The 55,497-nt window shown below is 64.9% G+C and carries 56 protein-coding genes (2 of these 56 cut by a window edge); 27 read left to right on the forward strand and 29 right to left on the reverse strand.

The window, feature by feature from the left end; all coding sequences use genetic code 11:
* Positions 1-179, reverse strand: partial view of a DUF2277 domain-containing protein gene (locus ACE10X_RS35090; RefSeq protein ID WP_038386086.1) — the 5' portion only. 88 nt of this gene lie to the left of the window's left edge; 179 of the gene's 267 nt are visible here — the first part of the coding sequence; the start codon lies at positions 177-179; the stop codon falls past the left edge of the window.
* Between the two features lie 119 nt (positions 180-298).
* On the opposite strand from ACE10X_RS35090, the gene ACE10X_RS35095 reads away from it, so the two are divergent.
* A complete protein-coding gene (locus ACE10X_RS35095) occupies positions 299-544 on the forward strand; it encodes a DUF2188 domain-containing protein (protein WP_016840968.1) in 246 nt (81 codons plus the stop codon).
* A gap of 15 nt (positions 545-559) precedes the next feature.
* On the opposite strand, the gene ACE10X_RS35100 is transcribed toward ACE10X_RS35095, so the two are convergent.
* Positions 560-1,243 (reverse strand): ArsR/SmtB family transcription factor, encoded by a 684-nt coding sequence (locus tag ACE10X_RS35100; protein WP_375763455.1) that lies wholly within the window; start codon positions 1,241-1,243, stop codon positions 560-562.
* 139 nt (positions 1,244-1,382) lie between these two features.
* On the opposite strand from ACE10X_RS35100, the gene ACE10X_RS35105 reads away from it, so the two are divergent.
* The 5 genes from ACE10X_RS35105 to ACE10X_RS35125 all read left to right on the forward strand — a co-directional run bounded on the left by ACE10X_RS35105 (position 1,383) and on the right by ACE10X_RS35125 (position 4,418).
* Positions 1,383-1,784, forward strand: coding sequence for a nuclear transport factor 2 family protein (locus ACE10X_RS35105; RefSeq protein WP_375763456.1), 402 nt, complete (start codon positions 1,383-1,385; stop codon positions 1,782-1,784).
* A gap of 99 nt (positions 1,785-1,883) precedes the next feature.
* Positions 1,884-2,933, forward strand: coding sequence for an alpha/beta fold hydrolase (locus ACE10X_RS35110; RefSeq protein ID WP_375763457.1), 1,050 nt, complete (start codon positions 1,884-1,886; stop codon positions 2,931-2,933).
* A 17-nt stretch (positions 2,934-2,950) separates the two neighbouring features.
* Positions 2,951-3,298, forward strand: a complete 348-nt coding sequence (locus ACE10X_RS35115) for an MmcQ/YjbR family DNA-binding protein (protein ID WP_375763458.1) — start codon at positions 2,951-2,953, stop codon at positions 3,296-3,298.
* 155 nt (positions 3,299-3,453) lie between these two features.
* A complete protein-coding gene (locus tag ACE10X_RS35120; RefSeq protein ID WP_375763459.1) occupies positions 3,454-3,807 on the forward strand; it encodes a hypothetical protein in 354 nt (117 codons plus the stop codon).
* A 188-nt stretch (positions 3,808-3,995) separates the two neighbouring features.
* The gene (locus ACE10X_RS35125; RefSeq protein WP_375763460.1) at positions 3,996-4,418 is read left to right on the forward strand and encodes a hypothetical protein; all 423 of its coding nucleotides are present in this window, start codon (positions 3,996-3,998) and stop codon (positions 4,416-4,418) included.
* A gap of 97 nt (positions 4,419-4,515) precedes the next feature.
* Here the strand turns inward: ACE10X_RS35125 and bfr are convergent, their stop codons facing one another.
* Positions 4,516-5,004, reverse strand: coding sequence for a bacterioferritin (gene bfr, locus ACE10X_RS35130; protein WP_026193251.1), 489 nt, complete (start codon positions 5,002-5,004; stop codon positions 4,516-4,518).
* A gap of 132 nt (positions 5,005-5,136) precedes the next feature.
* Entirely contained in the window at positions 5,137-5,409 is a 273-nt protein-coding gene (locus ACE10X_RS35135; protein WP_016843730.1) for a bacterioferritin-associated ferredoxin, read from the reverse strand.
* A 392-nt stretch (positions 5,410-5,801) separates the two neighbouring features.
* Here ACE10X_RS35135 and ACE10X_RS35140 point away from each other — a divergent pair, with 392 nt between their 5' ends.
* Positions 5,802-6,107, forward strand: coding sequence for a hypothetical protein (locus ACE10X_RS35140; RefSeq protein WP_016843729.1), 306 nt, complete (start codon positions 5,802-5,804; stop codon positions 6,105-6,107).
* A gap of 236 nt (positions 6,108-6,343) precedes the next feature.
* Entirely contained in the window at positions 6,344-6,628 is a 285-nt protein-coding gene (locus ACE10X_RS35145) for a hypothetical protein (protein WP_038386082.1), read from the forward strand.
* Between the two features lie 94 nt (positions 6,629-6,722).
* Here the strand turns inward: ACE10X_RS35145 and ACE10X_RS35150 are convergent, their stop codons facing one another.
* On the reverse strand, positions 6,723-7,955 hold the full coding sequence (locus tag ACE10X_RS35150) for a lytic murein transglycosylase (protein WP_375763461.1): 1,233 nt from the start codon (positions 7,953-7,955) through the stop codon (positions 6,723-6,725).
* A gap of 83 nt (positions 7,956-8,038) precedes the next feature.
* Here ACE10X_RS35150 and ACE10X_RS35155 point away from each other — a divergent pair, with 83 nt between their 5' ends.
* Positions 8,039-8,590 (forward strand): toll/interleukin-1 receptor domain-containing protein, encoded by a 552-nt coding sequence (locus tag ACE10X_RS35155; RefSeq protein ID WP_375763462.1) that lies wholly within the window; start codon positions 8,039-8,041, stop codon positions 8,588-8,590.
* On the forward strand, positions 8,587-9,126 hold the full coding sequence (locus ACE10X_RS35160; RefSeq protein ID WP_375763463.1) for a hypothetical protein: 540 nt from the start codon (positions 8,587-8,589) through the stop codon (positions 9,124-9,126). Before ACE10X_RS35155 ends, ACE10X_RS35160 begins: the two co-directional genes overlap by 4 nt.
* A 20-nt stretch (positions 9,127-9,146) precedes the next feature.
* On the opposite strand, the gene ACE10X_RS35165 is transcribed toward ACE10X_RS35160, so the two are convergent.
* The gene (locus ACE10X_RS35165; RefSeq protein WP_028342988.1) at positions 9,147-9,731 is read right to left on the reverse strand and encodes a TIGR00645 family protein; all 585 of its coding nucleotides are present in this window, start codon (positions 9,729-9,731) and stop codon (positions 9,147-9,149) included.
* Positions 9,732-9,895: 164 nt separating this feature from the next.
* Entirely contained in the window at positions 9,896-11,545 is a 1,650-nt protein-coding gene (gene ettA, locus ACE10X_RS35170; protein ID WP_375763464.1) for an energy-dependent translational throttle protein EttA, read from the reverse strand.
* A gap of 273 nt (positions 11,546-11,818) precedes the next feature.
* On the opposite strand from ettA, the gene ACE10X_RS35175 reads away from it, so the two are divergent.
* A complete protein-coding gene (locus ACE10X_RS35175; RefSeq protein WP_038386079.1) occupies positions 11,819-12,064 on the forward strand; it encodes a hypothetical protein in 246 nt (81 codons plus the stop codon).
* A 118-nt stretch (positions 12,065-12,182) separates the two neighbouring features.
* Positions 12,183-13,145 carry a D-2-hydroxyacid dehydrogenase family protein gene (locus tag ACE10X_RS35180; protein WP_375763465.1) on the forward strand — a complete coding sequence of 321 codons (963 nt, stop codon included), beginning with the start codon at positions 12,183-12,185 and terminating at the stop codon, positions 13,143-13,145.
* Positions 13,146-13,161: 16 nt separating this feature from the next.
* On the opposite strand, the gene ACE10X_RS35185 is transcribed toward ACE10X_RS35180, so the two are convergent.
* Together ACE10X_RS35185 and ACE10X_RS35190 are read right to left on the reverse strand one after the other, a co-directional pair.
* Positions 13,162-13,905: a DUF4336 domain-containing protein gene (locus ACE10X_RS35185; RefSeq protein WP_375763466.1), complete on the reverse strand. Its 744-nt coding sequence runs from the start codon at positions 13,903-13,905 to the stop codon at positions 13,162-13,164.
* Positions 13,906-14,006: 101 nt separating this feature from the next.
* Positions 14,007-15,251: a L,D-transpeptidase gene (locus ACE10X_RS35190; RefSeq protein WP_304496878.1), complete on the reverse strand. Its 1,245-nt coding sequence runs from the start codon at positions 15,249-15,251 to the stop codon at positions 14,007-14,009.
* Between the two features lie 330 nt (positions 15,252-15,581).
* Between ACE10X_RS35190 and ACE10X_RS35195 the strand changes: the two genes are divergently transcribed.
* Positions 15,582-16,421 carry a hypothetical protein gene (locus tag ACE10X_RS35195; protein WP_375763467.1) on the forward strand — a complete coding sequence of 280 codons (840 nt, stop codon included), beginning with the start codon at positions 15,582-15,584 and terminating at the stop codon, positions 16,419-16,421.
* A gap of 17 nt (positions 16,422-16,438) precedes the next feature.
* On the opposite strand, the gene sseA is transcribed toward ACE10X_RS35195, so the two are convergent.
* The 3 genes from sseA to ACE10X_RS35210 form a co-directional block, all read right to left on the reverse strand.
* Entirely contained in the window at positions 16,439-17,296 is an 858-nt protein-coding gene (gene sseA / locus ACE10X_RS35200) for a 3-mercaptopyruvate sulfurtransferase (protein WP_375763468.1), read from the reverse strand.
* 99 nt (positions 17,297-17,395) lie between these two features.
* Positions 17,396-17,809 (reverse strand): rhodanese-like domain-containing protein, encoded by a 414-nt coding sequence (locus tag ACE10X_RS35205; RefSeq protein ID WP_375763469.1) that lies wholly within the window; start codon positions 17,807-17,809, stop codon positions 17,396-17,398.
* A 54-nt stretch (positions 17,810-17,863) separates the two neighbouring features.
* A complete protein-coding gene (locus ACE10X_RS35210; protein ID WP_375763470.1) occupies positions 17,864-19,039 on the reverse strand; it encodes a VWA domain-containing protein in 1,176 nt (391 codons plus the stop codon).
* A gap of 180 nt (positions 19,040-19,219) precedes the next feature.
* Between ACE10X_RS35210 and ACE10X_RS35215 the strand changes: the two genes are divergently transcribed.
* The 3 genes from ACE10X_RS35215 to ACE10X_RS35225 all read left to right on the forward strand — a co-directional run bounded on the left by ACE10X_RS35215 (position 19,220) and on the right by ACE10X_RS35225 (position 23,725).
* Positions 19,220-21,118: a diguanylate cyclase gene (locus ACE10X_RS35215; protein ID WP_375763471.1), complete on the forward strand. Its 1,899-nt coding sequence runs from the start codon at positions 19,220-19,222 to the stop codon at positions 21,116-21,118.
* A gap of 171 nt (positions 21,119-21,289) precedes the next feature.
* The gene (locus tag ACE10X_RS35220; RefSeq protein WP_028342982.1) at positions 21,290-22,132 is read left to right on the forward strand and encodes a MoxR family ATPase; all 843 of its coding nucleotides are present in this window, start codon (positions 21,290-21,292) and stop codon (positions 22,130-22,132) included.
* Between the two features lie 90 nt (positions 22,133-22,222).
* A complete protein-coding gene (locus ACE10X_RS35225) occupies positions 22,223-23,725 on the forward strand; it encodes an NAD(P)/FAD-dependent oxidoreductase (RefSeq protein WP_038386073.1) in 1,503 nt (500 codons plus the stop codon).
* A 171-nt stretch (positions 23,726-23,896) separates the two neighbouring features.
* Here ACE10X_RS35225 and ACE10X_RS35230 read toward each other — a convergent pair whose 3' ends face one another.
* The 7 genes from ACE10X_RS35230 to ACE10X_RS35260 all read right to left on the reverse strand — a co-directional run bounded on the left by ACE10X_RS35230 (position 23,897) and on the right by ACE10X_RS35260 (position 34,787).
* The gene (locus ACE10X_RS35230; RefSeq protein ID WP_038386072.1) at positions 23,897-25,540 is read right to left on the reverse strand and encodes a GMC family oxidoreductase; all 1,644 of its coding nucleotides are present in this window, start codon (positions 25,538-25,540) and stop codon (positions 23,897-23,899) included.
* A gap of 28 nt (positions 25,541-25,568) precedes the next feature.
* Complete coding sequence (locus tag ACE10X_RS35235; RefSeq protein WP_038386071.1) at positions 25,569-26,162, reverse strand: GNAT family N-acetyltransferase; 594 nt, start codon at positions 26,160-26,162, stop codon at positions 25,569-25,571.
* Between the two features lie 145 nt (positions 26,163-26,307).
* Entirely contained in the window at positions 26,308-27,234 is a 927-nt protein-coding gene (locus ACE10X_RS35240; protein WP_038386070.1) for an SMP-30/gluconolactonase/LRE family protein, read from the reverse strand.
* A 342-nt stretch (positions 27,235-27,576) separates the two neighbouring features.
* Positions 27,577-28,926: an IS701 family transposase gene (locus ACE10X_RS35245; protein ID WP_304556539.1), complete on the reverse strand. Its 1,350-nt coding sequence runs from the start codon at positions 28,924-28,926 to the stop codon at positions 27,577-27,579.
* Between the two features lie 712 nt (positions 28,927-29,638).
* Positions 29,639-30,526: a 4-(cytidine 5'-diphospho)-2-C-methyl-D-erythritol kinase gene (locus tag ACE10X_RS35250; protein ID WP_038386069.1), complete on the reverse strand. Its 888-nt coding sequence runs from the start codon at positions 30,524-30,526 to the stop codon at positions 29,639-29,641.
* A 277-nt stretch (positions 30,527-30,803) separates the two neighbouring features.
* On the reverse strand, positions 30,804-32,588 hold the full coding sequence (locus ACE10X_RS35255; RefSeq protein ID WP_375763472.1) for a tetratricopeptide repeat protein: 1,785 nt from the start codon (positions 32,586-32,588) through the stop codon (positions 30,804-30,806).
* 540 nt (positions 32,589-33,128) lie between these two features.
* Positions 33,129-34,787 (reverse strand): electron transfer flavoprotein-ubiquinone oxidoreductase, encoded by a 1,659-nt coding sequence (locus ACE10X_RS35260; protein WP_038386067.1) that lies wholly within the window; start codon positions 34,785-34,787, stop codon positions 33,129-33,131.
* Positions 34,788-34,972: 185 nt separating this feature from the next.
* On the opposite strand from ACE10X_RS35260, the gene ACE10X_RS35265 reads away from it, so the two are divergent.
* Positions 34,973-35,806, forward strand: coding sequence for a uracil-DNA glycosylase family protein (locus ACE10X_RS35265; protein ID WP_375763473.1), 834 nt, complete (start codon positions 34,973-34,975; stop codon positions 35,804-35,806).
* A gap of 133 nt (positions 35,807-35,939) precedes the next feature.
* On the opposite strand, the gene ACE10X_RS35270 is transcribed toward ACE10X_RS35265, so the two are convergent.
* The 4 genes from ACE10X_RS35270 to ACE10X_RS35285 form a co-directional block, all read right to left on the reverse strand.
* Entirely contained in the window at positions 35,940-37,448 is a 1,509-nt protein-coding gene (locus ACE10X_RS35270) for a glycosyltransferase family 39 protein (protein WP_304556848.1), read from the reverse strand.
* 275 nt (positions 37,449-37,723) lie between these two features.
* A complete protein-coding gene (locus ACE10X_RS35275) occupies positions 37,724-38,500 on the reverse strand; it encodes a ribonuclease HII (RefSeq protein ID WP_038386064.1) in 777 nt (258 codons plus the stop codon).
* Positions 38,501-38,594: 94 nt separating this feature from the next.
* Positions 38,595-39,041 carry a VOC family protein gene (locus tag ACE10X_RS35280; protein ID WP_038386063.1) on the reverse strand — a complete coding sequence of 149 codons (447 nt, stop codon included), beginning with the start codon at positions 39,039-39,041 and terminating at the stop codon, positions 38,595-38,597.
* Positions 39,042-39,165: 124 nt separating this feature from the next.
* Positions 39,166-40,344, reverse strand: a complete 1,179-nt coding sequence (locus ACE10X_RS35285; protein WP_375763474.1) for a PA0069 family radical SAM protein — start codon at positions 40,342-40,344, stop codon at positions 39,166-39,168.
* A 164-nt stretch (positions 40,345-40,508) separates the two neighbouring features.
* Here ACE10X_RS35285 and ACE10X_RS35290 point away from each other — a divergent pair, with 164 nt between their 5' ends.
* Positions 40,509-41,078, forward strand: coding sequence for a glycosyl transferase (locus ACE10X_RS35290; RefSeq protein WP_028342969.1), 570 nt, complete (start codon positions 40,509-40,511; stop codon positions 41,076-41,078).
* 139 nt (positions 41,079-41,217) lie between these two features.
* Positions 41,218-42,159 (forward strand): GNAT family N-acetyltransferase, encoded by a 942-nt coding sequence (locus tag ACE10X_RS35295; RefSeq protein ID WP_375763475.1) that lies wholly within the window; start codon positions 41,218-41,220, stop codon positions 42,157-42,159.
* A gap of 197 nt (positions 42,160-42,356) precedes the next feature.
* Here the strand turns inward: ACE10X_RS35295 and moaB are convergent, their stop codons facing one another.
* Together moaB and ACE10X_RS35305 are read right to left on the reverse strand one after the other, a co-directional pair.
* Positions 42,357-42,920, reverse strand: a complete 564-nt coding sequence (moaB, locus tag ACE10X_RS35300; RefSeq protein WP_038386054.1) for a molybdenum cofactor biosynthesis protein B — start codon at positions 42,918-42,920, stop codon at positions 42,357-42,359.
* Between the two features lie 127 nt (positions 42,921-43,047).
* Positions 43,048-43,986, reverse strand: coding sequence for a neutral zinc metallopeptidase (locus ACE10X_RS35305; protein ID WP_038386053.1), 939 nt, complete (start codon positions 43,984-43,986; stop codon positions 43,048-43,050).
* Positions 43,987-44,367: 381 nt separating this feature from the next.
* On the opposite strand from ACE10X_RS35305, the gene ACE10X_RS35310 reads away from it, so the two are divergent.
* From ACE10X_RS35310 to ACE10X_RS35320, 3 genes are all read left to right on the forward strand, one after another.
* Positions 44,368-45,501, forward strand: a complete 1,134-nt coding sequence (locus tag ACE10X_RS35310) for a site-specific DNA-methyltransferase (RefSeq protein WP_028342966.1) — start codon at positions 44,368-44,370, stop codon at positions 45,499-45,501.
* Positions 45,502-45,688: 187 nt separating this feature from the next.
* A complete protein-coding gene (locus ACE10X_RS35315; RefSeq protein ID WP_038386052.1) occupies positions 45,689-46,015 on the forward strand; it encodes a hypothetical protein in 327 nt (108 codons plus the stop codon).
* 139 nt (positions 46,016-46,154) lie between these two features.
* Complete coding sequence (locus ACE10X_RS35320; RefSeq protein ID WP_038386051.1) at positions 46,155-46,841, forward strand: glutathione S-transferase family protein; 687 nt, start codon at positions 46,155-46,157, stop codon at positions 46,839-46,841.
* 78 nt (positions 46,842-46,919) lie between these two features.
* Here the strand turns inward: ACE10X_RS35320 and ACE10X_RS35325 are convergent, their stop codons facing one another.
* Positions 46,920-47,342: a nuclear transport factor 2 family protein gene (locus tag ACE10X_RS35325; RefSeq protein ID WP_375763476.1), complete on the reverse strand. Its 423-nt coding sequence runs from the start codon at positions 47,340-47,342 to the stop codon at positions 46,920-46,922.
* A 150-nt stretch (positions 47,343-47,492) separates the two neighbouring features.
* On the opposite strand from ACE10X_RS35325, the gene ACE10X_RS35330 reads away from it, so the two are divergent.
* A complete protein-coding gene (locus ACE10X_RS35330; protein ID WP_375763477.1) occupies positions 47,493-48,407 on the forward strand; it encodes a LysR family transcriptional regulator in 915 nt (304 codons plus the stop codon).
* 165 nt (positions 48,408-48,572) lie between these two features.
* Here ACE10X_RS35330 and ACE10X_RS35335 read toward each other — a convergent pair whose 3' ends face one another.
* Entirely contained in the window at positions 48,573-49,190 is a 618-nt protein-coding gene (locus ACE10X_RS35335; RefSeq protein ID WP_375763478.1) for a glutathione S-transferase family protein, read from the reverse strand.
* Positions 49,191-49,360: 170 nt separating this feature from the next.
* Here ACE10X_RS35335 and ACE10X_RS35340 point away from each other — a divergent pair, with 170 nt between their 5' ends.
* Positions 49,361-50,626 (forward strand): flavin-dependent oxidoreductase, encoded by a 1,266-nt coding sequence (locus ACE10X_RS35340; protein WP_375763479.1) that lies wholly within the window; start codon positions 49,361-49,363, stop codon positions 50,624-50,626.
* Between the two features lie 141 nt (positions 50,627-50,767).
* On the opposite strand, the gene ACE10X_RS35345 is transcribed toward ACE10X_RS35340, so the two are convergent.
* Together ACE10X_RS35345 and mutY are read right to left on the reverse strand one after the other, a co-directional pair.
* Positions 50,768-51,187 (reverse strand): PaaI family thioesterase, encoded by a 420-nt coding sequence (locus tag ACE10X_RS35345; protein ID WP_375763480.1) that lies wholly within the window; start codon positions 51,185-51,187, stop codon positions 50,768-50,770.
* Between the two features lie 69 nt (positions 51,188-51,256).
* Positions 51,257-52,348 (reverse strand): A/G-specific adenine glycosylase, encoded by a 1,092-nt coding sequence (gene mutY / locus ACE10X_RS35350; RefSeq protein ID WP_375763481.1) that lies wholly within the window; start codon positions 52,346-52,348, stop codon positions 51,257-51,259.
* Between the two features lie 101 nt (positions 52,349-52,449).
* Here mutY and ACE10X_RS35355 point away from each other — a divergent pair, with 101 nt between their 5' ends.
* The 3 genes from ACE10X_RS35355 to smc form a co-directional block, all read left to right on the forward strand.
* A complete protein-coding gene (locus tag ACE10X_RS35355) occupies positions 52,450-52,929 on the forward strand; it encodes a DUF721 domain-containing protein (RefSeq protein ID WP_038386045.1) in 480 nt (159 codons plus the stop codon).
* 122 nt (positions 52,930-53,051) lie between these two features.
* Positions 53,052-53,708 (forward strand): DsbA family protein, encoded by a 657-nt coding sequence (locus ACE10X_RS35360; RefSeq protein WP_038386059.1) that lies wholly within the window; start codon positions 53,052-53,054, stop codon positions 53,706-53,708.
* A 335-nt stretch (positions 53,709-54,043) separates the two neighbouring features.
* Positions 54,044-55,497: the 5' end (the start) of a chromosome segregation protein SMC gene (gene smc, locus ACE10X_RS35365; RefSeq protein ID WP_375763482.1), read on the forward strand. The gene runs 2,011 nt beyond the window's last position; 1,454 of the gene's 3,465 nt are visible here — the first part of the coding sequence; its start codon is at positions 54,044-54,046; its stop codon lies off the right edge, out of view.

Consider the following 55,497-nt stretch of genomic DNA (forward strand, 5'->3'; position numbering starts at 1 on the left):
AGGAGCTTGCGCGCGGCGGTCGAGACCTCGGCCACGGCCAGGTTGAATGCAGCCTCATTGGAGTGCGACGGCTTGTTGAAGCCGGACAGTTTGCGCACGAACTGCAGCGCCGAGGCGTGGATCTCGTCCTCGGTGGCGGGCGGCTCGAAGTTGAACAGCGTCTTGATATTGCGGCACATGTCAGTCTCCCTCGCCCGCGGCAACGGGGCGGCTCTCTCAAGGACGATCGGCTGCTGCAAAATACGACATCGTAGTCTATTCTGGCAGTCTCATCGTCCACGGTGGAGCGAGGTTCCGGATGAGCCACGTGATCTACAAGGTCGTCCAGCACGACGGCGGCTGGGCCTATACCGTCAACGGGGTGTTCTCGGAACCATTTCCTACCCACGCCGCGGCACTTGCCGCTGCCCGACGCGCCGCCAACGAGCAGCGCGTCCCCGGCCGCACCGAGGCGATCCAGTACGAGACGTCGGACGGCAAATGGCTGACCGAAACCGCCTCCGGCAACGACCGCCCGGAGACCGAGGTCGAGGACGGCCGCTAGTTCACCTCGTCGCCTTCAGAACGGAACCTGGACGCCAAGCCGATCGAAGAACGCCCGCCCCCGATCGGTGATCCGCAATGCGCGCGGAATCCGATGCGGCGCAACGCCGCGCATCTCGACCAGCCGCGCCAGCACGGCATCGGCAAACGGACCGGCGAGATGCGGCACGCGCTCGGTCCAGTCATTGCAGAGCCGCAGATGCGGCTGCCGCGCCGGATCGAAATCGATCGCCTCGGCCCGGCACCAGGCCAACCCCTGCTCCGTCACGCGACCACCGCGGCCGTCGATCACGACGAGGCGGCGGCGGATCAGCGCATTCGACAGCAGCACGCCGAGCTGACCCGCAAGGTGGTGGTAGCAGGTGCGCGATTGCCTGAGCTGCTCGGCCGGCATCGCACGCCGCCGCCCCACGGTGGCCTTGGCCGCAAGATCGACGAGGTTCTCGATCAGCGCCGCGACGTCGTCGTCCCTGATCCGGTAATATCTGAACCTGCCCTGCGCCCACACGGAAAGCACGCGGGCGTCGACCAGCTTCTGCAAATGCGCGCTGGCGCCTTGCGGCGAAATGCCGGCGACCGCAGCAAGCTCGCCCGCCGGCAACGCCTTGCCGTCGGCCAGCGCACTGACCATCGCCTCGCGGACCGGATCGCCCAATGCCTCGGCGATCCGCGAAAATCCTGTCTGCAGGGATGATCCCACCGCATGGTCCTCCAGATCGCGCCGAACCGTCCTAGCCGCATTCGCCGTGCGGCGCAGCTCATTTCAGATTTTCCTGAAACGTCGCGGCGGCCTCTTCCGCTCAAATGGGCGGCAGTCGACCAAACACAAGGGAACAATCATGACAGCTGGCAGCAACGACGCGGAACGCATCTACAGGCTCTGGGATGAAGCGCTCGGCAACAAGGACCTCGAGGCGGCGCTCGCGCTCTACGCAGCCGACGCCTCGATCGAGAGCCCATTGGTGCAGCATTTGATGCAGACCAAAGACGGGATCGTCCGCGGCCGCGACGCGCTGCGCGAGTTCATCACGCGCGTGTTCCGCACCAACCCGCCGCAACGACGGCGCTTCAAGCAGGGTTTCTTCAGCGACGGCCGCGTCCTTACCTGGGAATATCCGCGGCAGTCTCCGGACGGCGATCAGATGGATCTCGTCGAGGTCATGGAGATCGAGGACGGCCTGATCCAGCGTCACCGCGTCTATTGGGGGTGGTACGCACTCAACGTGCTGAAGGCGAGTTAACCGGACACTTCTGCGTCAGGCGCGTGGACGACGCTTTCCGTCATGCTAGGCTTGCACCGACGCGGCTGGACAAATGCGCCGCGCGTGGGGAGAAGCACCATGATCCGTTTATGCGCGGCGCTTGCGGCCGCTCTCGTCTCGATGTCGGTACCGGCCATGGCTGCAGATTACCCCACGCCGCAGGATGGCGAGTGGACCGCGAAGGACTTCAAGTTTCACAGCGGCGAGGTGATGCCGGAACTGCGGCTGCACTACACCACGGTCGGCGCGCCGACCGGACAGCTGGTGCTGCACGGCTCCGGCGGCTCGGCCGCCAGCATGCTGACGCCGACCTTTGCCGGCCAGTTGTTCGGCCCCGGCCAGCCGCTCGACGCGGCGAAATACTACATCATCATCCCTGATGGCATCGGGCACGGCAAATCGTCGAAGCCGTCGGACGCGATGCGGACCAGCTTTCCGAAATACGACTACAACGACATGGTCGACGCGCAGTATAGGCTCGTCACCGAAGGGCTCGGCATCAAGCATCTGCGGCTCGTGATCGGCAACTCGATGGGCGGCATGCACACCTGGATCTGGGGCGTGCGCTATCCGCGGATGATGGACGTGCTGGTGCCGATGGCCTCGCAGCCGACCGCGATGGCGGCACGCAACTGGATGCTGCGGCGGACGATGCTGGAAACGATCCGCAACGATCCCGACTACAATGGCGGCAACTACATCAGCCAGCCGCGGATGATGAAATACGCCATCGCCGCCTATCGCTTCGCCAGCGCCGGCGGCACGCTCAATTACCAGACGCTGGCGCCGGCCGCAGCGCAGGCCGACAAGATGGTCGACGACCAGCTGGCGCTGCCGGTCACCGCGGATGCCAATGACTACATCTATCAATGGGAGGCCTCGCACAACTACGATCCCTCCGCCGGACTGGAGAAGATCGAGGCAACCCTGCTTGCCATCAATGCCGCCGACGATGAACGCAATCCACCGGAGACCGGCGTCACCGAAGCTGCAGTGAAGCGGATCAAGAACGGCAAGATTGATCTGATCCCGGCAAGCGGCGAGACACGCGGCCATCTCACCACCGGCGATGCGAAGTTCTATGCCAGGCAATTGCAGGAACTGTTGCAGACGGCGCCGACGATGTAGCCATCGAGGTCAGGGCGATGTCCGCTGATCGCTTCCGCCGCATTGCGCTGAGCCTGCCCGAGGTCGTTGAAGGCGCGCATCACGGCACCGCCGATTTCCGCGTCGGCAAGCGCATCTTCGCGACGCTCGGCTATCCCGACCAGGATTGGGGCATGGTGAAGCTGACACCCGAGCAGCAGGCCATGGTGGTCGAGGCCGAGCCGGAGATCTTCCGGCCGGTGCCGGGCGGCTGGGGCAAGAGCGGCAGCACCAATGTCCGCCTCGCGAAGGTCGATCAGGTCACGCTGCGCAGCGCGCTGAAAATGGCACGGGACAATATCGCCGTGAAACCGGCGAAGAAGGCGCGCGCGAAGCAACCATCCTGAGCGTATCGATCCCGCACTGCATCACGCCTGACTGCGCGGTTTCGCTGATTCTTTGAGCATGCATCCCGCGCGCGGTTCGTGCCTAATCGCGCAAACACCGGATTCGCGCGACGTTACGCGGGGGTGACCTAGAAAGTTTTCGCCGGAGGAAGGCAATGCGAAGGCTCGCGCATGTCGCGGTGCTTGCGTGGCTCGCCATGATGGCGGGCGCTGCACTGGCGTTCGACAACGGCCAATACGACAACGTGCCACCCAATATCCGCGGCTGGTTCAAGAGCGTGATCGCGCCGAATGGCGTGCCGTGCTGCGACATCTCCGACGGCCATCGCACCAGCTACGACGTTCGTGGCGGCGCCTATTGGGTGCCGATCGAGGGCGAGTGGATGATGGTGCCGGAGCGCGCCGTGATCCGCGATCTCGGCAATCCGGTCGGCGAGGCCGTGGTGTGGTACGTGCACCACCGCGGCAGCATCATCATCAGCTGCTTCGTACCGGCGGATGCTGTCTGAACGGCGCCCGCCGCCTGCGCGGGAAGCCCCGCGCGCGAGATCGCGTCAATTTGAAACAGTTACTCCCTGTTAACCTTACTTTTTAACCAATAATTAAGGATGAGTTTGCGGGCGCCATGAGGCGCGGCCTAGCGTCTGCAGAAATGCTCCGTAACCGCGAGTTGGTGCGTGCCATGGCTCTTCGAAGAATGGCGTATCGAACATATGGGGCGCTGATGGCCTCCCTGATGGCTTCCCTTGGCGTTGCAGCGCTGCTGCTTGCTTCTCCGACCGAAACCCATGCGAGATCCGGATCGGCGGCGCGCGGCACGTTCTCCTCGCACCATCCAGCCTTCCGCCATCATGTGCGGGTGCCCGGCATCGTGTTGCCGGACGCGGGCGGATATTATGATGGTGCGGCGAGCGTTCCCTTCGCCGCCGAGGTCCCGCCGCCGGTCTCCAACGACGTCCGCTACACCTACACCCAGGACGTGCCGTGGGATTGGGCGCATCGCTATCCGCCTGCCGTCGTGCCGTCGGATCGCCCCTATGTGTCGAGCTGCCCCACCGAGAGCGTCACGGTGCCCGGACGCGGCGGCGACCGCACCGTCAACATCACGCGGTGCTACTGACGAATAGCTCTATCCCGTTCGCAAAAACAAAAGAGGCCGCCCGCAAGGACGGCCTCTCGTATTTTGGCCGACGCTCGACGCGCCGGCAGACAGCCGGTCAGGAATCCTCGCCCTTCAGATGACCGACGTGCTTCTGGGTGTAGAGCTCAAGGCCGATGCGCTTGATCAGGTCGAGCTGGGTCTCGAGGAAGTCGATATGGTCTTCCTCGTCCTTCATCAGCTGCTCGAACAGGTCGCGGCTGACATAGTCCTTGACGCCATGGCAGTAGGTCGCCGCCTCCTGGTAGAGCGTGCGGGCGCCGATCTCGGCGGCGAGGTCACACTCGATGATCTCCTTGACGTCCTGGCCGATCTTCAGGGGATCGAGCACCTGCAGGTTCGGGAAGCCGTCGAGGAAGAGGATGCGATCGACGAACTTGTCGGCGTGCTCCATCTCCTCGATGGACTCCTTGCGCCAGACCTTGGCCATCTCCAGGAGGCCCCAATTGTTGAGCATCCGGTAGTGCAGCCAGTACTGATTGATGGCGGTCAGTTCGCTGCGCAGCCCCTTGTTCAGATAATCGATGACCTTCGGGTCGCCTTGCATGATCCACTCCACCTGTCGCGGCCAACCTTGGCCGACGCTAAATTTAGAATGTTTCTAAATCAGATTACCGGCAAGAGCAACCCTTCGCAGAAGCGGCGCCTGGATGACCGGATTCGGGAGGATTTGGTGAATTCAGCAGGCCGCGAGCGCGAATTCGGCCGGCTCGGCGTCCTCGTTGGCGGCGTGCGGATGGCCGCTGTGGGGGCAGCCGGAACAGCAGGCCTTGGCGCAGGGACCGAGCGCCTCGTCGATGATCGCCTTGATGGTGCGCGCGCAGCGGCCGCATTCGGCACTGCAGCCGAGGCAGCCGTACACCTGCTTGGCGTTTCGTGTCACGGACCCACCGCCATTGACGGCATTGCGGACATCGTGGTCGCTGAGGACATTACAGGAACAGACAATCATCGGAGAAAGGCGGGGTCCAACGGTGATGCTTCCCAGTATGGATATTGTCGGCTCCCGCGCGATGCAAAAGGAAAAAGCGGTTTTTGTAGCAATTCCAAACTGATGCGGGATTCATATTGGAATGAGTCTAAATCGGTCGGAGGTCGGGAATCCCAGGCCCGCCGGGTGGCCTGATGAGCCAATAACCACTTCCTTCGCCGCCGACCGCCAACGAGCACGCGCCTCGCTGTGGTGCTATCGGGCTTGTGCGTTGCAAGATATTCCAAAAGCTGCAAGCATTTGGTCGCGAATACGGCAGCGTCGTTCATTGATCATTCAAGCTGAATATGGAACCCTCCGGCGAGACAGATCGCCAATGCACGCTGTCCTGCTGCCGTGAGAAAGGTCAGGCCATGAAGAAGACATTGCTGGCGCTTTGCGCCGTTGCCGCTGTGGCGGCTTCGACTGTGGCGGTGCCCGCCCCCGCCCAGGCACAACGCGGTGTCGCCGCCGGCGTCGCTGCGGGATTGATCGGTGGCGCCATCGTCGGTGGCGCGATCGCATCGCAGAACCGCTATTACGGCCCCGGATACGGCTACTATGCGCCCGGCCCGGCCTATGTCGCCGAACCCGGCTACGGCCCCGACTGCTTCTGGCAGCGCCAGCGGTTCTGGGACGGCTACACCTGGCGCGTTCGCAGCGTCCGCGTTTGCGATTGATCGCCGTTCATCTCGATTAAATCGAACCAGTTGTCCCGGAAAACCGACTGTTTCTCCGGGACATCTGCTGTAGATGGCCAGAAAAAACCGCTTTTCTGCGCGATCAGCCTGCGGACGTTTACTTTCGGTTGACTGTTCTGCGCTGTTTAGCAAGACAGCAGTTCGAGATCAGCGTGCGAGTCACCTCAACCCGGCGCCGAACCACGACGCCACCACCTTCCAGGAGAGCCAAAGACATGAAGAAGACTTTAGCTGCCCTTGTCGCCGTTACCACGATTGCCGGTTCGCTGGCCGTTGCTCCGGCTGCCAAGGCTGGTGACGGCGGCGCCGTCGCGGCCGGCGTTGCCGGCGGCCTGATCGGCGGCGCCCTGCTGGGCGGCGCGATCGCAGGCGCTCGCCCCGCCCCGGTCTATGTCGCACCGGCGCCGGTTTACGTCGAAGAGGCCCCGTGCCGCATGGTTCGCGAGCGCTTCTGGGACGGCTACGGCTGGCGCTTCCGTCGCGTCCAGGTTTGCGACTGATCGACCGACACGTTTTCAGCATCACACTCGAAAACCCGGCCTCGCGGCCGGGTTTTTGCTTTGCGCCACCAGGCGGTCTTGCGAGCCAGCCCGATCAGCGCTGCCCGTTCATCGCGCGCAGCACCGCCTCGCTCGGCCAGCAATCGACCTTCAGCCCGGCCTGCTTCTGATAGGCGCCGAGCGCCGCGCGGGTCTGCATCCCGGCCTTGCCGTCGAGCTTGTCCTTGTAGAGACCGATCTTCGTCAGCTGCTGCTGCATCGCCTCGACATCGGCGGAGCGCAGCTGCTTCGATGCCGACCATGGCGTCGCGAATGGCTGCGGGCTCGCCATGCGGTCGGCGAGGTGGCCGACGAACAGCACGTAGAGATCGGAGAAATTGTATTCCTTGATCACGAAGTAGTTCGGCGTGGTCAGGAAGGCGGGACCATAGCTGCCTTCCGGCTGCAGCAGCGAGGCCGATTGCGCCTGCTCGGCGGCGCTGAGCTTCTGCCCGCGCACCGGCACGAAGCCTGCGCGCAGCCACTGGCTGATCGGCTTCGTCACTTCAGGCACGCCCATCGTGCAGTCGGCATTGGCCGGCGCCTGCACCTCATAGGCCCAGCGCACGCCGGGCTGCCAGCCCTTGTTGACCAGCTGCTGCGCTGCGGAGGCGAGCGCGTCCGGCACCGAATGCCAGATATCGACGCGGCCGTCGCCGTCGAGATCGACGCCGTGCTTGTAATATTCCGACGGCAGGAACTGAGTGTAGCCGGTCGCCCCGGCCCAGGAGGAGCGCATCTCCTTGCGCGTCACCGCGCCCTCGCCGAGGATCTTCAGCGCGAGAATGAACTCGGTGCGGTACTGATCCTTGCGGCGGCCGACATAGGCCTGCGTCGCCACCACGCGCAGCGTGTCGTAGGGCAGCGAATAGCGGCCGTAATCGGTCTCGCGGCCCCAGATCGCCAGCACGACGGTGGCCGGGACGCCGAACCGCTTCTCGATCGCATCGAGCGACGGCCGATGCTTCTGCATCAGCCGCTGCCCCTCCGCGGCGAGCCGCGCGATCGAGGCTTCCTTGATGTAATCGGCCGGCACCTGCACGAACTCGGCCTGCGCCGGCGCGCCGGTCTTGGGACGTCCGGGCAGGATCAGGTCGGGCAGCTTGTAGTCGGGCTCGAGCGAGCGCGTCTCGCGATCGAAGGTCTCGCGCGACACGCCGGCGGCCTTGGCCTCCGGCCACAGCGAGGCGATGAACTGGGTGAACGCAGCATCGGCGGCGTATGCGGGCCGCTGCAGCGGCGCACAAAGCAGCAGCGCGAATGCGACAATGGTGGCTGGCCATTTCATGATCGATCTCACCCTGCGGAAACGGTCATTGCAACGCGGATTCGGCAATTGTCAGAATTCAATTCTGGGTGGTAAGTTTTGCCATGCGCATATTTCTGTCATTTCCCTCCGAACTGGAATCGCAGGCTGACAACATCGCCCAGTTCCTGCGCAATTGCGACCACGACGTTTTCTTTTCGCACGACGATCTTCCGCCGGGCGACAGCTTCGATGCGCGCGTCGAAAAAGCCATCGAAAGTAGCGATTTTATGGTGTTCCTGATCAGTCCGGAGTCAGTGACCAGGGGACGCTACACGCTGAGCGAACTCGCTCTTGCCCGGAACAAATGGCCGAACCCCAGCAATCGCGTGCTGCCGGTGATGATGGCGCCGACCCCGCTCGACCAGGTTCCGACCTATCTCAAGGCGGTCACGATCCTCGAACCCCAGGGCAGCGCGGCCGCCGAGACGCGGGCCGCCGTCGATCGCATGCTGGAAGCCAAAAGCGAGCAGTCGCGCGACCGATCGATTTTGCCCTTCGCCGTGCTGTCGCTTGCGTCGGCCATCCTGTGCAGCCTGGTCGCGACCTATGCGCTCAACGTCCTGCAATATTCGTTCGTCGTCTCCGACGCCGGCGCACGATCCTGCCCGGCGTGATATTCGGCGCGGCGATCGCGACCTGCAACGTCATGTTTGGCGCCAGGGACCGGTTTCAGCTGGCGCTGGTGGTCGCGATCACGACGGCGGCGTGGATCGCGGCCTACGATGCCAGCGCCGTCACGCTTCAGGCGCTCGGCCAGTATGCGAGAACCGTGCCGATCGAGGGCAATGCCGCGAACCCGGCCCAGATCACCGAGACGCTCGGCAACAATCCCTACATGGGATTTTTGATCGGCGGCATCGGCGGCGCCGTCGGCGGAGCCATCACCATTCTCGGCGTGCTCCTGACCAACCCCGCATTCAGGCGGATCGACAGCGTCGTCGTGACCTGGATCGCGGCCATCGCAGCCGGAACGGTTTACGGCGCGATCGTCAGGCTGCCGACCTTGCTGGGCTGGCTGGTGCTGTTCGGCGTCTGGCAGACCGCGCTCATCCTCGCGATGGCCCGCGGATTTCCGCGCGGCGCGGCGCAGATCCCCGAATGGCTCGGCAGATCCGCGCCGGCACTGTTCGGCTCGCGCGCGGCGCGGTGACGCCGCGCCGCCGTTCATTCCTAATGCCCAACCTGCTGCTTGGCGCCTTCGATCGAGTCGTTCGACAGCTTGTCGACGATCGCGATGCCGATCGCCGACAGGATGAAGACGCAGTGGATGATGGTCTGCCACATCACGCCGGTCTCGGTGTAGTTGCCCTTGCCTGACGACAGCGCGCCGGCCTCGATGAAGGTGCGCAGCAAATGGATCGAGGAGATGCCGATGATCGCCATCGCCAGCTTGATCTTCAGCACGCTGGCATTGACGTGGCTGAGCCATTCCGGCTCGTCCGGGTGGCCCTTCAGATTGAGGCGCGAGACGAAGGTCTCGTAGCCGCCGACGATCACCATCACGAGCAGGTTCGAGATCATGACGACGTCGATCAGGCCGAGGACGGCCAGCATGATCTGCTGTTCGCTGAAATCGAAGGCATGGGCGAACAGGTGCCACAATTCCTTCAGGAACAGCACGACATAGACGCCCTGGGCGATGATCAGGCCGACATAGAGCGGCAATTGCAGCCAGCGCGATCCGAAAATCAGCATGGGAACGGGACGCAGCGACCGGCCCTTTGCGGGGGCGCGCGCCTCGGAAAGTGCGGACATGGTGGAGTGCTCGCAGAATTTGATTTGCGGGAGCGCTCTATCTACGCAATCCCGCGCGCTTGAAAAGCGACAACTGGCCGCAGATTGCGCCGCGATGCCGTCACGATCGTGCCAACGAGCAACGACCGAACGCGGCGATGGCCGCGCTCGACCGTTTGAGCCGATCAGCGCGTCAGCTTCTTGTACTTCACGCGGTGCGGAATGATGCTGTCCTGGCCGAGCCGGCGCATCTTGTCCTTTTCGTAATCCTGGAAGTTGCCCTCGAACCATTCGACATGGCTGTCGCCCTCGAAGGCCAGGATATGGGTCGCGATGCGGTCGAGGAACCAGCGGTCATGGCTGATGATGACGGCGCAACCGGCGAAGTCCTCCAGCGCCTCTTCCAGCGCGCGCAGCGTGTCGACGTCGAGGTCGTTGGTCGGTTCGTCGAGCAGCAGCACGTTGGCGCCCGACTTCAGCATCTTGGCGAGATGCACGCGGTTGCGCTCACCGCCCGACAGCGCGCCGACCTTCTTCTGCTGGTCGGCGCCCTTGAAGTTGAACGCCGAGCAGTAGCCGCGCGAATTGACTTCTTTCTTGCCGAGCAGGATCAACTCGTTGCCGCCGGAGATCTCCTCCCACACCGTCTTGTTGCCCTCGAGCGCGTCGCGCGACTGGTCGACATAGCCGAGATGCACGGTCTCGCCGACCGTGATGGTGCCCTTGTCCGGCGTCTCCTGCTCGGTGATCATCTTGAACAGCGTGGTCTTGCCGGCGCCGTTGGCACCGATCACACCGACGATGCCGCCGGGCGGCAGCTTGAAGGTGAGATCATCGATCAGCAGGCGATCGCCAAATCCCTTGCTGAGGCCTTCGAAGTCGACGACGTTGGCGCCGAGCCGCTCGGCGACCGGAATGATGATCTGCGCGGTCTGGGTCTGCTTCTCGCTCGCCTTCTTGAGCAGATCCTCATAGCGCTGGTAGCGGGCCTTCGACTTGGCCTGGCGCGCCTTCGGCGAGGACGCCACCCATTCCTGCTCGCGGGCCAGCGTCTTCTGATGCGCGGCGTCCTCGCGGCCTTCCTGCTCGAGCCGCTTCTGCTTCTGAACCAGCCAGGACGAGTAATTGCCCTCGTAGGGGATGCCGCGGCCGCGGTCGAGCTCGAGGATCCAGCCCGTGACGTTGTCGAGGAAGTAGCGGTCGTGGGTGACGATCAGGATCGCGCCGGGATAGTTGCGCAGATGGCCTTCCAGCCACGACACCGACTCGGCGTCGAGATGGTTGGTCGGCTCGTCGAGCAGCAGCAATTCCGGCTGGTCGAGCAGCAGGCGGCACAGCGCGACGCGGCGGCGTTCACCGCCGGACAGTTTTGTGACATCGGCATCGTCGGGCGGGCAGCGCAGCGCGTCCATCGCCTGGTCGACCTTGCTGTCGAGATCCCACAGGCCCTGGGCCTCGATCTCGTCCTGCAGCTTGGTCATCTCGTCGGCGGTCTCGTCCGAATAGTTGACCGCAAGCTCGTTGTAGCGGTCGAGGATCGCCTTCTGCTTGGCGACGCCGAGCATGACGTTCTCACGAACGTTGAGTGCCGAATCGAGGTGCGGCTCCTGCTCGAGATAGCCGACGCGGGCGCCCTCGGCGACCCAGGCCTCGCCGTTATACTCCTTGTCGAGGCCGGCCATGATCTTGAGCAGCGTCGACTTGCCCGAGCCGTTGACGCCAAGGACGCCGATCTTGGCGTCCGGGTAGAAGCTCAGATGGATGTTATCGAGCACCTTGCGGGTCGGGTACGCCTTGGTCAGACCCTGCATGAAATAGATGAACTGGCGAGCCATCCGCTGTCCCTGGAATTGATCCGATTTGTGGAAATTTTGCTGCCGCCGATGTAACGGCCGGCCCCCGAAAGCGCAACCGCGGGACCTCTGTTTTCCGTCCGTTCACCACGTTTCGCGGCTTCACCACGGATGATTACGGGGTCGACGCCATGTGTGCGCCGAATCACGACAATTGAAACCATCTTTTAATAAATCAGGCCAAAACTCGTTCTCAACGTCGAAAAACGGCGATTTTCGCGGCAGAACCGCGGCCAAAACAGTTGAGGCCACGTCATGGCTACCATCATTTCAGCACCCCTTCCGCGCCCGACGACCGAAGGCGAGGCGACGCTGTTCGCCGAATTCCGCGCCTTTTGGCGCGCCTTCGTCGCCAAGGCTTTCAATCCCTACCGGCCGGAACTGCACTATATGCGCGGCCCGGGTCCGGCCTGCCGCGCCAAGCAGATGGCGCTGTCGCCGGCGGTCCGCGCGATGCTCGCCGATATCCGCGCCACGAAGAAGGCGTCGCCGCGCGCGTGACAATCGCCGCTTTTTGAAACCGCGGCCGCTTGCGCGCCTGCCGATTGCGCGCGACCATGACGGGTATCCCGACGGTTGATCTCCCGCCGTCGCCCTCACCCTGAATGGACCTTCCCCGATGACGCGGCTCCGCTGTGCAATCCTCGACGACTATTTTGACATCGCGCTTTCGGTGGCCGACTGGCCAAAGGTCAAGGACCGGGTCGACGTCACCGTGTTCGACAAGCCGTTCGCGAGCGAGGCGGAAGCGGCGACGAAGCTGAAGGATTTCGAGATCATCTGCGCGATGCGCGAACGCACCCCGTTCCCGCAGAGCCTGCTCGACGCGCTGCCCAGGCTGCAGCTCCTGATCACGTCGGGCATGCGCAACGCGGCGATCGACATGGAGGCCGCCAACGACCGCAAGGTGGTGTTGTGCGGCACCCAATATATCCGCGATCCCACCGCGCCCCTCACCATGGGCCTGATCCTGGAACTGACCCGCGGCATCGGCCGCGAGAACGCGCGCATGCACGCCGGCGAGGCCTGGCAGACCTTTGCCGGTACCGAGATCGAGGGCAAGACGCTCGGCATCATCGGCCTCGGCAAGCTCGGCAGCAAGGTCGCCGGCATGGCCAAGGTGTTCGGCATGAACGTCATCGCCTGGAGCCCCAATCTGACGCCGGAGAAGTGCAAGGAGGCCGGCGTCGGCTATGCCAGCAAGGACGAGCTGTTCGCGACGTCAGACATCATCACCATCCACGTCGTGCTGAGCCCGCGCTCGCGCGGACTGGTCGGCGCCGCCGATCTCGCCCGCATGAAGCCGTCGGCCTATCTCGTCAACACCGCGCGCGGGCCGATCGTCGACGAGGACGCCCTGTTCGCGGCGCTGCGCGACAAGACGATCGCCGGCGCCGGCATCGACGTGTTCTCGGTCGAGCCACTGCCGTCGGATCACCCGCTACGCAAGCTCGACAATGTCGTGATCACGCCACATCTCGGCTATGCCACGCGCGAGAGCTTGCAGGCGCATTATCAGCAGATGGTCGAGTGCATCGATGCCTTCACCAAGGGCAACGAGCCGCCGCGGCGCCTGGCCTGAAAAGCATTCACTGCGGCTAGCCGAGCCAGCGGAACGCGCGTTCGAGCTCGGCGCGGCCGTTCCGGTCGTACCAGCGCCCGTGGGCGAGGATGATCCGCTCCGGATTCCATTCCATCATGCGGGCGACGATGGCCTTCAGCGCAGCGCGGTTCCGCGAGAAGGTCAATCGCATGTCGCGCGGCGTGCTGCCGTCAGGATCGCGCACGCCGCCGAGCCAGGTCAGGAACCGCATCAACGGCGAGCGGACTCGTCTGGCCTCAAAATTCTCGATCAGGTCGGTCAGCAGCAATGTCCGCGACGGCAGATGGAAGAACACGACCTCCGTCATGTAGCTGCCTGCCACCGGCAGCGTCGCGATCCACTCATCCCAGGGATAGCCGGATGATCGTTCCAGTGGCTCGCCTTCGAAGGTCAGCCGACTGCCCGCCTGTTGCTTGATCCCGGGCGCAAGGAAGATGCGCGCATCTGGATAGGCAGCATGCCATTCCGGAATCCACCAATAGTGCAGACGATTCGGAGCGATGATCCAGCGCGGTACGCCCAGCTCAACGATTGCGGCCTTGAGCTCGGCCAGCAATGGTGTCGGCGAGTGAATGAACAGCCGCCCACCCGGCAGACGAACGATCGTCGCGCGCGTTGGAAACGGCATCTTGAACCAGCGCGGGCCGAACCGGATGATCGGACCATCGATCATCCATACGTCATCGGCGACAGGCTTCGGCGTATTCAGCGGCGGATAGGTTTCGCAGACGTCCTGCATCGCATTGCCTCCCGGGCGGCAACGTCGAGATGCGCGGCTTGTTGCAACAAAAAAGGCGCGCTGTTCGCGCGCCTTTTTCAATGATGAACTTGCCGGTTGGCCTAGCGCACCGTCACCGGTGCGGGCAGCGGCTGCACCGTGGTCGGCTGCGTGCCGGGCAGCGGCGCGGCCGCCTGAGCCTGGGCCGCAGAGGGAGCCATCGGGTTCGCGGGCGCGGCAGAAGCCGTCGCCGTTCCCGGCGGCGGACCACCGGGCAGCACAACCACGCGGGTGCCGACCTTGGCGCGTTCGAACAGGTCGGAGACGTCTTCGTTGAGCATGCCGATACAGCCCGACGAGACGAACTTGCCGATGGTCGACGGCTGGTTGGTGCCGTGAATACGGTACACGGTCGAGCCGAGATACATCGCGCGGGCGCCGAGCGGGTTGCCAGGTCCGCCGGCCATGAAGCGCGGCAGATAGGGCTGACGCTCGATCATCTCGGTCGGCGGATGCCAATCCGGCCACTCTGCCTTGCGGGTGATCTTCTGCACGCCGGTCCAGGTGAAGCCGTCGCGGCCGACACGGACGCCGTAACGGACCGCCCGGCCATTGCCCAGGATGTAATAGAGGTAGGTGTTCGACGTATCGACAACGATCGTGCCTGCCGGCTCCTTGGTCGCGAACGACACTTCCTGGCGACGCAGATTCGGCGGCAGTTGCGCCGGGGCGTCTTCGGGCTGCTCGTCCGGCGGCAGCGCCGCGATCTGTACCGGCTTGCCATTGGCATCGACCGGCGCCTGCTGCTGCGGCACGGCTCCGGTAACGCCCTCGGGCGGACGCATGCCGCCGCGGTCGTCGCCATAGGAAACGCCGGCGGCCGGAACGCCATTGTCGCGATTGGCTTGTTGCGCACCCGGACGGTCGCCGTAGATCACCGGCGGCGGCCCCATCGGCCGGCCATAGCGGGGATCATCGGGCGACATCACCGGGCCAGTCGGCGCGCCACGGTCGGAATAGACCGGAGGAGCATTCATCGGACGGCCATAGCGCGGATCGTCCGGCGACATCACCGGACCGGGCGGCACACCGCGATCGGAATATGTGGGCGCATTCGCCGGACGGCCATAGCGCGGGTCGTTCGGCGACAGCACCGGACCGGGCGGCGGCAGTGCAGCCGAATCCTGCCCGTCATCGTCATTGAGAGCGTCGAAATCCGGCATGCTGCCCTGGGGGTAGGGCTGGGGCGCCGTCGAATAGGCGGTGCCCTGGGGCGCCGGATAGCCCTGCTGCGCATGCGCAAGCGAGGTTCCTGCCACGCCGAGAGCCGCGGCAGCGCAAATCGTCAGAATGCGGTTGATCATCATTGCTCTGTTATAGTCCCCAAGCCACACCGGACTGTTAACGGCCCAATGCAGGAAGATAGCGGCGCATTCAAGACAAATCCGCGAAACCCGGGCTATTCCGGGCCTTTTGTGATTTCGCGTCAACGCTGCGGCAAAGATGTCTCACGGGTCGGGAATGTTTGTCCACGTGGCCAAAGTCATCAATCACCCGCATTTTGTAACAAACAGTCCCGGGACGTTGCGATATCTTCGAATCGGCCCTGATTCGCGCTCGCGACGCCGGCTTTCTTGTGTGGTCACCGCGTTCCCTCGACATCGAAGACCCTCCCGCAGAAGGGGGAACCCGCGCCCATGCTCCCCGGCCTTCGTTTTCTGTTCGCCGCGATCGTGCTGGCGACCTCGCTTCTGGTGTTCGGGTTAGGGGCAGCCGCGCTGTTTCGCGCGGCGCATGAAGAGTTCGCCAGCATTCCGGCCCGCCGGGCGCCGCCCGAGCCGCAATTCGCGCAGCAGCCCGAGACCCCACCGGTGCTTGCCATGGTGCGGGTCGACCCGCCCGTCGCCGACAAGGTGACGACCGATACTCCGGCAGCCCCGCCCGCGTCCGAGCCGGCCGCGTCCGAACCGGCTGCTCCCGTTGAGATCACCCCTGCAGCCGAGCCGGAAAAGGTCGCCGCCGTGACGGCGGATGATCCGGTCCCGCCTGCCCCGCCGAAGCCGGAAGCCCAGGCCGCGACGACCCCGGCGCCAGCCCAATCCGCCGATACTGCGGCTCAGACTCCGACCGCAGCTCCCTTGCCGGCATCGGAGCCGACGCCCGCTGCCGCCGAAGCCGCACCGGCAGCCACCGAGGCCAAGGTCGCCGCCGTCGCCGATCCGCCAACCCCCAGCGAGCCCGCGCTTCCTCCGCCGGCACCCGCGATGTCAGCGCCCGAGCCCGCCCCGCCTCCGTCACCCGAGGCGATCGCGGCCGCGACAAAGATCGCGACGCTGGGCGGCCCTGAAGTTGTTGTCGAAGCGCCGGTGGCGCCGAAGGCCATTGAGGCGAAGAAGCCGGAGCGCAACGCGGTCAGCAAGCCGGCACATCGCAAGGAGCGGCGGCGGATTGTCCGCGCGCAGCCGGTTCGGCAGGTCGTTCAGCAGCAGCTCGATCCGTTCGGCCAGCCGACCCTGGTGCCGCTCACCCGACGCTAGCAAGCAGGAACGACCTGTCAGGCCGGTCCCGTCGCGATCGGCGGGCCGCTCGCCTGCCCCCATTCCGACCACGAGCCGTCATAGAGCGCGCTCTCGGTGACGCCGAGCCGGTAGAGCGCAAGCGTCAGCACGCCGGCCGAGACGCCCGAGCCGCAGCTCGTCACGATCGGCGCATCGAGTTTCACGCCGGCGCCCGTGAACGACTTGCGCAGGTCATCGAGCGGCCTCATCTCGCCGGTCGCGGCATCGAACAGCTGGTTGTAGGGCACGTTGCGGGCGCCTGGGATGTGGCCGGCGCGGATGCCCGGCCGCGGCTCCGGCGCGCGGCCCTCGAAGCGATCGGCGGCGCGCGCATCGATCACCTGCTCGGCACGGCTTTCGACATTGGCGATCATCTGCTCGATGCTGCGCACGCGCTGCGGATCGTAGCTCGCCTTGAAGATCGCAGGCTTCGGCTTCACCTCGCCGCTCTCGACCGCCCTGCCCTCGGCGCGCCACTTCTTCAGGCCGCCGTTGAGAATGCGCACGTTGCGATGGCCATAGGACAGGAACATCCACCAGGCGCGCGGCGCCGCGACCCAGCCGCCGGAATCGTAGATCACGACGGTGTCGGCATTGCTGATGCCAAGCCCGCCGGCGTCACGGCCGAACTGCTCGGCGCTCGGAAACATGTGCGGCAGCGGATTGGAGTGGTCGGACACCGCATCGACGTCGAAGAACACCGCGCCCGGCAGATGCGCGGCGAGATAATCATCCTTCGGCAGCGGAAGCACGCCCGGCAGCTTGAAGGTCGCATCGAGCACCTTGACGTTGGCATCGCCGAGATGCGCAGCCAGCCATTCGGTCGAAACGAGCGGATCGTCGGTCGTCGTCATCTTGCGTGTCTCTCCATCGTCATTGCCGGACTTGATCCGGCAATCCATCTTGCTGTGAAGCGATGGACACGCGGGTCAAGCCCGCGTGTGACATCCTGCCTAGGCCTTCTTCTTCGGCTCCCACGCCTCGATCGGCCCGCCGGCCTCGCGCCAGGCGGCAAAGCCGCCGCCCATATGCGCGACCGGCTTCAGGCCCATGTCCTTCGCGGTTTTGGCGGCGAGTGCCGAGCGCAGGCCGCCGGCGCAGTGGAAGATGAACTTCTTGTCTTCCTGGAAGATCGGCTTGGCATAGGGGCTGTTCGGATCGATCCAGAACTCGAGCATGCCGCGGGTGCAGGAGAACGCGCCCGGGATCTTGCCGTCGCGCTCGATCTCGCGGGGATCGCGGATGTCGACGATGACGACGTCGTTCTTGCCGATCAGCGTGATCGCATCGGCCGCGCTGATGGTCTCGATCTCGGCATTGGCCTCGTCGATCATCACCTTGATGCCGCGGTGGATGTTCTGGGGCATGGAGCTCTCCCTGGATGTTGTTGGCGCGCCACCGGCACGCGACGCGTTGTGCGTTTACCGCACCAGCTCCCGCATCGCGTTCTCCAGACCTTCGATCGTGATCGGATACATGCGCTCGGAGAACAGGCGGCGGATGATGGTGGTCGATTCCGAATAGTCCCAGTGCTTCTGCGCCACCGGATTGAGCCACACCGCGTGCGGATAGGTGCGGATGATGCGGTCGAGCCAGACCGAGCCGGCCTCTTCGTTGACATGCTCGACCGAGCCGCCGGGAACCATGATCTCGTAAGGCGACATCGAGGCGTCGCCCACGAACACCACCTTGTAGTCGTGCGGATACTTGTGCAGCACGTCCCAGGTCGGCGTGCGATCGGTGAAGCGCCGCTTGTTCTGCTTCCAGACGCCTTCATAGAGGCAGTTGTGGAAGTAGAAATATTCCATGTGCTTGAATTCGCTCTTGGCGGCCGAGAACAGTTCCTCGACCTGCTCGATATGCGAATCCATCGAGCCGCCGATATCGAAGAACACCAGCACCTTGACCGCGTTGCGCCGTTCGGGCCGCATGTGCACGTCGAGATAGCCGTGGTTGGCGGTCTCCTTGATCGTGGTGTCGAGATCGAGCTCGTCGGGCGCGCCGGTGCGCGCGAACCTGCGCAGCCGCCGCAGCGCGACCTTGATGTTGCGGATGCCGAGCTCGACATTGCCGTCGAGGTCCTTGAACTCGCGCTTGTCCCACACCTTCACGGCGCGGTTGTTGCGGTTCTTCTCCTGCCCGATGCGGACACCCTCGGGATTATAGCCATGGGCGCCGAACGGCGAGGTGCCGGCGGTGCCGATCCACTTGCTGCCGCCCTGGTGGCGGCCCTTCTGTTCCTCGAGCCGCTTCTTCAACGTCTCCATGAGCTTGTCCCAGCCCATGGCCTCGATCTGCTTCTTCTCTTCCTCGGTGAGATATTTCTCCGCGAGCTTCTTCAACCACTCCTCGGGGATCTCGGCCTTGCCCATGGCATCGAGCAGGCTCTCGAGCCCCTTGAACACGGTGCCGAACACGCGGTCGAACTTGTCGAGATTGCGCTCGTCCTTCACCAGCGCGGCGCGCGACAAATAGTAGAAGTTCTCGACCGTCTGCTCGGCGAGATCGGCGTCAAGCGCTTCCATCAAGGTCAGATATTCCCGTAACGTCACGGGGACCTGGGCGTCGCGCAGCGATGTGAAAAACTGCAGGAACATATTTACTTAAATCGCCCGCCCTGCCGGTGCCGTCAAGGGCCCCTCCCCCGGTTGCGGCTGCGGATCAGCCATTCACTTTCACTTAACCACCCCGGCCAGCTTCGGCTCCCGGCGCCGAAACGTGACATTAAGATCGGACGTTGATCGTTGCAGTAATACGCGCCAGTGGACCCGATCGACGTGCCCAACAGCCCCGCCAAACTGCCGAAACTGTTTTCGCCGACGGCGATCGTCGCCGCCGTCGTGGCGGCAATGAGCATATTCGTGCTGGGTCTGCTGATCTGGAAGGCGGTCGAGGCGCGCACCACGGCGCTGGCCCAGGGCGAGCGCGACATCCGCAACCTGACCCATTCGCTGGCGGAACACGCCTCGCATTCGGTCCAGGCGATCGACGTGTCCATGAATGCCATGGTGGATCTGCTGAAATACCAGAAGCCGCGCGTCGATCGCTTCAACGCGGCGTTGCGCAAGACCGCCGACGCGCTGCCGCAGATCAAGGAGATCGGCGTGATCGACCCCGACGGCAACCGGATCTACTCGTCGGCCGCGGAGCTGCCGGCGCACAACAATGCCGATCGCGGCTATTTCATCGGCCATCGCGACTCGACGGATGCATCGCTGCATATCAGCGAGCCGTTGCAGTCGCGCCTGACCGGTCAGCCGACCATCGTGCTGTCGCGACGCGTCACCAGGGAAGACGGCAGCTTCGGCGGCGTACTGTTCGCGACCATCGAGACAAGTTATTTCGACAACTTCTATCAAGCCTTCAAATTCGGTCCGCACGCCGGAATTACCCTGCTTCGGCTCGACGGCATCGTTTTGGCGCACTGGCCGGCGGGCAAGTGGAACAAGGAGGTTTCCGCGGCATTCAAGGCGAGGATCGAGCAGGACCGGACCGGCTACACGAAATCCACATCGCCGTTCGACGGACGCGTCAAATATCTCGGCTTCGAGCGCGCTTCGCAATATCCGATCGTGGTCATCGTCGCCTTGCCGGAAGCCCAGGTTCTCGCCGCATGGCATGACGATTTGCGCAACGACCTGTTTGTCGCCGTCATCCTGATGGGAAGCGTCATCCTGTTCGCGATCCTGCTCGGCAAGGAGTTTGCCAAGCGCACCAAGGTCGCGCGGATGCTCAGGGAACGCGAGGCGCGCTACCGGCTGCTTGCAGACAACATCGCCGATGTGGTGATCCTGCTGGACCGCAACGGCCGCTTCCTGTTCGTGTCGCAGTCGGTCGAGACCATCCTCGGCCGCATCCCGGACGATCTGATCGGCAAATCCTGCTTCGAGTTCGTGCATCCCGATCACCTCGCCGACGTCGCCAGGGCGACATCGGAATTGACCAACTGGACGACCACCAAGACCGTCGAATTCAAGACCTTCCGCTCCGATGGCAGCGAGGTTTGGGTCGAGATCAACTTCAAGCTTGCCGGCGCGGCGGAAGACCACCATGCCATCGAGGTCGTCGGCGTGCTGCGCGACGTGACCGAGCGCCGCAAGATGGAGGACGAGCTCAATGCGCTGAACGCCCGCCTGTCCGAGCTGGCGACCACCGATGGCCTGACCGCGCTCGCCAATCGCCGCAGCTTCGACAGCGCGCTGCCGCGCGAGTTCCGCGACCGCGAGCAGATCTCGCTGATCATGCTCGATATCGATCACTTCAAGGGTTTCAACGACACGCAAGGCCACCAGGCCGGCGACGAATGCCTGCGGCGCGTGGCGCGCGTGATCGCGGACGCCACCACCAACACAACCGCGCTGGCGGCGCGATACGGCGGCGAGGAATTCGCGATCATCCTGCCCGGCGTCGGCGAGCAGGATGCACTGAAGGTCGCCGAAGCGATGCGCCTCACGGTGCGGTCGCTGGCGATCGCCAATCCGGCCGCACGCCGCGGCGTGGTTTCGATCAGCCTCGGGATCGCCAGCCGGTCGGCCGCGACCGCGAGCGAGACCGAGCTGCTCGGCCGGGCCGATCTTGCGCTCTATGAGGCGAAACGCTCGGGACGCGACCGCACGGTGCTGGCCTCGTCGCTCGCGGGAGACAATCATTCCGCAGGACGGAAACAGTACGCCTGACATACTATGCGTCCGGTACCGCTGCGCTGCGGAATCCGCGCTAGACCGCCCGGCTTTTTCAATTAGAATTGTACCGGACAAGATTTCGGAGAGGACATGCGACCGCTGCGAGAGCGGTCGTTTCGTGTGGGGGCCCGGGCCGCCGACGAACGAAGCAAGGCAAACAGATAGATGAAATTCACGGGTACCAAGGACTACGTCGCCACCGATGACCTCAAGGTCGCCGTCAATGCCGCCATCGTGCTCGAGCGCCCGCTGCTGGTGAAGGGCGAGCCCGGCACCGGCAAGACCGTGCTGGCCGAGGAAGTTGCCAAGGCGATCGACGCGCCACTTTTGACCTGGCACATCAAGTCGACCACCAAGGCGCAGCAGGGCCTCTACGAATACGATGCGGTGTCCCGGCTGCGCGACAGCCAGCTCGGCGACGCCCGCGTGTCCGACATCAAGAACTACATTAAGCGCGGCAAGCTGTGGGAGGCCTTCACCAACGAGAAGCGCCCGGTGCTGCTGATCGACGAGATCGACAAGGCCGACATCGAATTCCCCAACGATCTGCTGCTCGAACTCGACCGCATGGAATTCCACGTCTACGAGACCGGCGAGACCATCAAGGCGAAGCTGCGCCCGATCGTGATGATCACGTCGAACAACGAGAAGGAACTGCCGGACGCCTTCCTGCGCCGCTGCTTCTTCCACTACATCAAGTTCCCCGACAGCGAGACGATGGGCAAGATCGTCGACGTGCATTTCCCCGGCATCAAGAAGCGCCTGGTGGAAGAGGCGCTGCGGATCTTCTTCGAAGTCCGCGAGGTGCCGGGCCTGAAGAAGAAGCCCTCGACCTCGGAGCTGCTCGACTGGCTCAAGCTGCTGCTCAACGAGGACATCACCCCCGAGATGCTGCGCGAGCGCGATCCGCGCAAGCTGATCCCGCCGCTGCATGGCGCGCTGCTCAAGAACGAGCAGGACGTGCACCTGTTCGAGCGGCTGGCTTTCCTCAGCCGCCGCGAAGTCTAGTTTCGATATCGGCAAACGCCGGGGCGACGGCTCCGGCGTCTTGCTTCTGCAGCTCAACAAACAAGCCAACAAGCAAGAAGACCAGGGAAGATGAACGTCCAGACCCAGATCCGCGCCGCCGAGCCCGTCACCACAGAGCATTTCGACGTCCTGATCGCAGGCGCCGGCATCTCCGGCGTCGGCGCCGCCTACCACCTCACCACGCAATGCCCCGGCACCAGCTTCGTGGTGCTGGAGACGCAGAAGACTTTTGGCGGCACCTGGTCCACCCACCGCTATCCCGGCATCCGCTCCGACAGCGACCTGCACACCTTCGGCTATCGCTTCAAGCCGTGGACCAGCGCGCCGATCGCGACCGCGACCGAGATCCTGAAATACATGGGCGAGGTGATCGAGGAGAACGACCTCGTCCGTCACATCCGCTATCGCCACACCATCACCGCGGCGAAGTGGTCGAACGAGACCAATCTCTGGACCATCGACGCTGTCCGCATCGACACCGGCGAGCGGCTGCGCTTCACCACCAACTTCTTCTGGATGTGCCAGGGCTATTATCGCCACGACGCGGGCTACACGCCCGAATGGACCGACATGGCGAAGTTCAAGGGCACGGTCGTGCATCCGCAGACCTGGCCCGACGACCTCGACTACAAGGGCAAGCGCGTGGTCGTGATCGGCTCCGGCGCCACCGCCGCGACGCTGATCCCGGCGATGGCCAAGGACGCCAGCCATGTCACCATGCTGCAGCGCTCGCCGACCTATTTCCGCACCGGCCGCAACGCGATCGAGATCGCCGAGGAGCTGCGCAGGCTGCAGGTCGATGAGCACTGGATCCACGAGATTACCCGCCGCAAGATCCTGTTCGAGCAGGACGCCTTCACCAGGCGGACCTTCGCCGAGCCCGAGGGCGCCAAGAAGGACCTGCTGGCAGCGGTGGAAGCCGTCCTCGGCAAGGACTACGACATCGCCACCCACTTCACGCCGAGCTACCGGCCGTGGCGGCAGCGCATCGCCTTCGTGCCGGATGCCGACCTGTTCCACGCGATCAAGGGCGGCAAGGCGTCGGTCGTCACCGACGAGATCGACCGCTTCACCGAGACGGGCATCCTGCTCAAGTCCGGCAAGCAGCTCGAGGCCGACATCATCATCACCGCGACCGGCTTCCACCTCTCCGCCAATGGCGGCATCGACTTCGAGATCGACGGCAAGCCGCTCGACTTCGCCGATACCGTGACCTATCGCGGCATGATGTTCACCGGCGTGCCGAACCTCGTCTGGGTGTTCGGCTATTTCCGCGCCAGCTGGACCTTGCGTGTCGATCTGGTCGGCGACTTCGTCTGCCGCCTGTTGCAGCACATGAAGGCGACCGGCGCGAACAAGGTGACGCCGGAGCTGCGCCCCGAAGACCACAACATGCCGCTGCTGCCGTGGATCGATCCGGAGAACTTCAACCCCGGCTACATGATGCGCGGCATGCACCTCTTGCCGAAGCGCGGCGACAAGCCGGAGTGGCAGCACAACCAGGACTACTGGGCCGAGAAGGACGAATTCCCGGCGATCGACCTCGAGGACAAGGCGTTCGTCTACGGCTGAGCTCCTGATATTAGTCCCGCCATCCTAAGGAGCGCGTAGCGCGTCTCGAAGGATGCACGGCCCCACTCGGGCCGTCGCGCTTCGAGACGGCCGCTTCGCGGCCTCCTCAGCATGACGGTATTAGACACAGCGCGCTGATCAAGAAGCAACATCGCGCTCGCCTCTATCCCCTCACGCATATTCCGGCAGCTTCGCGGCTGCCTCCGGCGCCTTGCCGCGGATCATGTCGGAGGCCTTGTCGGCAATCATCAGGGTCGAGGCGTTGAGATTGGCGGAGATCATCCGCGGCATGATCGAGGCATCGATCACGCGCAGGCCCTCCATGCCATGGACCCGAAGCTGGTCGTCGACGACAGCCCACGGCGCGTCCGCCGGTCCCATCCGGCAGGTGCAGCCGGGATGGAAGGTCGTGGTGCCGCGCTGGGTCGCGGCCGCCAGCAGTTCGTCGTCGCTCGTGACCTTCGGGCCCGGAAAGTCCTCATAGGCGTAATACGGACTGAGCGGCTCGGAGGCGAGCAGCCGGCGCGCCAGCTTCATGCCAGCGACGACGACGCGGCGGTCGATCTCCTCGGCGAGATAATTGGTCTGGATGATCGGCGGCGCGAACGGGTCGGCCGAGCGGATCCGGACATAGCCGCGGCTCTCCGGCCGCTGCTGCCATGACGCCACCGTCATGCCGGGCTCGTCCTCGAGCTGGCCCTGCACGCCTTCCTTGTAGCTCGCCGGCGTGAAGGTGAGCTGCAGATCGGAGCTCTCGGTGGTCTCGCCGGAGTGCCAGAAGCAATAGACCATAGTCGGCGACAGCGACAGCAGGCCGCGCCGCGTCGTCGCCCATTTGATCGCCTCGCCCCACAGGCTGAAGCCGCGCCGCATTTCGTTGATGGTCCTGATGTTCTTGACCCGCGCCACCGAGCGCGGCGCGTAGTGATCCTGCAGGCCTTCGCCGACGCCGGGGAGCGCGTGGCGCACCTCGATGCCATGCGCCTGCAACAGCTCGGGCGCGCCGACGCCGGAGAGCTGCAACAGCTGCGGCGAGTTGTAGGCGCCGCCGGAAAGGATGACTTCCTTGGTGGCGCGGATCTCCAGGGGATCGCCGTGCTTGCCGCCGCGGTTATAGCGCACGCCGACCGCGCGCTTGCCCTCGAAGATGATCCCCGTGACATGCGCATGCGTGCGCACATCGACATTGGGCCGCCGCCGCGCCGGATGCAGGAACGCGGTCGCGGCGCTGACCCGGCGGCCGTTCAGGATGGTGCGCTGGCAGTACGAGACGCCCTCCTGGATCTGGCCGTTGTAATCGGGATTGCGCGGAATGCCGAGGCTGACTGCGCCCGCCATGAAGGCCTCGCAGAGCGGGTCCTGCCAGTCCATCGTGGTGACGGTGAGATTGCCGTCGCGGCCGCGATAGGTGTCGTCGCCCTCGCCGATTCTTCTCTCCATGCGCCGGAAATAGGGCAGCACGTCGGGATAGCCCCAGCCGCGATTGCCGAGCTGCGCCCAGGTGTCGAAATCCTGGCGCTGGCCGCGGTTGTAGATGTGGCCGTTGATCGAGGACGAGCCGCCGAGCGTCTTGCCGCGCGGTGCATAGATGCTGCGCCCGCCGGTGTAGGGACCCACCTCCTGCTGGTAGGCCCAGTTCACGCTCTTCATGTGGAAGGTCTTGATGAAGCCGGCCGGCAGATGGATGTAGGGATGCCAGTCGCTCGGCCCCGCCTCGAGCACACACACGCTGATACCCGCGTCTTCACTCAACCGGTTGGTCAGCACGCTCCCGGCGGAGCCTGCGCCGATGATCACATAATCGAACGTTTCCATCGTCTCGCTTCTGGCGCTGACTATCGTGTCAGCGCGGCTTTTCGTTGAGTTGATAGGTCAGATGCGCCTTCACCGTCGGCCATTCGCTGGCGATGATGCTGTAAACCACGGTGTCGCGCAACGTGCCGTTGGGCGCGATCTGATGGCTGCGCAGGATGCCGTCCTGCTTCGCACCCAGACGCTCGATGCCGCGCCGGCTCTGGTGATTGAAGAAATGCGTGCGGAACTCGACCGCGATGCAATCGAGCTTCTCGAAGGCATGGGTGAGCAGCAGCAGTTTGCACTGCGTGTTGACCGCGCTGCGCTGCACACGCTTGGCGTACCAGGTCGAGCCGATCTCGACGCGACGGTTCGGCGTGTCGACGTTCATGTAGGTCGTCATGCCCGAGATCCGCCCCTCGGCGTCGAACACCGTGAACGGCAGCATCGATCCGGCCTTTTGCAGGCCGAGCCGGCGGTCGATCTCCTTGGCCATGTTCTCCGGCTGCGGGATCGCGGTGTACCAGAGCTTTGACAGCTCGCCGTCCTTCACCGCATCGACCAGCCCGTCGCGATGATCGTGTGACAACGGCTCCAGCCGCGCATGCGCGCCGCGAAGGGCGACCGGTTCAAGCCAGGGCATTCGAGATCTCTCCATCCTTGTCATTCCGGGCGATGCGCAGCATCGAACCTCAGGGGCGCAATTGCGCCCCGGGGAAGCTCGAGATTCCGGGTCTGGTGCTTCGCACCATCCCGGAATGACGATTGCGCTTCGCGAAGCGCAATCGTCATCTATTCAGAAAATTCAGCGGCAATCCCGGCCGCGGCCAGTCCATCGCGATCAGCTCGCCCTTGCCCGACAGCGTGATGTAGGCTGTCTTCAGCTCGGGGCCGCCGAAGGCGATGTTGGTGGTGACGCGGTCGCCGGTCGGCACCTGCTCGACCACGGTGCCGTCGGGCGCGATCACCGAGATGCAGCCCGAGACCAGCGTCGCGACGCAGACATTGCCGTTCGCTTCCACTGCGAGCGAGTCGAACATCTGGTAGCCGCCGAGGCCGGCGATCGGCTTGCCGCGCTCGCCGCGATAGATCACGTCGCGCGGCTTGACGGTGCCGGGCTCGGAAACTTCATACGCCCACAGCCGCGCGGTCGGCGTCTCCGCGATGTAGACGGTCTTCTCGTCCGGCGAGAGACCAATGCCGTTGGCCGGCAGGATGCCGTGCACAGCCTCGACGATCTCGTTCATGCCGGGCTTCAGATAATAGAACGCGCCAACGTCCATGTCGCGGGCGCGGCGCTTGCCGAGATCGGAGAACCACAGGCCGCCCTGCCTGTCGAACACCAGATCGTTCGGCCCGCGCAGCTCATGCTCGCCGCACTTCGTCACCACGGTCTCGACCTTGCCGGATTGCAGATCGACGCGCTGGATCGAGCCGCCGAGATAATCCTCGGGCTGCGGCCCCGGCATGATCATGTTGCGGGTCGGAATCCAGGAGAAGCCGCCATTGTTGCAGATGTACATCTTGCCGTCGGGACCGAGCGCCGCGCCGTTCGGGCCGCCCGGCACCTTGGCGACGATCTCCTTGCGCCCGTCGGGATAAACCCGGGTCAGCCGCTGGCCGCGGATTTCGACCAGCACGACCGAACCGTCGGGCATGACGACCGGACCTTCGGGAAACTCCAGATCGGTGGCGAGAACTCGGATATTGGCCATGGCATCCTCCCGGCTCTTTGGCTGCAGGCGGATTCCGAACGGCCCCGCACGCGCAACGTTGTTGTTTCATCCTGTTATGGCAAACGGGGTTTGGCTTGCCAAGCAATGGCCCCGCAAGGCTGCCCGGCGTTGAGGTGGGATGATGCCGCACTGATGCTGTCGTCGCCGCGAAGCCCCGATGTCGCGCCAAGTCCGCTACTGTCGTCCCGGCGAAGGCCGGGACCCATACTCCGCGGCGGTCGTTATGAGCGGGACTCGTCGTTCCGGCATCGCGTAACAACTTGCATTTGTGGTTATGGGTCCCTGCACTACTTTGGCAGAATCTGTTTGCGCCGGTGTTTTTCAAGGATTTGTTTTCGGCAGTATGGACACCGTTGAGACGGTGGCCGAAGGATGAGATCGACGATGGCGTGACGCACGGCGGGCATGGTTGGCTGAGGCGGAGGCCCGTTGATTCTTTTTTTTCCGCCCCGCGTATGCGAGGCGGCGATGTTGCAGGAAGGCGTAGGCAATCATTGTCATCAGGGCGTGGCGATGAAGACCCTGCCATGATCGCCCTTCGAAGTGATCAAGTCCAAGCTCCTCCTTCAACTGCTGATGCGCCTGCTCACAAACCCATCTTGCCTTGATAGTGGCGGCCAGTGTGCGCAGATCCGTCGCCGCAGGGAGATTGGCGAGATAGTATTTCTTCTCCCCCGAGGCTCGTTGCTCGCCAATGAGCCAGGCCTCGTCGCCTGGGAGATGCTGCTGACCCTTGTCCCAAATCCGCTGCGGAGGGCCGTCGGCGGTGCGGACACGGAGAGCAGCAAATCGGGCTTTCAGCCGACCTTTCGTCCCGCTGCGCCAACTCACGGTTTTCCATTTGGCGCTGGCCAGCATGTGTTCTGCCGCAATCGATAAGATATCTGGTACGTGGTGCTTTCGTGGTTTCCCGCGGACTTTGGTAATCGGCCAAATGAGCTTCACATTGACCGGATACACCTTGAGATGCCGAGGGATGCCGACGGCCCAGGCCAGCCCGCGTGCCGTTAGCCCTTGTCGAAACGGCGCGCTGAGCCCGTATCCTGCATCCGCCAGCACACATCCAAAGCGCACGTTGGCTGCCATCGCGCGGTCAATCTCGGCCAAAGCAATTTCCGGCTTGGACCGTGCCGTTCGGTGTTCGACCGGCACGCGAGCGCGCTTTAGACGAGACAGGTCGCTCGTCCAACTGTCGGGTAGAAAAAGACGCAACGCGACCATCACCGGCACTTCACCTCGCGCAAGCGTCAAAGACACCAGCGTTTGGCAATTTGCCGTTTTGCCGAGAGCCGATGCATATTGAGCTGCAACACCAACCGAACGTTCACCCTTCTTCGGGATCGCGGTGTCATCAATAACCAGCACCGCATCGTTGCCGCCGACAAGCCGGTCGGCCTGGTTGAGCAACTCAGATTCCAGCGCTGACGCGTCCCAGACACCATCGGCAATGAAATGGTGCAGCTGATCGTAGTTGCCGGTTGCGAGGCGTTCTGCCATCGGCTGAATGCTCTTGCGATCGCCAGGACCGATCAATCCCGCAACGTACAGGGGACACATCCGCTGCCGCGTCTTATGACCCAACCGGTCCAAGAACGGCATCAGCCAGCGTTCGAGTTCGTCTTCCCATTCCGCCATGGTCAGCCCTCCAAGAGCCGACCACCCATGAATCATTGAAAAATTGATTCGGGAATCCTAATAAAAAGCCGAAATCCAACAATCTGCCAAAGTAGTGCCTGCTCCCGTGCGCAATTGCGCACTAGCCAGGGAAGACACTGAATATGTTGCGCAGCCAGAGGGTCACACGCCCGCATTCTCGCGACATGAATTGTCCGAGCTTTGCGCTTCGTTCCGCCCTCTCTTGGACGGAGGGCGCAGGGAAAGCCGGGTGCCGATCGCACCCATGGGCCCCGTGCAAAAGGTAGAAAGCACGGGGGTAGGACCACAGGTGTAACCGGAGCAATCCGGCTTTCCCTGCGCGATGGGCTACGGCTTATACGTGCTCTCCCCGGCGAGACTTGGCTTGTTTGTCACCGTCTTCACAAGACGCGCGAGCGTTTTGTGAAAAGACACCTGCCGCTAGGGCGTCAGGCCTGCACGACTTCGCCGTCCGCCTCATGCGCACTCGTCAGTTGCGCAATCCGCGTCCACCGCATCTCGACCCACGTTCGTGACGACCGCGAAGCGCCCCTCGATCAGGTGAGACGGACGAACCATATACTGAGTTGCGCTTCGGATAAAGCGAAATATTTTCGCGCGCGAGGATTGACAGGTTTTTGCTGAGTTGCCCGTCGGGGCAGTTTGTCGCACCACGCTGTCGCGTTATGTCGCCGTCATGCCCCGGTGCACGATTGCGTACCGAGGGATGAAAGGGAGAGGCGCGAACTCAGCTCAGCGTGCCCGCATGCACCCACCAGGTGGGATGCCCGGCGCGGAGCTTTTCGCCGGCAGCCTCGGCGTCGGCGTCGGTTCCGAACACGGCAAAGCAGGTCGCACCGGAGCCCGACATGCGCGCCAGACGAACGTCCCTGGTCTCGCGCAGCGCGGACAGCACGTCACTGATGACGGGCTCGATGCGCGCCGCGGGGCCTTCGAGATCGTTGGTGCCGCGCTCCAGTGCCGCGATCCAATCGTCGATCGCGCGGCCGGCGTCCGGCCATGACGGCGCCTGCATCACGACGTCGGTGGCGCCGATCAGGAGCTCGCCATTGCGCAGGCCGAGCGCATTGAAGACGTCTCTGGTCGCAACCGGCACGCGCGGATTGACCAGCACGCACGGCATCTTCGGCAGGTCGAGCGGCAGCAGGCCTTCGCCGACGCCCGTCATGTCGCAGGCGCGCGAGGCGACACACACCGGCACGTCCGCGCCGGTCTGCAGCGCGACCTCCATGATCCTGCTATCGTCGAGCGAGAGCTCGTTGAGCCGCGCCAACAGCCGCAGCGCCGCCGCGGCGTCCGCCGAGCCGCCGCCGATGCCGGCCGCAACCGGCAGCACCTTCTCCAGCGTGAAGTGGCCGACCTCGAGGTCCGCGACGCGCTCGCCGAGCAGGCGTGCGGCCTTGAGCACCAGATTGTCAGAGGTGTCGCCGCAGGCATCGGCCAGCGGCCCGGCCATCGAAAGCGACAGCTCGGATCCCGGCTCGAGCGTCAGGCGATCGGCGCAATCGGCAAACGCGACGACGCTCTCGAGGTCATGAAACCCGTCGACGCGCCGCCCGACAACCTTCAGCGTCAGGTTGACCTTGGCACGCCCTTCTTCAATCAGCGCCGGCACGGCGATAAACCCCTAAAAACAAACATCATGATGCGATTAGCGTAAATCGCCGTACGATCCTATCCCTTTGTTTGGATGGAAATTCCAGGATTTGGGGTGCCGTATCGGCCTGCCTTCACCTCTCCCGTTTGCGGGGGAGGTCGGATCGCATCGAACGATGCGATCCGGGTGGGGGCTCTACCCACGGAGAGAATCTCTTTGCGGAGGTACCCCCACCCTGGCCCTCCCCCGCAAGCGGGAAAGGGAACGGTGGGAGCTCAGCAAGCGGACGGGAGGTCTAGCCGCCCTTGCCGTCGTCGTCCTTCTTCTTCTCGGCAGCGGCGGCGTTGGAGGTATCGTCCGGCAGGCCGTTGTCGATCTTGGCCTGGATCTTCGGCAGCTCTTCCGGCTCGGGCTTCAGGTCGCGGGCATGCGCCCACTGGAACTTGGCTTCCAGGGTGCGGCCGACGCGCCAGTAGGCGTCGCCGAGATGGTCGTTGATGGTCGGATCTTCCGGCTTCAGATCGATCGCGCGCTCGAGGTTCTTCACCGCCTCCTCGTAATTGCCGATCCGGTAATAGGCCCAGCCGAGCGAGTCGACGATGTAGCCGTCGTCAGGACGCTGATCGACGGCACGCTTGATCATCTTCATGCCTTCGTCGAGGTTGATGCCCTGGTCGATCCAGGAATAGCCAAGATAGTTCAGCACATGCGGCTGCTCGGACTGCAGCTCGAGCGCCTTGCGCATGTCGGCCTCGGCCTTGTTCCACTGCTTGGAGCGCTCCTCGCAGATGCCGCGATAGTAATAGGTGACCCAGGCATTCTTGTCGCCGCCGGCCGGCAGCGCGTCGATCGCCTGCGAATAGGTGGTGGCGCAGTCGGCGAACTTCTTGCGGCCGCGCTCGATATTGCCGAGCGCCAGGATCGCCTCGATGTCCTTCGGCTGATCCGATGTGACTTCCTTGAGGATCTTGATCGCCTCGTCGCTGCGGTCGGCGGCATCGAGATTGGTCGCGAGCTGGATCTGCGCGTTGCGCTTCAGCGGCGAGGACGCCGGCATCCGCTCGTAGACCTTGATCGCCATCTGCGGCTTCTTCACCGATTCATAGAGATCGGCGAGCGACAGCAGCGCCAGCGGATGGTTCGGCTGCAGATAGAGCGCGAGCTGCAGATAGACCAGCGCGAGGTCCTCGCCGCCGCGGCGGGTCAGCGTCGCGCCGATGCCGTACAGCGCCTCGGCGGCGCCGGCCTGCGGTGACTCGACCAGCGGCGGCAGCTTCTTGCCGGCCTTGGTCTCCTTGATGCCTTCCAGCACCAGCGGGTGACGCGGCAGCTTCTTGTCGAAGGCCTCGTACATCGCGGTCGCGGCGGCGGCGTCCTTGTTGCGCGACGTCCAGCGCGCATATTCGTCGACCGTGCGCAGCATCGAATCGTCGAGCTTGTAGACCTTCTCGAAGCGGGCGCCCGCGTCCTTCTCCTTGCCGGACAGCTCGTAGATCATGCCGGCATGCAGGTCCTTGAAGATCGGGTACCACTCGGGGCCGGTCAGCTTGTCGATCGAGGCAACCGCGGCCTTGCTGTCGCCGGCGCCATAGGCGGCCCAGGCCGACAGCAGCGTCGCGACGAGATCGGTGATCGGGCCGCGCACCGACTGGTTGATGTTGGACTGCGCGGCGGCATATTTCTTCAGCTTGAGATCGCGCACGCCGACGACCAGGCGCGCGACGCGGTTGGCCTTGTCCTGGGTCAGGATGCGGTCGGCAAGCTTGACCGCCTCCTCGATGTCGCCGTCGGCGAGCGAGGAGATGAAGGCGCGGTCGAGCAGCTCGGAATTCTTCGGGTCGGTGCGCAGCGCCGAGCGGTAGAACGCCGCGGCCGAGGTCGCATCGCGCTCGACGCTGGCGTGGCGAGCGGCGAGATAGCTGCCGGCGGTGGTCAGCGACTTCAGGTCGTTCTTGGACGGGAATTGCGCGGTATTGTCGGTCGGATGGTCCGGCGTTTGCGCTGCAAGCTGCGCAGGGACGGCAAGCGCCGCGGCAGCGAGAACGGCAATCGTCAGGCGGTGGAATCGGGTGGACAGCATCACGGTCGCCTTGCTCCAGGGATTTACGCCAAGATGGATTTTATGGCCAAGATCTTGCGATCAGTCTCAAAATGCGAACCCAAGCGGCGGCATCACGGCGGGGGACAATGCCGCTTTTGGCGCTTATCCGCAAGGATCGCCCAAAGGCAATCCATGACGAATCAATTGGCAGATTAGGCCTTTAAGCCCGCCGATCCAGCCAGCCCCCGCAAGACGCTTCCACTATGGCGGTATCGTGACCGGGCCGGGCATATTCGCGCGCGAACGCAAAAAGCGCCCCAAGAGGCTCGCCACGCGGCCAGTTCCACCTCTCCCCTTGTGGAAGAGGTCGGAATTCAAGCGAAAGCTTGAATTTCCGGGTGAAGGATTCAGGTCTATCCGTCGATTGAAGTCCCTCGATGGACCGGTACCGTCACCCCGGATTGCATCTGTCGATGCAATTCGGCCTCTCCCACAAGCAGAGAGGCACAGCGCAGGTTACGGCAACTCGCGCGGCCGCCTCACGCAAATGTGGTCGGCCGCCTCGAGCTCACCGTCGCCTTACATCGCCTCGTAGTTCGGACCGCCGCCGCCCTCCGGCGGAACCCATGTGATGTTGCCGTTGGGGTCCTTCACGTCGCAGGTTTTGCAGTGGACGCAGTTCTGGGCGTTGATCTGGAAGCGCGGGCCCGACGACTCCTCGACCCATTCATAAACGCCGGCCGGGCAGTAGCGGTTGGAGGGGCCGGCGAACACGTCGTGCTCCGAGGTCTTCTGCAGATTGAGGTCGGCGACCTTGAGGTGGACCGGCTGATCCTCCTCATGGTTGGTGTTGGACAGGAACACCGACGACAGCTTGTCGAACGAGATCTTGCCGTCCGGCTTCGGATAGGCAATCGGCTGATGCTGCTTCGACGGATCGAGCGTCTTGCGGTCCGGCTTGGCGTGCGACTGGGTGCCGAACAGCGAGAAGCCGAGCGTGTTGCACCACATGTCGAAGCCGGAGAGCGCCATTCCGAGCAGGTTGCCGAACTTCGACAGCAACGGCTTGGCATTGCGGACCTTGAACAGGTCCTTGCCGATCGCCGACGAGCGCCAGGCGTTCTCGTACTCGACGAGCTCGTCATTGGCGCGGCCGGCGCCGAGCGCGGCCGCGACATGCTCGGCGGCGAGCATGCCGGAGCCCATCGCATTGTGGACGCCCTTGATGCGCGGTACGTTGACGAAGCCCGCCGCGCAGCCGATCAGCGCGCCGCCCGGGAACGAGAGCCGCGGCACCGACTGGTAGCCGCCCTCGGTGATGGCGCGCGCGCCATAGGCGAGCCGCTTGCCGCCCTCGAACAGCTCGCGGACATCGGGATGGGTCTTGAAACGCTGGAATTCGTCGAACGGCGACAGATACGGATCGTTGTAGTTCAGATGCACGACGAAGCCGACCGCGACGCGGTTGTCGTCGTAGTGATAGAGGAACGAGCCGCCGCCGGTCTTGTCGTTCAGCGGCCAGCCGAGCGTGTGCTGAACCCGCCCCTTCTTGTGCTTCGCCGGGTCGATCTGCCAGACCTCCTTGAGGCCGATGCCGAACTTCGGCGGCTCGGAGTTGGCATCGAGATTGAACTTCGCGATCAGCTGCTTGGACAGCGAGCCGCGTGCGCCTTCGGCGAACAGCGTGTACTTGCCGAGCAGCTCCATGCCGCGGGTGTAGGAATCCTTGTGGCTGCCGTCCCTGGCGATGCCCATGTCGCCGGTGGCGATGCCGCGCACCGCGCCCTTGTCGTCATAGAGCACCTCAGTGGCGGCAAAGCCCGGATAGATCTCGACGCCGAGCGCTTCCGCCTTCGGTGCCAGCCAGCGGCAGACATTGCCGAGCGAGCCGATGTAGCAGTGATGATTGTTCATCAGCGGCGGCATGATGAAGTTCGGCAGGAGGAACCAGCCTTGCGACGTCGTCCAGTAGAAGCGGTCCTGCTTGACCTGCGTCTTCAGGGGACAGTCGGCATCCTCGCGCCAATCGGGCACCAGCTTGTCGAGGCCGGCGGGATCGATCACGGCACCCGACAGGATGTGCGCGCCGACCTCGGAGCCCTTCTCCACCACGACGATCGAGAGCTCCGGATTGAGCTGCTTCAGCCGGATCGCGGCCGACAGGCCCGACGGGCCGGCGCCGACGATGACGACGTCGAATTCCATAGACTCGCGCGGAGGAAGGTCTTCAGCACTCATGATCTTTGATCTCAGCCCATTGAGAACGCTTCTAAGCTTTTCAGAGGTCGTTGTTTCCGATTTTTAACGGAAGGACAACCATGGAATTGCGCTTGGCGAGGTTTCGCGCGGCCGCGACGCCACAGGAGCATAATCTTTTCCAAAAACCCGCCTCCACTTTTCCCGTTCATGCTAAAATTACACCCATGATGGCCCTGCCGCCCGAGCCCACCCCTACACTGCAGCAATTGCTTGCCTTTTACCTCGAGGCCGGGGTCGATTGCGCGCTAGGCGATGCGCCGATCAACCGGCTCGAGGAGCCCGAGCCAGTTCCCGCCCCTGCCGCGCCGCGTCCATCAGTTGCGCTCAATCCGCTGCGTCCGCCGCCGATGCCGTCAGTTCCGCGCAGCGAAATCACCGTGGCGCCGGATGCGGCGATCGCCTCCGCGCGCGAGGCGGCGCGGACCGCGCCGACGCTTGAGGCCCTGCGCACGCTGATGGAGAATTTCGACGGCTGCGCGCTGAAGCACACCGCGACCAGGCTGGTGTTCGCCGACGGCAATCCGCAGGCGCGCGTGATGTTCGTCGGCGAGGCGCCGGGCCGCGACGAGGACATCGAGGGCCTGCCGTTCGTCGGCCGCTCCGGCAAGCTGCTCGACCGCATGATCGCCGCGATCGGGCTCGACCGCAGCAAGGCCTATATCGCCAACGTGATCCCGTGGCGGCCGCCCGGCAACCGCACGCCGACGCCGCAGGAGACGCAGGTGTGCCTGCCCTTCATCCAGCGCCATATCGAACTCGTGAATCCCGACGTGCTGGTGACGCTCGGCAATCCCTCGACGCAGGCGCTGCTCGGCACGCGCGAGGGCATCATGCGCACGCGCGGCAAATGGATCGACTACGACACCGGCACCCGCACGATCCGCGCCGTCGCCACCTTCCATCCGGCCTATCTGCTGCGCTCGCCGTCGTACAAGCGGCTGTCGTGGCAGGATCTGCGCGCGATCGCGAAGGTGCTGCAGCCGGCGATAACTTCGTAGCCCGGATGGAGCCAACGGGTCGCGCGGACGCGCGCCTGATGACAGGCTCCGCGCAATCCGGGTGGATCAGGTGGAGTGATAGAGCGGCCCCGGATTTCGCTGCGCTTCATCCGGGCTACGGCTCCATGTCAAATCACGTCCCCTTCGGCCGCACGATCGCCCAGCCGATCCGCAGCACCGGCTGCCGTCCGTTGACCAGCCGGTCGAACGAACGCGGCACTTCCGGCACGAGGCCGGGGAAGCGCTGCGCGATGTCGGGCGGCGGCGTACCGGCGGTGTCCTGTGCGCGCCACACCACGACGCCGCCGGTCTCGTTGAATTTTGCGACCGACAGCCACGGCGTCCACTGCGGCGTGGCGTCGAGCAAGAGATGCGGGCGGCGGCGATTCATCGCAATCAGGCTGGCAAGTTCGGGATCCCCGGCCACCGCGCGCAGGCGCTGGTTGGTGCGGCGCTCATAGCTGTCATCGAAGAAGCGGCCCAACGCAGCTGCCGGCAGCGAGGTGGACGCCTCCGTGGTGCTGGTCCAGGGCAGGAACAGGGCCGCCGCCAGCGCCAGCGCGGCGGGCGCCGCGACCGCCAGGGCCCAGACCGAACGCAGCAGCCGCTGCCGCCTGAGCGGGATCATATCGCCGGTCGCGACGACGACGGCGAGCCCGGACATCAACAGCGCCACACCGGCGCCGCCGAAGGCGCGATCGAGATTGAACAGCCCGGAGACGAAGCTGCTCGCGATCGCCGGCGCGAACGCGAAGAAATACACGAATTGCCGCGCCAGCGGACTGACCGGCGGACGGTAGATGATCGGGGCATCCTCGGTCTTGCCGGCGAACCAGCGCGAATTGAGGATCGCCAGCAGCGCGATCGCGGCGGTCGCCACGATCAGCCCGCCGAGCACCACGCCCCAGCGCAGCGCGCGCGCCTTGAGATCGGCGGGCGCAGGCAAGGCCGGCAGCGCCAGCACGTCGGCGCGGACCAGCCAGATCAGGTAGGGCAGCGCCAGCACGATGATGACCAGCAGCGCGTAGATCGGATCGACCGATTTGAGCATACGCCGGCCGCGCTCGGTTGCGAGCGCAAAGCCCGTCACGAGCAGGATCATGCCGATCGCCGCCGGCGTCGTCAGCAGCAGCAGGCCGCAATCGATCGACCAGGCGAACCAGGCGCTGCGCCGGTTCTGCCCGATCAGTTGCCAGGAATGCAGCAGCAGCAGCGCCCAGAGCGGGCGCGCCAGGATCAGCGGGCCGAACTCGACGCTCGGCGAGGAGAACACCACCACCGTCATCGACAGCAGCACCGCCAGCACGCCCTGCGGGCCGCCGACGATGGCGCGCGCCAGGGCGTAGAAGGCGATGAAGGTGACGATTTCGCAGACCTGCGCCAGGAGATAGACGCCGAACACGTGATTGCCGACGGCGCGGAAGGCGATGTCGGCGAGCCAGAACGCGAGCGGCGGCCCCATGTCGGTGCCGACCTGGTATTCGCGACCGAAGGCGAGGATGGCGGCGAGGTTGCCGGGCGGGCTGCCGTAGAAGATGGCCGGCAGGAACAGCCAGATCGCGGCCTGCGCCAGCACCACGATCCAGACCACGAGGCGCGGCCGGGCGCGGATCAGTTCGACAACCAGGGAGGTAAACCGCATGAAACGCCTGAAATGCCCCAGCCACCCCTATCAAGCGGCGCCATCTGATCCCGAGGGTTTTTGATAAACGGCGGCGGCGGTGGAGGCAACGGTGTCGCGCCAGACTGCACTGTAAAGTCAGTCTCCGCTGTCATCCCCCGCTTCCGCTGTCATCACCCGCGAAAGCGGGTGATCCAGTACGCCGCGGCCTCTCGATCAAAAACGACTGCCTCTGGAATACTGGATCGCCCGCTTTCGCGGGCGACGACAGCGTCGCGTGGTTGGAGACGGTGCGCTTACGCCGCTTCGGATGCCGCGGCTTCGCTTTCGGCGTCCACCGTGAACAGGTCCGGCTCCGCCGGGACCGGGAAATGCTTCAGCCGCGCGGCGACGACGGGCGCGAAGAAGCTGCGGTGATGGCTGCTGGGACCGAGCCGGTCGAGCGCCTCGAGGTGCTCGGGGACCGCGTAGCCCTTGTGCTGCTCGAAGCCGTAACCGGGACAATCCAGCGCCAGCGCGCACATCAGGCGATCGCGCGTCACCTTGGCGATGATCGAGGCCGCCGCGATCGAGGCCACGATGCCGTCGCCGCCGATCACGGCGTCGCAGTCGCAGGGCGTGGCGAGCTTGTCGCGGCCGTCGACGAAGACGTGCTTCGGCATTTCCGGCAGCGCATGCACGGCGCGCGCGAGCGCCCACAGCGAGGCGCGCAGGATGTTGTCGCGGTCGATCCGCGCCCGTGACGCCACCGCGACCGAGAACGCCGATGTGGCGCAGATCTCCTCGAACAGTTCCTCGCGGCGCTCGACGGTCAGCCGCTTCGAATCATCGAGGCCCTTGGGAATCCGATTTGGGTCCAGCACCACGGCGGCGGCGACCACGGGACCCGCCAGCGGCCCGCGCCCGGCCTCGTCGCAGCCGGCGACCGGCCAGACGCCGCGCTTGATCAGCGCGCGCTCGCGCCGAAAGCTCGGCCGCGTCACCACGATGACGCGCTTGTCCGGCCTGGCCGGCTCGGCCGGTTTCTTCTTCGACGCGGTCTTAGACGTGCTGTTGGACTTGTCCCGAATCATGCGGGGATCGTGATCAAGCCCGGCCCGCGGCGCAACCTGGAACTTGGCGCCCTTCCCCGTTATTCAATTCGCCGCTCTAATCGGGATCGGCGCTCTAATCGGGAATTGACACCCGGCGGTCGTCGCGAACCTCAAAGCCCGGCGCGCGCACCACTTCCCAGGCGTGGCCGTCGGGATCGCCGAAATAGCCGCAATATCCGCCATAGCTGGTGGGCTGCGCGGGCTTCAGCAGCCTGGCGCCCTTCGACAGCGCAAACGCCATCACGCGATCGACCTCGGCGTCGTCGTTGCAGTTCCAGGCGATCGCGACGCCGCGGAACGCTGATGGCCGCGGCTGATCCGGCAGCCCGGCATCGGCGGCAAGCAGATGCCACGGGAACAAGCCGAGCACGGTGCCGCCGGTCTCGAAGAAGGCAACCTCCTCGCCGGTCGCGCGCATCTTCCTGGTGAAGCCGAGCGATTCATAAAAGTCGATACTGGCGCGCATGTCGCTGACGCCGAGCGTGAGGACGGTGAAGCGTGCGGTCGGGGTGTTACTCATTGTTGCACTCACTGTTTGACGTCTTCGTAGCCCGGATGGAGCGAAGCGCAATCCGGGAAATCTTTGGCCAGGGGTCGACGAGCCCCGGATTTCGCTGCGCTCCATCCGGGCTACGCGCCCTCACCTAGAATAGACTGAGCTGCTGTCCGTTGCGCTTCGGCTTGGCGAAGTGATCGGTGGTCAGCTTGGTCCGCCGCTTGTTGAGGCCGAGCTTCTCGCAGGCGATCTCGAAGCGGCGGCCGATCATCCAGGCCATCGGGCCGGTGCCCTTCATCCTGGTGCCCCATTGCGAGTCGTAGTCGCGGCCGCCGCGCATGTCGCGGATTAGCGTGAAGACGTGGCGATAGCGGTCGGGATAGTTCGCCATCAGCCATTCGCGGAACAGATCGCGGACCTCGAGCGGCAGGCGCAGCAGCACGTAGCTCGCCTCTTTGGCGCCGGCATGCGCGGCGGCATCGAGGATACGCTCGATCTCGGAGTCGTTCAGCGCCGGGATCACGGGGGCGACCATCACCGTGGTCGGGATGCCGGCGTCAGCGAGCCGCTTGATCGCCTCGAGCCGCTTCGGCGGGGTCGAGGCCCGCGGCTCCATGGTGCGGGCGAGTTTCGGGTCGAGCGTCGTCACCGAGAGCGCGACCTTGGCGAGATTGCGCTTGGCCATCCGCGCCAGGATGTCGATGTCGCGCACGACCAGGGCCGACTTGGTGACGATGCCGACCGGATGGCCGGCGCGCTCGAGCACCTCGAGAATGCCGCGCATGATCTTCCGGTCGCGTTCGATCGGCTGATAGGGATCGGTGTTGGTGCCGATCGCGATCATCCGGGCCTCGTAGTCCGGCGCCGCCAGTTCCTTCTCGAGCAGCGCGGGTGCGTCCGGCTTGGCGAACAGCTTCGATTCGAAGTCCAGCCCCGGCGACAGGCCGAGATAGGCGTGGGTCGGCCGCGCGAAGCAATAGACGCAGCCATGCTCACAGCCACGATAGGGATTGATCGAACGCTCGAAGCCGATGTCGGGCGAGTCGTTTCGGGTGATCACCTTGCGTGAGGTGTCGAGCGCCACGCTGGTCGTAAACGGCGGCAGATCCTCGAGACTCTGCCAGCCATCGTCGAAGGCGACGCGAGCCTCGGCCTCGTAGCGGCCGCTGGCGTTGGACTGCGCGCCGCGGCCGCGCCGCCGCTCGCGCTCGATCGCGACCGCAAGCTCGGGAAAAGGAGCAGGAACAGGTGAAGGTGCACCCGCCGGGTTATCGGAGGGCGCCGTTACCGGCGGGTGCTTGAGGGCATGAGAGGATGCTCGGCTCATGTTCTGAAGCTAACACAGCGCGAGAACAAATCAAGAACATGAGCGGAGAAATTCCACAGAACCTTGCTACAAAATTCTGCAGGCGAACAGGCTGCTTTGAATATGACAAGGTGATAACACGGCCGGAGTTTCTCCATCGTTTGAGCCATCGAAGCCTCAAAATCATGCTGAGCGTGATCATTCCAACCGACGGCGTCGAGCGCACCGCGGTCGCAACCTTGGCGGCGCTGGTGCCGGGAGCGGCCGCGGGTGTCATCCGCGAAGTGCTGCTGGTCGACCGCAGCAACAGCGATGTGATGGAGCGCGTCGCCGACGTCGCCGGCTGCCGCTTCCTGCGCTTCGAGGGCACGCGCGCCGCGGCGCTTGCGGCAGGCGCGCGGCAGGCGCGGTCGCCCTGGCTGATGTTCCTGCATCCGGGCGCGGTGCTCGATGCCGGCTGGATCGAGGAATCCACCCAGTTCATCCAGATGGTGGCGGCCAGCGGCAAGGACCGCGCCGGCATCTTCCGCTACGCCCGCGCGCCCTACACCGACCCCGGCCTGCGCGACGGCCTCAAATTCGTCGCCCGGATGATCACGGGTCCCTCGGCCGAACAAGGCCTTTTGATCGCGCGCGAACATTACGAGCGGATCGGCGGTTACCGGCCCGATGCCCGCCGCTCCGAGGCGCGCCTGCTGCGCCGGCTCGGCCGCTCCTCCCGCACCATGCTGCGCAGCCGGATCATGGTGGCTTGAAGCGTTTTCAAGCGAAGTGGGCACCGGTTCGCGTAAAGAAAACGCGTCAAAACCAGCCTGAAGCTTAGGTTCTGTCTTCAGAACCTAAGCTTCAACAAAGCGCTTGCGGATTATTTGATTCCGTCAAATAATATACTTGATGAAATCGAATTCCCATGACGCCACCCTCGAGAGCCAGGTCGCCGCGGTTCGCGGCTTCAGCCGGTTCTATACCCGCAAGCTCGGTATCATCGAGCCGAAGCTGCTGCACTCGACATTCACGCTGCAGGAAGCGCGGATCATCTACGAGCTCGCGCATCGCGAAAATTGCACCGCAACCGACCTGGTGCGCGATCTCGATCTCGATGCCGGTTTCGTCAGCCGCACGCTGGCGGCACTGCAAAAGCGCCAGATCGTGACCCGCAAGCCGTCGAAGGCCGACAAGCGCGTCAACGAGGTGACCCTCACCGCCAAGGGCCGCACCGCAGCCGCCGATCTCGACAGCCGCTCGCGCAGCGAGGTCGGGGCGCTATTGAAGCAGATGGACAGCGACCGTCGCGCCGCGGTGGTGCGCGCCATGGGCACGATCGAGCTATCGCTGGAGCCGCCCGCCGGGAAACCGGTCGGCTTCCTGCTGCGCAGCCATCGCGTCGGCGACATGGGCTGGGTCGTCTCGCGGCAGGGACAAGCCTACGCGGAGGAATATGGCTGGGACATCAGCTACGAGGCGTTGGTGGCCGAGATCTGCGCGCAGTTTCTGCGATCGTTCGATCCCGCCCGCGAGCATTGCTGGATCGCGGAGGTCGACGGCGAGCCGGTCGGCTCGATCTTCCTGGTCGACGGCGGCGGCAGGGTCGCCAAGCTGCGCCTGCTGCTGGTGGAGGAGAAGGCGCGCGGGCTCGGCGTCGGCCGCGCACTGGTCGAACAATGCATCCGCGCCGCGCGCGAGAAGGGCTACAAGAAGATGACGCTGTGGACCCAGAGCATCCTGGTCGCCGCGCGCGGCATCTACGCCCGCGCCGGTTTTCAGCGCGTCAAGGAAGAGAAGCATCACAGCTTTGGGGTCGATCTGGTCGGCGAGACCTGGGAACTGGAGTTGTAAAGCCGCAGCGCCGAGAAGTCTGGACTGCGTAGCCCGGATGGAGCGGAGCGCAATCCGGGAACGATGCGGCCGCGGAAGAGACTGCCCCGGATTTCGCTTCGCTCCATCCGGGCTACGGCAGCTCGCCTTTGAGATTCCGGGCTCATCGCTGCGCGATGCCCTCAGATGCGCAATTGCGCATCGGAAAGTGACGGCTGCTACGCGCTCGCGCCCTTCGCCTTCGGGCGGCGCAGATGTTCATCCAGCCGCGGCATGATCTCGACGAAATTGCAGGGGCGCGTGCGGTAGTCGAGCTGTGCGGCCAAAATGCCGTCCCAGCCGTCGCGGCAGGCGCCGGGCGAACCCGGCAGGCAGAAGATGAAGGTCGCGCCCGCAACGCCGGCGGTGGCGCGGCTCTGGATCGTCGACGCTCCGATCTTGGCGTGGCTCAGCATGTGGAAGGCGATCGAAAAGCCGTCCATCCGCTTCTCGAACAACGGCTCGACCGCCTCCGGCGTCACGTCGCGGCCGGTGAAGCCGGTGCCGCCGGTGGTGATGACGGCATCGACGGCAGGATCGGCGATCCAGCGCCGGATCACGGCTCTGATCGCCTCGACATCGTCGGTGACGATCTCGCGCGCCGCAAGCTTGTGGCCGGCCGCGGTGAGACGGTCGGCCAGCGTGGTGCCCGACTTGTCATCCGCCAGCGAGCGGGTGTCGGAAATCGTCAGCACCGCGATGTTGAGCGGGATGAATGATTTGGATTCGTCGATCGAAGGCATCGTGTACCTCACACACTGACGTCATCCTGAGGTGCTCGCGAAGCGAGCCTCGAAGGATGGGCAACGGGCGCTTCATCCTTCGAGGCTCGCCGAAGAGGCGAGCACCTCAGGATGACGCGGTCTAGAGCTACAAGCTACCGCCGAACGTGTTGCAGGCTTGCACTGTGCCCTGCTGGTAGCCTCTCATGAACCACTCCTTGCGCTGCGCGGCGGAGCCGTGGGTGAAGGAATCAGGCACCACCCTGCCCGTGGCCTGCCGTTGCAGCGTGTCGTCGCCGATCGCGTTCGCGGTGGTCAGCGCGGCGTCGATGTCGCCGGCCTCGAGGAAGCCCGGCCGCTTCTTCTCCTCGCGATTGACCCAGACGCCGGAGAGGCAATCGGCCTGCAGCTCGACCTTGACCTGCAGCGCGTTGGCCTCGCTCTTGCTGCCGGCCTGCTGCTGCAGCCGGTTCACGCGCGGAATGATGCCGAGCAGGTTCTGGATGTGATGGCCAGCTTCATGCGCGATGATATAGGCCGCGGTGAACTTGCAGGCGTTGCCCGAGCAGCCGCGGAAGCGCGTCTCGACCTCGCGGAAGAAGCCGGTATCGAGGAAGATGGTCTTGTCCGGCGGGCAGTAGAACGGTCCCATCGCCGACTGCGCCATGCCGCAGCGGCCGCCATTGGTGGCGTTGCGGAACAGCACGATCTTCGGACCGGTGTAGGTCTGGCCGCTGGCCTTGAAGATCTCGCTCCAGCGATCGTCGATCTCGCCCAGGATGCCGGCGATCATGCTGCCCATCTCGTCGGTCGGCGCGCCGCGCTTGGCTTGCCCGCCCGACGACTGCCGGTCGGTCTGGTAGGTCGGGGCCTGGCCGCCGCCGGTGAGAATCTCGGCGCCGCCGATCAGGATGCGCGGGTCGATGCCGAAGGCATAGCCGAGCAGGCCGAGCACGATGATGGTGCCGATGCCGAGCCCGCCACCACCCATCGGGATGCCGAAGCCGCCACCGCCACCTCCGCCCATCCCGCCTTCATCGCGACGGTCTTCGATGTCGTCGCTGCGGCGGAAATCATCATAGCGCATGGCGGTTTCCCTTCATTCCAGTCGGCGACCCAACGCGGGACACTCCAACTTAAAATTTCCATTCTGTTAATCAATATCCTGCCCGGCAATAATTGCCTAGTCGGAAGGCGCGCATCCCTTGCGGTGCAAACGGCTGCGAGTGAGGGCGAATCTACCGCGCGAATCGTGCCGGTTTGATGATCCGCAAATTTTTTCGCCGAACGCGCTGATGTTGCAGCACAACGCCGGCGGCACTGCGCCATGCCGCGCAAAAGATGCTGCAATCTTTAGCATGAAGATTTCCAATTAAGTCGATTTTTACTTTGCCGGGTCAATGTGGCGCCAGTCGGTTGTTTAGTCCCGCGTCGCCGACAGCGTCGCCTGAGTCAGAGTTCTTGAGTCATGGTAGTGTCGCGTCGCGGGGCGTCTGCAAGGGCGCCCCGCACTAAATTTGAGAGTGCCCCATCGAGCCACATCGTCATTGGCGATTGCGTGGCCGAATTGTCGAAGCTTCAGGCCGGCTCGGTCGACCTGGTCTTCGCGGATCCTCCCTACAACCTGCAGCTCAAGGGCGACCTCAAGCGCCCCGATGAGTCGCATGTCGATGCCGTCAACGACGATTGGGACAAGTTCTCGTCGTTCGCTGCCTATGACGATTTCACCCGCGCCTGGCTGCTGGCCTGCCGCCGGGTGATGAAGCCGTCGGCAACGCTGTGGGTGATCGGCTCCTATCACAATATCTTCCGCGTCGGCGCCATCATGCAGGACCTCGGCTTCTGGCTCCTGAACGACATCGTGTGGCGCAAGTCCAATCCGATGCCGAACTTCCGCGGCCGCCGCTTCACCAACGCGCACGAGACCATGATCTGGGCCGCGCGCGACGAGAAGGCCAAGGGCTACACCTTCAACTATGAAGCGCTGAAGGCGTCCAATGAGGACGTGCAGGCACGCTCCGACTGGCTGATCCCGCTGTGCACCGGCGAGGAGCGCCTCAAGGACGGCGACGGCAAGAAAGTGCATCCGACGCAGAAGCCCGAGCAGCTGCTCGCCCGCGTGCTGCTGTCGTCTTCGAAGCCCGGCGATCTCGTGATCGATCCGTTCAACGGCACCGGCACCACCGGCGCCGTCGCCAAGCGCCTCGGCCGCAGCTATATCGGCTTCGAGCGCGACAGGACCTATGCGGCTGCCGCCGAGGCGCGCATCGCCGCGATCGAGCCGCTGCCGGACGCAACGCTGGCGCCATTCATGACCGCGCGCGAGGCGCCGCGCGTTGCGTTCTCCGAACTGATCGAGCGCGGCATGATCGTGCCGGGCGCCAGGCTGGTCGACGCCAAGAAGCGCCACGGCGCCCTGGTGCGCGCCGACGGCGCCATCATGCTCGGCGACAAGGTCGGCTCGATCCACCGCATCGGCGCGGTCGCGCAGGGCTCGGGCGCCTGCAACGGCTGGACCTTCTGGCACGTCGAGACCAAGACCGGCCTGCGGCTGATCGACGAGCTGCGCGCCGAGATCCGCTCCGAGATGGCGGCGGGCTGAGGCAGGCCGACTAATCTTCCTCGTCATTCCGGGCTCGCCGCTTCGCGGCGCCCTCAGATGCGCAATTGCGCGTCGGGGAATGACACGTCGGGAAAGATGACGCCGTCTTGAACGCGGGCCGCCTTGTTGCGCTGCGACGTTGGGACTAGATTGGCCCCGTCACTTGCCCGTTTCGATTGGTCGCCCGATGCGCAGACAATCCGAGACCTTGCTGCTGGTGCCGCTGCTGCCGGTCTTCCTGCTCGGCATGTTTCCGATGCTGCTGATCGGCCTGCTCGGATTCTTCGGCCTGATCATTTTCGGCATCCTGCTCGTCTGCGTCGGGCTGACGCTCGCGCTCGAGGCGCATGGCGAGTTCAATGAAGAGATCATCGTCCATGGCTACGCGCGGGGATCAGAACGCGCGACGCAGGTCTCCCATTTGCGTGCTGCGAGGCGCTCCGCCGCCGCGCTGGACGTCGTGGGCATCGCGCTGGTCGTCGCGGGTATCCTGGGCTTCTTCTGGGCCGGCTGACCAGCGCGCCACGCGCCCCTGATTCACAAACTCGTCGCTTGCGCAGCGCAGCGAAATTTGCGCAAGAGGAGCCGGTATGCGGCCTTCCCCCGCCGCGTCCCGATCTCGCCGGTTACAAGAACCACAAGGGAGTCCCTTCATGATCAAATTCTATTTCAACGGCGCGCCGAACCCGAACAAGGTCGCGCTGTTCCTGGAAGAGTCCGGCCTGCCGTTCGAGGCGATCCCGGTCGACACCCGCAAGGGCGAGCAGTTCGCGCCGGAATTCCTGAAGGTCAACCCGAACGGCAAGGTGCCAGCGATCGACGATGACGGCGTGCTGGTGTTCGATTCGAACGCGATCCTGCTCTACCTCGCCGAGGAGCACGGCAAGTTCCTGCCCGCCAATACGCCGGCCAACCGCGCCGCGACGCTGTCCTGGCTGATGTTCATCGCGACCGGCCTCGGCCCCTATTCCGGCCAGGCCGTGCACTTCAAGCACTTCGCGCCGAAGGATCTCGACTACGCCAACAATCGCTACCAGTACGAGGCGCACCGCCATTACAAGATCCTCGACGATCATTTGGCGAAATCGCGCTACATGGTCGGCGACAGCTACACGATCGTCGATATGGCGTTCTGGGGCTGGGCGCGGATGGCGCCGTTCGTCCTCGGTGAGGAAGGTTACGCCAAATATCCGAACGTCAAGCGGCTGGTCGACGAGATCTCGGCGCGGCCGGCGGCGGCGCGCGCGATCGCGCTGAAGGACAAGCACACCTTCAAGGCCGAGATGGACGACGCGGCCCGCGACATCATGTTCGGCCACCTCAAGTCCAAGGTGGCGTAAGCCAATCCCCACGACGGCAAGACGACGGCGCCCGGACGGGCGCCGTCTTCGTTTGTGCCACCCGTTAGCGGCCCACCGCTACGCGGGAAACGCGCCGAGCGCCTTCTCGGTGAGGACCGAGTCGCAATATTCCCGCACCTCCTTGATCCGGCCGCCGTCGAAGCGAAACACCAGGCAATAGTCGTTGTCGTAGCGCTGGCCTTGCTTGGTGAGGTTGTCGCCCTTGGCCTCGACCACGACGATGTCGCCGTCGGCGAGGATGCGATGGGCGACGGTGCGGCCGCGCTCGGCCAGCTTCGAGCGGACATGGCCGTGCAGATCGTTGATGATCGATTGCTTGCCGGTGAAGGCGCGCGACCAGGAATATTGCCCGGTCACGGTCCAGATCGCGTCGTCGGCAAGCGTTGCCATGAACAGCGAGTTCTCGCGCACCGCAGGATCGGGACTGCCCGCGATCACGAACATCTCCTGCACCAGTTTCTTGTTGTCGGCTGCGCTCATGGCGCGTCTCCTTGCGATTGATAGAGCCTGATTTCAGGCGCTTCCTCGCGCGATGCGGTCTTCGGCTCGCGTGAAAACGCCTTGGCCCCAATCCTGCGGCCTGGCTACGCATTCTTCCAATCGATAGGTGGTATGATATATATTCACCCGATGAATTTGAATTCGCTTGACCTCAATCTGCTGGTCGCGCTCGACGCCCTGCTGCGCGAAGCCAATGTCAGCCGCGCCGCGATGCGGCTCAATCTGTCGCAGCCGGCGACCAGCCACGCGCTGCAGCGGCTGCGCGACCTGATCAGCGATCCGCTTTTGGTGCGCAACGGCGCGCGGATGGAGCTGACGCCGCGGGCGCAGGCGCTGCGCTCGCCGCTGGCCCATGCGCTCGACCAGGTGCGCGCGCTGTTCATCTCCGACGATTTCGACGCCGCGCGCAGCGACCGGCACTTTCGCCTGATGATGCCCGACCTCGCGGTCGAGCTCCTGATGCCGCCGCTGATGGAGAAGGTGACGCTGATCGCGCCGAACGTCACCATCGACGTGGTGCCGTGGCGGGGACCTGCGATCTTCACGCCCGAATTCGCCCGCACCATCGATCTCGTGATCTCGATCGGCGACTCCTTCAAAAGCTTTCACCGGCAGCGGCTCTACACCGACAGCGATGCGCTCGCGGTGCGGCGCGGCCACCCCGCCGGCACGAAGCTGAAGAAGCGCGAAGCATTCCTCGCCGCGCGCCATGTCGCCGTGATCATCCGCGGCCAGAACGAGGATCTGATCGACACCTGGCTGCGCGCCAAGGGCATCGAGCGGCGGATCGCGCTGGTGGTGCCGGGCTATATCGAGGCGCTGCACGTCACCGCGCGTACCGACCTCGTCGCCTTCGTGCCGCGCCGGCTGATCTCGGCGCTGTCGAAGCAATTGTCGCTGATGACGGTGACGCCGCCGCTCGATCCCGGGATCGACGAGCAGCACATGTTCTATCCGACACGGGCGCAGATGGACCCCGGTTCGATCTGGCTGCGCCGGCTGATGCTGGAGACCGGACGGGAGCTGGAGAGGGGGAAGGTGTAGCGGCGCGCTCTATCCCGCGTCGTCCCGGCGAAAGCCGGGACCCATAACCACAGGGTTGCGTTATGAGAGTGAGCTGCGGCCCCAACGTCGCGTAACAACGATCGTTGGTGGTTATGGTCCCGGGTCGCGCTGCGCTTGCCCGGGACGACACCGAATTTTTGGGCCTTACGTCTTCTGCTCCGCCAGCACCTTCTGCACCGCCGGGCGGCTCTCCATTGCTGCGCGATGCGCCTTCACCTTGGGCAGCGTTGCGATGTCGACCCCGTCGCCGTCGAGCCACAGGGTCAGCGTGTAGAGATAGGCATCGCCGACGGTGTAGTTCTCGCCCATCACCCACGGGCCCTTCAGCATGTCGCGCTCGATCAGGTTGAAGCAGGCGCTCATGGTCTTCGGGATCATCGCCTTCATGTCGGCGAACGAAGTCTCCTGCGTCGCCCAGCGCGCACCGCGCATCTTGTGGGCGTGGCAGATATGCACCGTCGAGCACAGATAGGAGTTGAAGGCCTGCAGCGTCGCGAATTCGAAGGCGTCGTCGGGCGCGAGCTTCGCCTGCGGAAAGCTCTGCGCGATGTAGGCCAGCATCGCCGGCGTCTCGGTCAGCACGCCGCGATCGGTCACCAGCGTCGGCACGCGGCCCTTCGGATTGATCTTCAGGTATTCCGGGCTGTTCTGCTGGTTGGTCTTGAAGTCGATCTTCTCGGTCGTGTAGGGCGCGCCGGCCTCGGCCAGCGCGATGTGGGACGCCAGCGCGCAGGTGCCGGGGGCAAAATAGAGCTTGAGCATGTTGCAGTCCTCTCCGAGCGTTGTCGGTTCGTTGCGAACCCGGCTCTGGTTCTTGTTCTGACGGCGCGGAGGTTAACGGCAGCACCATCAGCCGTCCACCCCGCGCGTGCCGCGGACCTTGCCCACGGCGGTGCCGTCGTGCGATGACCATGCCAATTGAGGGATTTTTCATGACTGTGCTCATTGCAGGTGGCGGAATTGGCGGGCTGACGCTGGCGCTCAGCCTGCACCAGATCGGCGTGCCGGCCCGCGTCTTCGAGAGCGTGCCCGAGTTGAGGCCGCTCGGCGTCGGCATCAACGTGCTGCCGCATGCGGTGCGCGAGCTGATCGAGCTCGGCCTGCACGATGTGCTCGACGCTTCAGCGGTGCGCACCCGCGAGCTCGCCTATTTCTCCAAGCACGGCAAGCCGATCTGGAGCGAGCCGCGCGGGCTCGAGGCCGGCTACAAATGGCCGCAGTTCTCGATCCATCGCGGCCGGCTGCAACAGCTGCTGCTCGATGCCGCGACCGAACGGCTGGGAGCTGCGAACATCCTCACCAGCCATCACCTCACCGGCTGGACCGAGACCGCCGACGGCGTCCGCGCCGATTTCATCGACCGCGCCACCGGCAAGCCCGTCGGCAGCTATGACGGCGCGGTGCTGATCGCCGCCGACGGTATCCATTCGGCGGTGCGCGAGAAGCTTTATCCGCAGGAGGGGCCGCCAATCTGGAACGGCCGCATCCTGTGGCGCGGCATCACCCGCGGCGATGCCTTCCTGACCGGCCGCACCATGATCATGGCCGGCCACGAGATCCTGAAATTCGTCTGCTACCCGATCTCAAAGGAGGCAGGCCCCGACGGCAAGTTCGACATCAACTGGGTCGCCGAGCGGCACATGCCGCCGACCTATCAATGGCGCCGCGAGGACTACAACCGGACGGCAAAACTCGACGAGTTCCTGCCGTGGTTCGAGAGCTGGAATTTCGACTGGCTCGATGTCCCCGGCCTGATCCGGAACTGCCCGCATGCCTACGAATATCCGCTGGTCGATCGCGATCCGATCCCGCAATGGACGTTCGGCCGCGTCACGCTGATGGGCGACGCCGCGCATCCGATGTATCCGATCGGCTCCAACGGCGCCTCGCAGGCGATCTTGGATGCGCGCGTGCTGACGCGCGAGATTTTGGCGCATGGCCCGACGCAGGCGGCGCTCGCGGCCTTTGAGGCCGAACGGCGGCCCGCGACCACGGACCTCGTGATGCTGAACCGCCGCAACGGCCCGGAGCAGGTGATGCAGCTGGTCGAGGAGCGCGCGCCTGAAGGCTTCAAGGTCGTCACCGACGTGCTGTCGCAGCAGGAGCTGGAAGACATCGCCGCCAACTACAAGCGCGTCGCCGGTTTCCAGGTCGAGGGACTGAACGCCAAGCCGCCGATCGTGCAGCGGGCGGGCTAAGGATCTATCACCGTCACCCTGAGGAGCCGCGAAGCGGCGTCTCGAAGGGTGCACGGCCCGGCCGGTGGCCGTCGACCCTTCGAGACGCGCGCGAGATGCGCGCTCCTCAGGGTGACGGATCGGGCCGGTGCGCAAGCCGCGCTATCGCAACGCCCGTGCCGCTTCCACCAGGCGGATGCTGCTGCTCGCGGTCGCGAGCAGCGTGCCGTCGGCTGAAGTCAGCCTCCCCTCGACAAAGGCGATGGTCTTGCCGAGTTGCGTCACCGTCGCCTCGCCGGTGATCGGCCCGGGTTTTGCCGGCGCCAGGAAATTCACGGTCATCGTGATGGTCGTGGTGAAGAGTCGGCCCTCGGTCATCACGAACACCGCCGGCCCCATCGTGTCGTCGAGCATTGCCGAGAGCATACCGCCCTGGATGAAGCCGGCTGGATTGCAAAACTCCTGCTTGCCGTCGAAGGCCATTTTGATCCAGCCCTCCTGCGGACGTGCGTCGACCACGCGCCACCCCAGTAGTTTTGCGACGGGCGGCATCGGAATGCGGTCGAGTGCGGTTGCGATCATGGCGGCCTCCGGTTTCCGGAAGTGATAGCGAAGCCCTGCTGCCAACATGGTGTCAGCAGGCTGTCATCGTCAGAGATCGAGCCCATGCGCGACAACCTTGCGCATCACGTTCGGAAACGCCTCGCCGTCCAGCGTCGCCACCGGGACCCAGCGCATGCCATCCGGTGCGCGGCTCCGCGGCGGAACGCTGGCGGTGTAGACGACGAGCTCAAGCGGGAAGTGCGTGAACACGTGGCTGACGACGCCCGCCGTGCGGCGCCAGCGCGTGACGCCCTTCAGTTCCGGCGCCTGGGCCAGTGCCGCCGCGTCCTCCTGCCCGGCAAGCCATTGCGATCCCGGCACCTCGGTCATGCCGCCGAGCAGGCCTTTTGCCGCGCGCGAGCGCACCAGGAGCTCGCCGCCCCGCGTCACCACGAAGGCCGCGCCGCGGCGCAAGATGCCGCTCTTCTTCGGTGCCTTGCGCGGGAACGTTTCCTGGTCGCCGCGCGTGCGCGCCGCGCAGTCGTCATTCAGCGGACACAATGCGCAGGCCGGCTTCTTCGGCGTGCAGATCGTGGCGCCCAAATCCATCAGCGCCTGAGCACTGTCGCCGGCGCGGGACGGGCCGAGCAATGTCGCCGCCATCTCCTTGATCAGCGGCTTGGCCTGCGGCAGCGCCTCCTCGATGGCGTAGAGCCGGCTGACCACGCGCTCGATGTTGCCGTCCACCGGCATGGTGCGGCGGTCGAAGGCGATGGCGGCGATCGCGGCCGCGGTGTAGGGCCCGATGCCGGGCAGCGCGCGCAGGCCGTCCTCGGTGTCCGGGAAAACCTCGCTGTGGTCACCCATCACCGCAACCGCGCAGGCGTGCAAATTGCGCGCCCGCGAATAATAGCCGAGCCCGGCCCACATCCTTAAGACGTCGTCGAGCGAGGCACGGCCGAGCGCCGTCGCGTCGGGCCAGCGTGACACGAATTTCTCGAAATACGGCCCGACCGCCCGCACCGTGGTCTGCTGCAGCATGATCTCCGACAACCACACGCGGTACGGATCGGCCCGCTCCCCCGCGGCCGCGCGCCACGGCAACGTCCGGCGATGCCGGTCATACCAGGCGAGCAGCCGCGCCGGGCGGTCGGCGGCGTCTTCGGTCGGTTTGGCTTTGGCGGCTGCACGAGAACTCATGGACGTATCTTAAGGCAAATCCCGCTGCGTCACGCCCGGGCTTGACCCGGGCATCCACGTCTTTCTTTGTCCAGGACCGACGCCTGTCCTATAACCCCCTGATGTCCAAACCCGGTCCGATCAGCGCAAAGCCCCTGTCGATCCTGCTCAGCGACGTCTTCACCGACGCCTATGCCAAGCAGGGCTTTGCCGCGCGCGAACTGGTGACGCGCTGGACCGAGATCGCGGGCGAGCGGATTGCTGCCTATTGCGAGCCGCTGAAGATGCAGTGGCCGCGACCGGTGGAGGGGCAGCCGCAGGAGCCGGCGACGCTGGTGCTGCGGGTCGAAGGCCCGATGGCGCTGGAAATCCAGCACTCCTCCGACGTCATCCTGGAACGGGTGAACCGCTTCTTCGGCTGGCATGCGGTCGGTCGCCTGACCATCCGGCAGGCGCCGCTCTCGCGCCGCAGCCGGCCGGTCCGGCCGCGCCCGCCGGACGCCAAAACCGTGGCGCGGGAGGCGGCCAACCTTGCGGCCGTCGAGGACGACGACCTGCGCGCGGCGCTGGCCCGTTTGGGTGCCTCGATCAAGCGAAATTGACGCTTTTCGGCAGGCCGGCCGCGAGACCGCGGCATTGCCACAATGGCCGTTTCAAGCTAGCGAAGGCTTCTTTTCGGGACCCCCTTCATTGTGGCGTGAATGCGCCAATCCGGGAGCTGACCTTGATCATCACGCGCCGCGCTTTCACCACCGCTCTCTCGCTGACCGGGCTCGCCGCCCTCGCCGGCCTGTCGCCGCTGCGCCTGATCACGGACGCGTTCGCGCAGACTGCCGCCGAGGTCGCCAAGCCGCAGTCGCTGCCGGACATGGGGCTCGGCCCGCAGGACGCCAAGGTGACGATCGTCGAATACGCCTCGATGACCTGCCCGCACTGCGCCAATTTCAACGAGACCGTGTTCCCGAAGATCAGGTCGACCTACATCGACCCCGGCAAGGTCCGCTACGTGTTCCGCGAATTCCCGCTCGACATCAAGGCCGCCGCCGGCTCGATGCTGGCGCGCTGCATCGCCAAGGACGACGCGCCGAAGTATTTTGCCGTGATCGACCTGCTGTTCCGCCAGCAGAACGACTGGGTGGTGAAGAACACCACCGAGACGCTGACGCGGATCGGCAAGCAGGCCGGCCTCACCCAGCAGCAGGTCGAGGACTGCCTGAAGGATCAGAAGCTGCTCGACAAGATCGCCGCCGATCAGAAATACGCCAACGAGGTGCTGAAGGTGAACTCGACGCCGACCTTCTTCGTCAATGGCGAGATGCTGAAGGGCGAGACCTCGTTCGAGGAGTTCAGCAAGCACATCGATCCGCTGCTGAAGAGCTGATTGCGCGCCGTTGAGCCTGACATCGTCGTGCCCCGCTTTTGAGTCGGGGCACGATAATTGTGGATGATTTGCGATCACGGCATGCGGCCGTCGCATTATTTCGTTGTTGAAAACCTGATTCGCGTGATGCGAATCTCCGAGGACATGCAGAGGCCACAAAACCCCTGCAAATCCCTTGGGAAAAGCTTGGTCAAGCGGTTGCCCTGACGCACGGGCATCGCCATTGTCGCCGCTCATGAGAGCTGCACGCAGCAACTCACCCACACACCGACATTGCCTTCCATGGTATTGTCACGGCAGGGAGATTCGCGCCCGGCCAAACGAGATTTGTGTACATGAAGCTCACGCGCCTCCGCCTGCACGGTTTCAAGTCGTTCGTTGAACCCACCGATTTCATGATCGAGCCGGGCCTGACCGGCGTCGTCGGACCGAACGGCTGCGGCAAATCCAATCTCGTCGAAGCGCTGCGCTGGGCGATGGGCGAGACCTCGCACAAGTCGCTGCGTGCCGCCGACATGGACGCGGTGATCTTCGCCGGTTCCGGCAATCGTCCGGCGCGCAACCACGCCGAAGTCGTGATGACGATCGACAATTCCGATCGCTCGGCGCCGGCCGCGGTGAACGACAGCCAGCTCTTGGAAATCTCCCGCCGCATCGAGCGCGAGGCCGGCTCGGTCTACCGTATCAACGGCCGCGACGTCCGCGCCCGCGACGTGCAGATCCTGTTCGCCGACGCCGCCACCGGCGCGCGTTCGCCGGCGCTGGTCCACCAGGGCAAGATCGGCGAGATCATCCAGGCCAAGCCCGAGCAGCGCCGCCGCGTGCTGGAAGACGCCGCCGGCGTGGCGGGCCTGCATGCCCGCCGTCACGAGGCGGAACTGCGGCTGAAGGCGGCCGAAACCAATCTCACCCGCGTCGAGGACGTGATCGGCCAGCTCACCGGCCAGATGGAAGGCCTGAAGAAGCAGGCGCGCCAGGCGATCCGCTACCGCGAAGTCGCGGCCAAGGTGCGTAAGTCCGAGGCGATGCTGTTCCATCTGCGCTGGATCGAGGCCAATGCCGACGTCAACGACGCCGCGCAGACCCATGACATCTCCGTGCGCGAGATGGCCGAGCGCACCCGCGAGCAGGCCGAATCCGCCCGCATCCAGGCGATCCGCGCCGCCGAATTGCCGGCGCTGCGCGATGCCGAAGCGCGCGCCGCCGCCGGCCTGCAGCGCCTGACCAACACGCGCGAGATGCTCGACCGCGAGGAGCAGCGCGCCAAGGAGCGCGTCGGCGAGCTCGATCGCCGCCTCACCCAGTTCGCCCAGGACATCGCGCGCGAGCAGCAGCAGACCTCGGATGCCGACATCGCGCTGCAGCGGCTCGACACCGAAGACGCGGAGCTCAAGGAAGAGATCAAGTCGCGCGTCGAGAAGCGCTCCGGCGTCGACGAGCGCGTCGCCGAGGCCGAGGAGATCCTGGCCGCGACCGAGCGTCAGTTCTCCGAGCTGACCACGCAGCTCGCCGATCTCACTGCCAAGCGCAATCAGCTCGAAGCCGGCGTGCGTACGCATCGCGAGCGGCTGGCCCGGCTCGATCAGGAGATCGCCAACGTCCAGGCCGAGGAAACCAAGCTCGCGCAGGAGACCGGCAATCTCGGCGACATCGACGCGCTGGCCGCCGCCATGGAGATGGCGCAGCAGACGCTTGCCGAGTCCGAGGCCGCCGTGCAGACCAGCGAGGTGCATCACGCCGCCGCGCGGCAGACGCTGGAAGCCTCCCGCAATCCGCTTACCGAAGCCGA

Source organism: Bradyrhizobium sp. Pha-3 (assembly GCF_042258325.1).
Taxonomy (GTDB): Bacteria; Pseudomonadota; Alphaproteobacteria; order Rhizobiales; family Xanthobacteraceae; genus Bradyrhizobium; species Bradyrhizobium elkanii.

Coding starts and splice junctions, on each gene's coding strand:
- ACE10X_RS35095 (WP_016840968.1), top strand. CDS start 299: ATGAGCCACGTGATCTACAAGGTCGTCCAGCACGACGGCGGCTGGGCC.
- ACE10X_RS35105 (WP_375763456.1), top strand. CDS start 1,383: ATGACAGCTGGCAGCAACGACGCGGAACGCATCTACAGGCTCTGGGAT.
- ACE10X_RS35110 (WP_375763457.1), top strand. CDS start 1,884: ATGATCCGTTTATGCGCGGCGCTTGCGGCCGCTCTCGTCTCGATGTCG.
- ACE10X_RS35115 (WP_375763458.1), top strand. CDS start 2,951: ATGTCCGCTGATCGCTTCCGCCGCATTGCGCTGAGCCTGCCCGAGGTC.
- ACE10X_RS35120 (WP_375763459.1), top strand. CDS start 3,454: ATGCGAAGGCTCGCGCATGTCGCGGTGCTTGCGTGGCTCGCCATGATG.
- ACE10X_RS35125 (WP_375763460.1), top strand. CDS start 3,996: ATGGCGTATCGAACATATGGGGCGCTGATGGCCTCCCTGATGGCTTCC.
- bfr (WP_026193251.1), bottom strand. CDS start 5,004: ATGCAAGGCGACCCGAAGGTCATCGATTATCTGAACAAGGGGCTGCGC.
- ACE10X_RS35135 (WP_016843730.1), bottom strand. CDS start 5,409: ATGATTGTCTGTTCCTGTAATGTCCTCAGCGACCACGATGTCCGCAAT.
- ACE10X_RS35140 (WP_016843729.1), top strand. CDS start 5,802: ATGAAGAAGACATTGCTGGCGCTTTGCGCCGTTGCCGCTGTGGCGGCT.
- ACE10X_RS35145 (WP_038386082.1), top strand. CDS start 6,344: ATGAAGAAGACTTTAGCTGCCCTTGTCGCCGTTACCACGATTGCCGGT.
- ACE10X_RS35150 (WP_375763461.1), bottom strand. CDS start 7,955: ATGAAATGGCCAGCCACCATTGTCGCATTCGCGCTGCTGCTTTGTGCG.
- ACE10X_RS35155 (WP_375763462.1), top strand. CDS start 8,039: ATGCGCATATTTCTGTCATTTCCCTCCGAACTGGAATCGCAGGCTGAC.
- ACE10X_RS35165 (WP_028342988.1), bottom strand. CDS start 9,731: ATGTCCGCACTTTCCGAGGCGCGCGCCCCCGCAAAGGGCCGGTCGCTG.
- ettA (WP_375763464.1), bottom strand. CDS start 11,545: ATGGCTCGCCAGTTCATCTATTTCATGCAGGGTCTGACCAAGGCGTAC.
- ACE10X_RS35175 (WP_038386079.1), top strand. CDS start 11,819: ATGGCTACCATCATTTCAGCACCCCTTCCGCGCCCGACGACCGAAGGC.
- ACE10X_RS35180 (WP_375763465.1), top strand. CDS start 12,183: ATGACGCGGCTCCGCTGTGCAATCCTCGACGACTATTTTGACATCGCG.
- ACE10X_RS35185 (WP_375763466.1), bottom strand. CDS start 13,905: ATGCAGGACGTCTGCGAAACCTATCCGCCGCTGAATACGCCGAAGCCT.
- ACE10X_RS35190 (WP_304496878.1), bottom strand. CDS start 15,251: ATGATGATCAACCGCATTCTGACGATTTGCGCTGCCGCGGCTCTCGGC.
- ACE10X_RS35195 (WP_375763467.1), top strand. CDS start 15,582: ATGCTCCCCGGCCTTCGTTTTCTGTTCGCCGCGATCGTGCTGGCGACC.
- sseA (WP_375763468.1), bottom strand. CDS start 17,296: ATGACGACGACCGACGATCCGCTCGTTTCGACCGAATGGCTGGCTGCG.
- ACE10X_RS35205 (WP_375763469.1), bottom strand. CDS start 17,809: ATGCCCCAGAACATCCACCGCGGCATCAAGGTGATGATCGACGAGGCC.
- ACE10X_RS35210 (WP_375763470.1), bottom strand. CDS start 19,039: ATGTTCCTGCAGTTTTTCACATCGCTGCGCGACGCCCAGGTCCCCGTG.
- ACE10X_RS35220 (WP_028342982.1), top strand. CDS start 21,290: ATGAAATTCACGGGTACCAAGGACTACGTCGCCACCGATGACCTCAAG.
- ACE10X_RS35225 (WP_038386073.1), top strand. CDS start 22,223: ATGAACGTCCAGACCCAGATCCGCGCCGCCGAGCCCGTCACCACAGAG.
- ACE10X_RS35230 (WP_038386072.1), bottom strand. CDS start 25,540: ATGGAAACGTTCGATTATGTGATCATCGGCGCAGGCTCCGCCGGGAGC.
- ACE10X_RS35235 (WP_038386071.1), bottom strand. CDS start 26,162: ATGCCCTGGCTTGAACCGGTCGCCCTTCGCGGCGCGCATGCGCGGCTG.
- ACE10X_RS35240 (WP_038386070.1), bottom strand. CDS start 27,234: ATGGCCAATATCCGAGTTCTCGCCACCGATCTGGAGTTTCCCGAAGGT.
- ACE10X_RS35245 (WP_304556539.1), bottom strand. CDS start 28,926: ATGATTCATGGGTGGTCGGCTCTTGGAGGGCTGACCATGGCGGAATGG.
- ACE10X_RS35255 (WP_375763472.1), bottom strand. CDS start 32,588: ATGCTGTCCACCCGATTCCACCGCCTGACGATTGCCGTTCTCGCTGCC.
- ACE10X_RS35260 (WP_038386067.1), bottom strand. CDS start 34,787: ATGAGTGCTGAAGACCTTCCTCCGCGCGAGTCTATGGAATTCGACGTC.
- ACE10X_RS35265 (WP_375763473.1), top strand. CDS start 34,973: ATGATGGCCCTGCCGCCCGAGCCCACCCCTACACTGCAGCAATTGCTT.
- ACE10X_RS35270 (WP_304556848.1), bottom strand. CDS start 37,448: ATGCGGTTTACCTCCCTGGTTGTCGAACTGATCCGCGCCCGGCCGCGC.
- ACE10X_RS35275 (WP_038386064.1), bottom strand. CDS start 38,500: ATGATTCGGGACAAGTCCAACAGCACGTCTAAGACCGCGTCGAAGAAG.
- ACE10X_RS35280 (WP_038386063.1), bottom strand. CDS start 39,041: ATGAGTAACACCCCGACCGCACGCTTCACCGTCCTCACGCTCGGCGTC.
- ACE10X_RS35285 (WP_375763474.1), bottom strand. CDS start 40,344: ATGAGCCGAGCATCCTCTCATGCCCTCAAGCACCCGCCGGTAACGGCG.
- ACE10X_RS35290 (WP_028342969.1), top strand. CDS start 40,509: ATGCTGAGCGTGATCATTCCAACCGACGGCGTCGAGCGCACCGCGGTC.
- ACE10X_RS35295 (WP_375763475.1), top strand. CDS start 41,218: ATGAAATCGAATTCCCATGACGCCACCCTCGAGAGCCAGGTCGCCGCG.
- moaB (WP_038386054.1), bottom strand. CDS start 42,920: ATGCCTTCGATCGACGAATCCAAATCATTCATCCCGCTCAACATCGCG.
- ACE10X_RS35305 (WP_038386053.1), bottom strand. CDS start 43,986: ATGCGCTATGATGATTTCCGCCGCAGCGACGACATCGAAGACCGTCGC.
- ACE10X_RS35310 (WP_028342966.1), top strand. CDS start 44,368: ATGGTAGTGTCGCGTCGCGGGGCGTCTGCAAGGGCGCCCCGCACTAAA.
- ACE10X_RS35315 (WP_038386052.1), top strand. CDS start 45,689: ATGCGCAGACAATCCGAGACCTTGCTGCTGGTGCCGCTGCTGCCGGTC.
- ACE10X_RS35320 (WP_038386051.1), top strand. CDS start 46,155: ATGATCAAATTCTATTTCAACGGCGCGCCGAACCCGAACAAGGTCGCG.
- ACE10X_RS35325 (WP_375763476.1), bottom strand. CDS start 47,342: ATGAGCGCAGCCGACAACAAGAAACTGGTGCAGGAGATGTTCGTGATC.
- ACE10X_RS35330 (WP_375763477.1), top strand. CDS start 47,493: ATGAATTTGAATTCGCTTGACCTCAATCTGCTGGTCGCGCTCGACGCC.
- ACE10X_RS35335 (WP_375763478.1), bottom strand. CDS start 49,190: ATGCTCAAGCTCTATTTTGCCCCCGGCACCTGCGCGCTGGCGTCCCAC.
- ACE10X_RS35340 (WP_375763479.1), top strand. CDS start 49,361: ATGACTGTGCTCATTGCAGGTGGCGGAATTGGCGGGCTGACGCTGGCG.
- ACE10X_RS35345 (WP_375763480.1), bottom strand. CDS start 51,187: ATGATCGCAACCGCACTCGACCGCATTCCGATGCCGCCCGTCGCAAAA.
- mutY (WP_375763481.1), bottom strand. CDS start 52,348: ATGAGTTCTCGTGCAGCCGCCAAAGCCAAACCGACCGAAGACGCCGCC.
- ACE10X_RS35355 (WP_038386045.1), top strand. CDS start 52,450: ATGTCCAAACCCGGTCCGATCAGCGCAAAGCCCCTGTCGATCCTGCTC.